This is a genomic window from Hyunsoonleella jejuensis (assembly GCF_900111025.1).
GTDB classification, from domain to species: Bacteria; Bacteroidota; Bacteroidia; order Flavobacteriales; family Flavobacteriaceae; genus Jejuia; species Jejuia jejuensis.
Map to the genome: position 1 here is coordinate 1,326,324 of NZ_FOFN01000001.1, position 57,671 is coordinate 1,383,994.

53 protein-coding genes are annotated in these 57,671 nt (G+C 34.5%); 23 read left to right on the forward strand and 30 right to left on the reverse strand.

Going from position 1 to position 57,671, the window contains the following annotated elements; all coding sequences use genetic code 11:
- Window positions 1–51: 51 nt before the first annotated feature.
- On the forward strand, window positions 52–1,443 hold the full coding sequence (locus BMY39_RS05705; protein ID WP_092576882.1) for a sugar transferase: 1,392 nt from the start codon (window positions 52–54) through the stop codon (window positions 1,441–1,443).
- On the opposite strand, the gene BMY39_RS05710 is transcribed toward BMY39_RS05705, so the two are convergent.
- Both BMY39_RS05710 and BMY39_RS05715 read right to left on the reverse strand, forming a co-directional pair.
- Window positions 1,430–2,605, reverse strand: a complete 1,176-nt coding sequence (locus tag BMY39_RS05710; RefSeq protein ID WP_092576885.1) for a lipoprotein N-acyltransferase Lnb domain-containing protein — start codon at window positions 2,603–2,605, stop codon at window positions 1,430–1,432. The genes BMY39_RS05705 and BMY39_RS05710 overlap by 14 nt on opposite strands.
- Window positions 2,605–3,675: a putative type IX sorting system protein PorV2 gene (locus BMY39_RS05715; protein ID WP_245738177.1), complete on the reverse strand. Its 1,071-nt coding sequence runs from the start codon at window positions 3,673–3,675 to the stop codon at window positions 2,605–2,607. The genes BMY39_RS05710 and BMY39_RS05715 overlap by 1 nt, the downstream gene beginning before the upstream one ends.
- 194 nt (window positions 3,676–3,869) lie before the next feature.
- Here BMY39_RS05715 and BMY39_RS05720 point away from each other — a divergent pair, with 194 nt between their 5' ends.
- Window positions 3,870–4,616 (forward strand): CDP-alcohol phosphatidyltransferase family protein, encoded by a 747-nt coding sequence (locus tag BMY39_RS05720; RefSeq protein ID WP_092576888.1) that lies wholly within the window; start codon window positions 3,870–3,872, stop codon window positions 4,614–4,616.
- Window positions 4,617–4,629: 13 nt separating this feature from the next.
- Entirely contained in the window at window positions 4,630–5,526 is an 897-nt protein-coding gene (locus BMY39_RS05725) for a DUF808 domain-containing protein (RefSeq protein WP_092576893.1), read from the forward strand.
- On the opposite strand, the gene lptB is transcribed toward BMY39_RS05725, so the two are convergent.
- From lptB to BMY39_RS05745, 4 genes are all read right to left on the reverse strand, one after another.
- Window positions 5,523–6,263 carry an LPS export ABC transporter ATP-binding protein gene (lptB, locus tag BMY39_RS05730; RefSeq protein WP_092576896.1) on the reverse strand — a complete coding sequence of 247 codons (741 nt, stop codon included), beginning with the start codon at window positions 6,261–6,263 and terminating at the stop codon, window positions 5,523–5,525. The genes BMY39_RS05725 and lptB overlap by 4 nt on opposite strands.
- Before the next feature lie 535 nt (window positions 6,264–6,798).
- Complete coding sequence (locus BMY39_RS05735) at window positions 6,799–7,143, reverse strand: carboxymuconolactone decarboxylase family protein (RefSeq protein WP_092576901.1); 345 nt, start codon at window positions 7,141–7,143, stop codon at window positions 6,799–6,801.
- The gene (gene tatC, locus BMY39_RS05740; RefSeq protein WP_092576906.1) at window positions 7,136–7,960 is read right to left on the reverse strand and encodes a twin-arginine translocase subunit TatC; all 825 of its coding nucleotides are present in this window, start codon (window positions 7,958–7,960) and stop codon (window positions 7,136–7,138) included. The genes BMY39_RS05735 and tatC overlap by 8 nt, the downstream gene beginning before the upstream one ends.
- Entirely contained in the window at window positions 7,960–8,925 is a 966-nt protein-coding gene (locus BMY39_RS05745) for a KpsF/GutQ family sugar-phosphate isomerase (protein ID WP_092576912.1), read from the reverse strand. The genes tatC and BMY39_RS05745 overlap by 1 nt, the downstream gene beginning before the upstream one ends.
- Before the next feature lie 203 nt (window positions 8,926–9,128).
- On the opposite strand from BMY39_RS05745, the gene BMY39_RS05750 reads away from it, so the two are divergent.
- On the forward strand, window positions 9,129–11,333 hold the full coding sequence (locus BMY39_RS05750) for an ATP-dependent DNA helicase RecQ (RefSeq protein WP_092576917.1): 2,205 nt from the start codon (window positions 9,129–9,131) through the stop codon (window positions 11,331–11,333).
- A 190-nt stretch (window positions 11,334–11,523) separates the two neighbouring features.
- On the opposite strand, the gene BMY39_RS05755 is transcribed toward BMY39_RS05750, so the two are convergent.
- A complete protein-coding gene (locus tag BMY39_RS05755) occupies window positions 11,524–12,531 on the reverse strand; it encodes an amidohydrolase family protein (protein WP_092576922.1) in 1,008 nt (335 codons plus the stop codon).
- Window positions 12,532–12,750: 219 nt separating this feature from the next.
- Here BMY39_RS05755 and BMY39_RS05760 point away from each other — a divergent pair, with 219 nt between their 5' ends.
- The 4 genes from BMY39_RS05760 (at window position 12,751) to BMY39_RS05775 (ending at window position 15,324) form a co-directional block, all read left to right on the forward strand.
- Window positions 12,751–13,683, forward strand: coding sequence for a peptidylprolyl isomerase (locus BMY39_RS05760; RefSeq protein WP_092577736.1), 933 nt, complete (start codon window positions 12,751–12,753; stop codon window positions 13,681–13,683).
- Between the two features lie 138 nt (window positions 13,684–13,821).
- A complete protein-coding gene (locus BMY39_RS05765) occupies window positions 13,822–14,244 on the forward strand; it encodes a hypothetical protein (RefSeq protein WP_092576925.1) in 423 nt (140 codons plus the stop codon).
- A 48-nt stretch (window positions 14,245–14,292) separates the two neighbouring features.
- Complete coding sequence (locus BMY39_RS05770) at window positions 14,293–14,838, forward strand: YfiT family bacillithiol transferase (RefSeq protein WP_092576928.1); 546 nt, start codon at window positions 14,293–14,295, stop codon at window positions 14,836–14,838.
- Complete coding sequence (locus BMY39_RS05775) at window positions 14,839–15,324, forward strand: GNAT family N-acetyltransferase (RefSeq protein ID WP_092576931.1); 486 nt, start codon at window positions 14,839–14,841, stop codon at window positions 15,322–15,324.
- A gap of 173 nt (window positions 15,325–15,497) precedes the next feature.
- On the opposite strand, the gene BMY39_RS05780 is transcribed toward BMY39_RS05775, so the two are convergent.
- Window positions 15,498–16,055, reverse strand: coding sequence for a thioredoxin family protein (locus BMY39_RS05780; RefSeq protein WP_092576934.1), 558 nt, complete (start codon window positions 16,053–16,055; stop codon window positions 15,498–15,500).
- A 50-nt stretch (window positions 16,056–16,105) separates the two neighbouring features.
- Here BMY39_RS05780 and BMY39_RS05785 point away from each other — a divergent pair, with 50 nt between their 5' ends.
- Window positions 16,106–16,441, forward strand: coding sequence for a tRNA-binding protein (locus BMY39_RS05785; RefSeq protein WP_092576939.1), 336 nt, complete (start codon window positions 16,106–16,108; stop codon window positions 16,439–16,441).
- A gap of 79 nt (window positions 16,442–16,520) precedes the next feature.
- Here BMY39_RS05785 and BMY39_RS05790 read toward each other — a convergent pair whose 3' ends face one another.
- Both BMY39_RS05790 and BMY39_RS05795 read right to left on the reverse strand, forming a co-directional pair.
- The gene (locus tag BMY39_RS05790; protein WP_092576942.1) at window positions 16,521–16,907 is read right to left on the reverse strand and encodes a PUR family DNA/RNA-binding protein; all 387 of its coding nucleotides are present in this window, start codon (window positions 16,905–16,907) and stop codon (window positions 16,521–16,523) included.
- A 144-nt stretch (window positions 16,908–17,051) separates the two neighbouring features.
- Window positions 17,052–18,812, reverse strand: a complete 1,761-nt coding sequence (locus BMY39_RS05795; protein WP_092576944.1) for an ABC transporter ATP-binding protein — start codon at window positions 18,810–18,812, stop codon at window positions 17,052–17,054.
- A 203-nt stretch (window positions 18,813–19,015) separates the two neighbouring features.
- Between BMY39_RS05795 and nusB the strand changes: the two genes are divergently transcribed.
- The 3 genes from nusB (at window position 19,016) to yajC (ending at window position 20,836) form a co-directional block, all read left to right on the forward strand.
- Window positions 19,016–19,963 carry a transcription antitermination factor NusB gene (gene nusB, locus BMY39_RS05800; protein ID WP_245738179.1) on the forward strand — a complete coding sequence of 316 codons (948 nt, stop codon included), beginning with the start codon at window positions 19,016–19,018 and terminating at the stop codon, window positions 19,961–19,963.
- An 89-nt stretch (window positions 19,964–20,052) separates the two neighbouring features.
- Window positions 20,053–20,526 (forward strand): DUF1573 domain-containing protein, encoded by a 474-nt coding sequence (locus tag BMY39_RS05805; protein ID WP_092576947.1) that lies wholly within the window; start codon window positions 20,053–20,055, stop codon window positions 20,524–20,526.
- A gap of 10 nt (window positions 20,527–20,536) precedes the next feature.
- Window positions 20,537–20,836, forward strand: coding sequence for a preprotein translocase subunit YajC (gene yajC, locus BMY39_RS05810; RefSeq protein WP_092576950.1), 300 nt, complete (start codon window positions 20,537–20,539; stop codon window positions 20,834–20,836).
- A gap of 64 nt (window positions 20,837–20,900) precedes the next feature.
- Here the strand turns inward: yajC and BMY39_RS05815 are convergent, their stop codons facing one another.
- Both BMY39_RS05815 and pepT read right to left on the reverse strand, forming a co-directional pair.
- Window positions 20,901–21,500, reverse strand: coding sequence for a YdeI/OmpD-associated family protein (locus BMY39_RS05815; protein WP_092576952.1), 600 nt, complete (start codon window positions 21,498–21,500; stop codon window positions 20,901–20,903).
- A 12-nt stretch (window positions 21,501–21,512) separates the two neighbouring features.
- Complete coding sequence (gene pepT / locus BMY39_RS05820) at window positions 21,513–22,757, reverse strand: peptidase T (RefSeq protein WP_092576955.1); 1,245 nt, start codon at window positions 22,755–22,757, stop codon at window positions 21,513–21,515.
- Between the two features lie 157 nt (window positions 22,758–22,914).
- Here pepT and BMY39_RS05825 point away from each other — a divergent pair, with 157 nt between their 5' ends.
- Window positions 22,915–23,952, forward strand: a complete 1,038-nt coding sequence (locus BMY39_RS05825) for a quinone-dependent dihydroorotate dehydrogenase (RefSeq protein ID WP_092576959.1) — start codon at window positions 22,915–22,917, stop codon at window positions 23,950–23,952.
- Here the strand turns inward: BMY39_RS05825 and BMY39_RS05830 are convergent, their stop codons facing one another.
- Both BMY39_RS05830 and BMY39_RS05835 read right to left on the reverse strand, forming a co-directional pair.
- A complete protein-coding gene (locus tag BMY39_RS05830) occupies window positions 23,953–25,950 on the reverse strand; it encodes a T9SS type A sorting domain-containing protein (RefSeq protein WP_092576965.1) in 1,998 nt (665 codons plus the stop codon).
- An 89-nt stretch (window positions 25,951–26,039) separates the two neighbouring features.
- Window positions 26,040–26,960, reverse strand: coding sequence for a T9SS type A sorting domain-containing protein (locus tag BMY39_RS05835; protein WP_092576972.1), 921 nt, complete (start codon window positions 26,958–26,960; stop codon window positions 26,040–26,042).
- A gap of 110 nt (window positions 26,961–27,070) precedes the next feature.
- On the opposite strand from BMY39_RS05835, the gene BMY39_RS05840 reads away from it, so the two are divergent.
- The 3 genes from BMY39_RS05840 (at window position 27,071) to BMY39_RS05850 (ending at window position 30,682) form a co-directional block, all read left to right on the forward strand.
- Complete coding sequence (locus tag BMY39_RS05840; RefSeq protein WP_092576978.1) at window positions 27,071–27,934, forward strand: hydroxymethylglutaryl-CoA lyase; 864 nt, start codon at window positions 27,071–27,073, stop codon at window positions 27,932–27,934.
- A gap of 391 nt (window positions 27,935–28,325) precedes the next feature.
- Window positions 28,326–29,615, forward strand: a complete 1,290-nt coding sequence (locus BMY39_RS05845; RefSeq protein WP_092576981.1) for a citrate synthase — start codon at window positions 28,326–28,328, stop codon at window positions 29,613–29,615.
- 152 nt (window positions 29,616–29,767) lie between these two features.
- Entirely contained in the window at window positions 29,768–30,682 is a 915-nt protein-coding gene (locus BMY39_RS05850; RefSeq protein WP_092576986.1) for a dimethylarginine dimethylaminohydrolase family protein, read from the forward strand.
- 91 nt (window positions 30,683–30,773) lie between these two features.
- On the opposite strand, the gene BMY39_RS05855 is transcribed toward BMY39_RS05850, so the two are convergent.
- A complete protein-coding gene (locus BMY39_RS05855; RefSeq protein WP_092576989.1) occupies window positions 30,774–31,565 on the reverse strand; it encodes an FkbM family methyltransferase in 792 nt (263 codons plus the stop codon).
- Window positions 31,566–31,709: 144 nt separating this feature from the next.
- Here BMY39_RS05855 and ctlX point away from each other — a divergent pair, with 144 nt between their 5' ends.
- Window positions 31,710–32,654, forward strand: a complete 945-nt coding sequence (ctlX, locus tag BMY39_RS05860; RefSeq protein WP_092576995.1) for a citrulline utilization hydrolase CtlX — start codon at window positions 31,710–31,712, stop codon at window positions 32,652–32,654.
- A gap of 97 nt (window positions 32,655–32,751) precedes the next feature.
- Here the strand turns inward: ctlX and BMY39_RS05865 are convergent, their stop codons facing one another.
- A complete protein-coding gene (locus BMY39_RS05865) occupies window positions 32,752–34,812 on the reverse strand; it encodes a tetratricopeptide repeat-containing sensor histidine kinase (RefSeq protein ID WP_092576998.1) in 2,061 nt (686 codons plus the stop codon).
- 416 nt (window positions 34,813–35,228) lie between these two features.
- Between BMY39_RS05865 and argS the strand changes: the two genes are divergently transcribed.
- Together argS and BMY39_RS05875 are read left to right on the forward strand one after the other, a co-directional pair.
- Window positions 35,229–37,019 carry an arginine--tRNA ligase gene (gene argS / locus BMY39_RS05870; protein ID WP_092577000.1) on the forward strand — a complete coding sequence of 597 codons (1,791 nt, stop codon included), beginning with the start codon at window positions 35,229–35,231 and terminating at the stop codon, window positions 37,017–37,019.
- A gap of 210 nt (window positions 37,020–37,229) precedes the next feature.
- Window positions 37,230–39,191 (forward strand): T9SS type A sorting domain-containing protein, encoded by a 1,962-nt coding sequence (locus BMY39_RS05875; RefSeq protein WP_092577002.1) that lies wholly within the window; start codon window positions 37,230–37,232, stop codon window positions 39,189–39,191.
- Window positions 39,192–39,245: 54 nt separating this feature from the next.
- On the opposite strand, the gene BMY39_RS05880 is transcribed toward BMY39_RS05875, so the two are convergent.
- The 4 genes from BMY39_RS05880 to BMY39_RS05895 are packed head-to-tail and all read right to left on the reverse strand — an operon-like array spanning window position 39,246 to window position 43,717.
- Window positions 39,246–41,597 (reverse strand): TonB-dependent receptor plug domain-containing protein, encoded by a 2,352-nt coding sequence (locus BMY39_RS05880; protein WP_245738181.1) that lies wholly within the window; start codon window positions 41,595–41,597, stop codon window positions 39,246–39,248.
- Complete coding sequence (locus tag BMY39_RS05885) at window positions 41,590–42,486, reverse strand: FecR family protein (protein ID WP_092577009.1); 897 nt, start codon at window positions 42,484–42,486, stop codon at window positions 41,590–41,592. Before BMY39_RS05885 ends, BMY39_RS05880 begins: the two co-directional genes overlap by 8 nt.
- Before the next feature lie 43 nt (window positions 42,487–42,529).
- Window positions 42,530–43,186, reverse strand: coding sequence for a hypothetical protein (locus BMY39_RS05890; protein ID WP_092577013.1), 657 nt, complete (start codon window positions 43,184–43,186; stop codon window positions 42,530–42,532).
- Between the two features lie 12 nt (window positions 43,187–43,198).
- Window positions 43,199–43,717 carry an RNA polymerase sigma factor gene (locus BMY39_RS05895; RefSeq protein ID WP_092577016.1) on the reverse strand — a complete coding sequence of 173 codons (519 nt, stop codon included), beginning with the start codon at window positions 43,715–43,717 and terminating at the stop codon, window positions 43,199–43,201.
- Between the two features lie 159 nt (window positions 43,718–43,876).
- On the opposite strand from BMY39_RS05895, the gene BMY39_RS05900 reads away from it, so the two are divergent.
- Window positions 43,877–45,607: a hypothetical protein gene (locus tag BMY39_RS05900; protein WP_143064744.1), complete on the forward strand. Its 1,731-nt coding sequence runs from the start codon at window positions 43,877–43,879 to the stop codon at window positions 45,605–45,607.
- 595 nt (window positions 45,608–46,202) lie between these two features.
- On the opposite strand, the gene BMY39_RS05905 is transcribed toward BMY39_RS05900, so the two are convergent.
- Window positions 46,203–46,760 (reverse strand): RNA 2'-phosphotransferase, encoded by a 558-nt coding sequence (locus BMY39_RS05905; protein ID WP_092577751.1) that lies wholly within the window; start codon window positions 46,758–46,760, stop codon window positions 46,203–46,205.
- Window positions 46,756–47,535 carry a hypothetical protein gene (locus tag BMY39_RS05910; RefSeq protein WP_092577031.1) on the reverse strand — a complete coding sequence of 260 codons (780 nt, stop codon included), beginning with the start codon at window positions 47,533–47,535 and terminating at the stop codon, window positions 46,756–46,758. Before BMY39_RS05910 ends, BMY39_RS05905 begins: the two co-directional genes overlap by 5 nt.
- Before the next feature lie 303 nt (window positions 47,536–47,838).
- On the opposite strand from BMY39_RS05910, the gene ffh reads away from it, so the two are divergent.
- Window positions 47,839–49,167 (forward strand): signal recognition particle protein, encoded by a 1,329-nt coding sequence (ffh, locus tag BMY39_RS05915; RefSeq protein ID WP_092577034.1) that lies wholly within the window; start codon window positions 47,839–47,841, stop codon window positions 49,165–49,167.
- 114 nt (window positions 49,168–49,281) lie between these two features.
- Window positions 49,282–50,157, forward strand: coding sequence for a bifunctional methylenetetrahydrofolate dehydrogenase/methenyltetrahydrofolate cyclohydrolase FolD (gene folD / locus BMY39_RS05920; protein WP_092577037.1), 876 nt, complete (start codon window positions 49,282–49,284; stop codon window positions 50,155–50,157).
- Between the two features lie 10 nt (window positions 50,158–50,167).
- Here folD and BMY39_RS05925 read toward each other — a convergent pair whose 3' ends face one another.
- From BMY39_RS05925 to BMY39_RS05960, 8 genes are all read right to left on the reverse strand, one after another.
- Entirely contained in the window at window positions 50,168–50,593 is a 426-nt protein-coding gene (locus BMY39_RS05925) for a VOC family protein (protein WP_092577040.1), read from the reverse strand.
- Between the two features lies 1 nt (window position 50,594).
- On the reverse strand, window positions 50,595–51,359 hold the full coding sequence (gene rluF, locus BMY39_RS05930) for a 23S rRNA pseudouridine(2604) synthase RluF (protein WP_092577043.1): 765 nt from the start codon (window positions 51,357–51,359) through the stop codon (window positions 50,595–50,597).
- 18 nt (window positions 51,360–51,377) lie between these two features.
- Complete coding sequence (locus tag BMY39_RS05935; RefSeq protein WP_092577045.1) at window positions 51,378–52,205, reverse strand: alpha/beta hydrolase; 828 nt, start codon at window positions 52,203–52,205, stop codon at window positions 51,378–51,380.
- A 4-nt stretch (window positions 52,206–52,209) separates the two neighbouring features.
- Complete coding sequence (locus tag BMY39_RS05940) at window positions 52,210–52,572, reverse strand: cupin domain-containing protein (RefSeq protein WP_092577049.1); 363 nt, start codon at window positions 52,570–52,572, stop codon at window positions 52,210–52,212.
- A 1-nt stretch (window position 52,573) separates the two neighbouring features.
- Window positions 52,574–53,455, reverse strand: coding sequence for a YitT family protein (locus tag BMY39_RS05945; RefSeq protein ID WP_245738183.1), 882 nt, complete (start codon window positions 53,453–53,455; stop codon window positions 52,574–52,576).
- 97 nt (window positions 53,456–53,552) lie between these two features.
- Entirely contained in the window at window positions 53,553–54,107 is a 555-nt protein-coding gene (locus BMY39_RS05950; RefSeq protein ID WP_092577055.1) for a hypothetical protein, read from the reverse strand.
- A gap of 28 nt (window positions 54,108–54,135) precedes the next feature.
- Window positions 54,136–55,677: a helicase HerA-like domain-containing protein gene (locus BMY39_RS05955; protein ID WP_092577058.1), complete on the reverse strand. Its 1,542-nt coding sequence runs from the start codon at window positions 55,675–55,677 to the stop codon at window positions 54,136–54,138.
- A gap of 493 nt (window positions 55,678–56,170) precedes the next feature.
- A complete protein-coding gene (locus BMY39_RS05960; RefSeq protein WP_092577063.1) occupies window positions 56,171–56,899 on the reverse strand; it encodes a hypothetical protein in 729 nt (242 codons plus the stop codon).
- Window positions 56,900–57,023: 124 nt separating this feature from the next.
- Between BMY39_RS05960 and BMY39_RS05965 the strand changes: the two genes are divergently transcribed.
- Window positions 57,024–57,653: a 7-carboxy-7-deazaguanine synthase QueE gene (locus BMY39_RS05965; RefSeq protein WP_177176549.1), complete on the forward strand. Its 630-nt coding sequence runs from the start codon at window positions 57,024–57,026 to the stop codon at window positions 57,651–57,653.
- Window positions 57,654–57,671: the final 18 nt, after the last annotated feature.

Genomic DNA, 57,671 nt, shown 5'->3' on the forward strand with positions numbered 1-57,671 from the left:
TTTTATAAAATTACTTGCTATATTTGATTGCCCATTAAGCCTCTCAAATTAATGCCAAAAGCAAGCATACATTTTAATATTTCTGAACGAAAAATCTTGCTGAGAATTTTTGATGTTGTTGCTGTCCTCTTGTTACTTTATGTTGTTAGTAATACTTTTGATTTTGATTATTTTACCATTACCCATGAAAACTGGACATGGATTCTTGTATTGGTGCTTTATATAGCGATTTTTGGTTCTATTTTTGAGTTATATGATTTACAAACTTCTAGTAAGTTTGAAAAGATTTGGGTCAACATTTTGTTAACTACATCTACTACTGTACTATTTTATTTATTAACGCCTTTTTTTACTCCCGTTTTGCCAGAAAACAGGTTACAGATACTCTATTTCTTTATTTCAATATTAATTGCCCTACTCATTTGGCGCTTTGCGTACATTAACTTTGTAACCTCTCCAAGATTTTATAAAAAGGCTTTATTGGTTGGAGAGACTTCCAATATTACTGCGATTTTAAAAACATTTAACGACGCAGACCCCAATTACAAAATCGTAGGTTTTATAAATTGCGAAATTGATAAGAGTGAAAAGGTCAAGTTCAAAGGGTTGCGAGAGTATCATCCCAAGCAGATTTATCAGATCATTAAGGATGAACATATTTCAGAGGTAGTTATCGCAAGTTACAATTCAGAAAATATAACACCAGATATTTATACCGATCTTATTACACTGCTTGAAGGTGGTGTGCCCATTAAGGAATACACACAAGTTTATGAGGAACTAACCCAGCGCGTTCCCGTACAATTTGTTGGAAAGGATTTTTATAAATATTTTCCATTTAGCCGAAGCAATCAAAACAAGATGTACCTTTTTTTTCATCGTTTTTTTGATATTTTAATTTCGGTCGTGGGAATTATTTTAGGATTAGTTTTTGTACCATTTGTGTTTCTTGGCAATCTAATTGCAAATAAGGGTCCAATGTTTTACATACAGGAGCGTATTGGAAAAAATGGTAATCTTTTCAATATAATTAAATATCGCACTATGATTACCAATGCTGAAAAAAATGGTGCAGTTTGGGCTAAAAAAAACGATACTAGAATTACACCTTTTGGTAAGTTTATGCGTAATACAAGAATTGATGAAATTCCGCAATTTATAAATGTATTAAAAGGCGATATGAGTTTGATTGGACCAAGACCTGAAAGACCTCATTTCGTTAGAGAGCTTTCGCAAATTTTACCATTTTATGAAACCAGGCATATTGTAAAACCCGGTTTAACAGGATGGGCTCAGGTAAAAACTAGATATGGTTCTTCGGTTGACGATAGTTTGTTAAAATTGCAATACGATCTTTTCTATATAAAACATAGAAGTTTTGTTTTAGACGTAAATATTTTGGTTAAAACACTAAGTACTATAATTTTCTTTAGGGGGCAGTAATTGTAGGTTTTGAATATTTTATCAAATAAATATATCTGATAAAAAGTGCAATTAATAAAGGTATCAATCCTATGGCAAATACTTGCACCCCTGTTATCCAATGAAAAATCAATAGGCAAAGTAAAATCACTAAAAACTTTAAATACTTATTAAACCAATTACTCATCTTATTTTTAAAAAGCTGAAATAGTATAATAATATTCAATGGGTTTGCCCATAGTAAATTATAGTTGTTCTGAGTGGTTTGATGATCTGTAGCAAACCACAAAAGCAAAATCATAATTCCAGCTAAACCTGTAATACTAAAAAGAATAATGTCTAAAACTTTTGTGCGCTTTTGTTTTTTATAATCCTTATAAGTAATGAAAACAATGAGTAATGCTATTGCCCCGAAAATAAATAACGGACTCAAGAAAAAGTTTGAGTTTGCATTTTTAGGAGTTGCCTCATACAAAACTCTGCTTCCCTTTACTAAAGGTGTTTTTTTGCTATTTATAGTGGCGTTTTCAAAAAAAGCATAAATATTCTTTGGTAAAAACATGTGCTGTTCAGGAGTAGCGTATCTATCAATAACTGACCCAAGCGCTAAATCTATTCCTAAACTCCCCCATGAATTCTTATTCAAATTATTTTGAATTAAAGTTCTAAATGTCGCTTCTTGATAGTTTTTCGGAATATTAAAGGTGATAGGGTTCTCAGTGGCAATTTCTGTTACGTCTTTAATTTTTGTAGCACAATTATCAAACAAAAAGTCATATAAATATCTGCGATTTTTGGGTTTGTAGTTTTCTGTGAGGTAAGCAAAAAGCTTTTGTTTTTCAACAAAAGTTAAATTCAAGGTTTGTGATTTGATACTTCTATTTTGCTCCATGTAGGCTCTATAGAAATCGTTAAATGTATTCAAGCCAATTAGATAGTTGAGCTTCCCTTGGGCAAACTTCAAAATAAAATTAGGCGCCTCAAAGTCGTAAACACCATAATTAAATACAATATCATACCCTTTTGTGTTATCCTTAATTCTAAATCCGCTGTGTCCGAATGCATCGTTTAGTGTATTGCCTGGGCCAACAGTAAGCACACTTATTTCTGCACTTTCAGAAAGTTCTTGTGCAGGTAGTAAAAAAGAGTAAAAAAGAGTAAAAAATACTAGAAGATATCGCATTATCTAAAGATACTAAAATCAAGTTTTAAAGAAAACACGTTAGAATAAAGTGCCACACTTTGGTCGCCAATATCGGTAAACGCATAATCAATCTGTACACCATTATATTTAAATCCTAATCCAAAACTTGGCTGAAAGGTTAACTGCTCGGAATTGTCAATTTGTAATTCATTTTGAAAATTACCCATACCGCCCCTTAAATATACCATATCTACGTAACTAAATTCGAAACCTAACGCGGGATTTACACTTGCAAATGCTGAGGAGAAAACATCATTATTTTCTTCAAATCGTATATTAAGATTAGCAGATGCTAAAAGTGTATAATCGTAGTGGAATGTCATTAATTTTGAAATTCCAATTTGTAATTTGGGAATAGTTATTTCGGTAGTTTCGGGCAACTCTTGGTTTTGTCCTTCAACAGCGTCTCTTATAGTCTCAAACTCACCTTCATCGATAGCCCAAGCATTAAAAGTGGTTGTAATATCTCGTGCCATTACACCAAATTTCCAATCATTTTGTGTTTCAAATTGTACACCTACATCCAGACCAAATCCCCAAGACGATGCAAAATCTCCAATAATTCTTCGGATTACCTTAGCATTTACTCCATAATTTAAACCTTGCACAGGCATTTTTCTCGCGTAAGAAAACGTAAGGCCATAATCTGCGGTAGAGAATAAGCTAATTCTATCGTAATTAATATTCCCTTGTTCATCAATAAGTTGTGTGGTGTTTAAAATGTCATCGACTGCAAATCTTATTAACGAAATTCCAATAGCACTTCTATTATCTAAAGGCATTGCGAAAGCAGCATAATCATAATTGGCAATATTGGCAAAATAACTGGAGTGCATAAGTGCCAATTGGTTGTCTTCTATATGTACCAATCCAGCTGGATTCCAGTAACCAGCATTTACATCATTAGAATGCGCCGTAACTGCACTGCTCATTCCCAAAGCACCAGCATCTACACCAATATTCATAAACTCGTTAGAGTATTTTCTAACGGTTTGACTTAGTAGTGAAAACGATATTAAACTTAATAATGCGGTTATGTAATATCTCAATCGCAATTTTTTTACAAAGATGCACATTATACATTTTTTATCATAACATATACAGGACAAAACAAGGCGTTTAGCTTTTTGTCACTTTCTTATCTTAGACAAAAGTTAACCTATAAACTACAAAATGTAGCAGATATTGCACAATACTTGCAAGAGACTAAAATTGTTTGTTATTTTTACCAAAACATTAATTTATGAAGCAATATATACCCAATGGATTAACACTTCTAAATTTATTTTGCGGCAGTATTGCAGTGATTTATGTTGTGAACGATAATTTTGTTGCAACGGCTTTGTTTGTGTTTTTAGGTATATTCTTTGACTTTTTTGATGGATTTGCAGCAAGAAAACTAAATGTACAAAGTGAGTTGGGTTTACAACTAGATTCGTTAGCTGATGTGGTAACTAGTGGTTTGGTACCGGGAATTGTGATGTTTAAGTTGTTAGGTTTAACTCAAGTAGGATGGTTTGATAACTATCAAAATGATGTTCAAACGTTTTTATATGAATTAACGGGCGGAAGTTTTTTGCCAATTGTAGGATTAACAGTAACCTTGGCATCAGCCTACAGGCTGGCGAAATTCAATATAGATTCAGAACAACAAAGTTACTTTAGAGGGTTGCCAACACCAGCAAATGCGCTTTTAATTATCTCTTTACCTTTAATTTTAGAATTTCAAAATAATGATATTATCAATGCTATTATCCTTAACAAATGGTTTTTAATTGGGTTGACGATTTTTAGCTGTTGGATTTTGAACTCTAACGTAAAACTCTTCGCTTTAAAGTTTAAAGACTATAGTTTTAAAGCTAATGCCACAAGGTACATCTTCATAATTTTATGCTTGGTATTGCTTATTGTATTGCATTTTGCCGCAATACCTGTTATTATATTGCTTTACATTGGTATGTCTATGCTAGATAACCTTACCTCAAAATAATTAATAAAAAAATATGGCTTCAGGATTTTTTGCACTGTTAGATGATATAGCTGCCTTAATGGATGATGTGGTGGTAATGAGTAAGATTTCCACTAAGAAAACAGCAGGAATTCTAGGCGACGATTTGGCTGTAAATGCTGAAAAGGCCACGGGATTTGTGGCTTCTCGGGAGTTACCCGTGTTATGGGCCATTACTAAAGGTTCTGCACTTAACAAATTAATTATTTTGCCCGTAGCTTTCCTTTTAAGTGCTTTTGTGCCCATTGCGGTAACGGTTGCTTTGGTACTTGGGGGGTTGTACTTGGCGTACGAAGGAGCTGAAAAAATTTATGAGTATTTTTTCCATAAAAGTCATATAGATGCGCATAGGGTCTACACTAAAAATCCGTTAACCAAAGAAGAACAAGAAATTGCTGAAAAAAAGAAAATTAAATCCGCCATTTTTACCGATTTCATATTGTCTGTTGAAATTGTAATTATTGCTCTAGGAACCGTAATGGGGCGCGATATTTTATTTCAAATTTTGGTAGTATCTATTGTCTGTATTGTTGCCACTGTTGGTGTTTATGGTATCGTAGCGCTGATAGTTAGAATGGATGATTTTGGTTACAGATTGGTAAAATTAGGTAAGGAAAAAGGTGCGTTAAATCACATTGGAAATTTCCTAATTCGTGCTTTACCAATTGTTATCAAAAGTTTAGCAGTAATAGGTACAATTGCTTTGATTTTGGTTGCTGGAGGTATCTTTGTGCATCACATAGAATTTATCCACCACTTAGTAGAAACTGTAAGTTTACCTTCAATAGTCATTGAGTTTATTGTTGGATTGCTAGTGGGAATACTTGCCGTGGTGTTAGTAAATGGGTTTAAATATATTTTGAAAGCTATTAAGGATAAAAAGAAGAACTAATCTCTAATCTTCTTCTTGCGTAGTTCAAAATTCTGACCCAAATATACTTTTCGTACCATGGCATCTTCTGCCAATTCTTCTGGTACACCAGCTTTTAAAATACCACCTTCAAACATTAAATAAGTTCTGTCTGTAATGGCAAGGGTTTCTTGTACGTTGTGATCGGTTATTAAAATACCGATGTTCTTTTTGGTAAGTTGTGCTACGATACGCTGAATATCTTCTACAGCTACAGGGTCTACTCCTGCAAATGGTTCATCTAAAAGAATAAAACTCGGGTCGGTTGCCAGGGCGCGTGCAATTTCAGTACGGCGACGCTCCCCACCTGAGAGTAAATCGCCTCTGTTTTTTCGAATATGCCCCAAACCAAATTCCTCAATAAGAGATTCCATTTTCATGTGTTGCTCTTTTTTGCTCAATTTCGTAAGCTGTAACACACTCAAAATATTATCTTCAATACTTAATTTTCTGAATACTGAAGCTTCCTGGGCCAAATACCCAATACCGTTTTGTGCACGCTTGTACATTGGGTATTTAGTGATTTCGGTATTATCTAGATAAATATGGCCGCCGTTTGGTTTTATAAGACCTACAATCATATAAAAGGATGTAGTTTTACCAGCACCGTTGGGCCCTAAAAGACCAACAATTTCCCCTTGATTTACCTCAAGAGAAACGTCTTTTACTACTTTTCGTCCGCTGTAGGACTTCATTAAATTTTCGGCTCTTAGAATCATGGGTGCAATTACGGGAATTTTAATTAATTGTGGAAATTGTATGCGATGTATAACGTTTCGTTAACGGTTTTTGTTGTTCAATTTTGTGATATGTTGGGGTTGGCGCGTTTAGATTATAAAGAAAAACCATGATTTTTAATTGTTCATTTTGCCTTGATGCAAAACGAACCAAAAGATCACGGTCAAGTCAAGGAATTTTTCATTTCTTATTGAAATGAAAACCGATTTGAAAACTCCGTGTCGAACTGCGTTCTCCTGTTCTCGGAGCTTTTCTTCATCTATTCTGCGCCTTGACGCTCAATTCTACGAATTGACTAGGGTGTTGACTTTGTATTATTTTACCTTTTATTCAGAATTTGTTTTTAATTTTCTAAAATTTAAGCCAAAAAAACCTGCGGATAAGAAATAATTGGGGTCATGGAATTATTTTTGCAAGCTAACCCCACGCTAGGGATTGAACGGCATGTTTGAAATCCCCGACGCAGGAGGGATTGAGTAGTGAAAGCCCGACCCTTGTGGTAGCGCCCAAATAGTTTTACTGATTTTCTAAGGCATCCCAAAACTCGTAAGCGCGACGTAAATGTGGAATTACTATGGTGCCTCCAACCAATGTTGCAATACTTAAAGCTTCGACTACTTCTTCTTTCTTTAAGCCTAGTTTATAGCTCGTTTCTAAATGGTATTTTACACAATCGTCGCATCGTAACACTGCAGATGCTACAAGTCCTAAAAGTTCTTTAGTTTTAATATCTAAAGCACCTTCTGCATAGGCGTTAGTGTCTAGATTAAAAATGCGTTTAATAACTTTATTGTTGTCTGACAAAATTTTATCGTTCATCTTGGAACGATAGGCATTAAATTCTTCAACCGGATTAGACATGGGCTTTGGCTTTTTTACGTTGACCTTTTATAACGAGTTTTGAAATATAAATACTCACCTGATATAACACTAGAATTGGAATGGCCACTATAATTTGACTAGCAATATCTGGAGGCGTGATTATAGCGGAGAGTATTAAAACGATAACTAAGGCGTACTTTCTATATTTTTTTAGGAACTCTGGTGTAACTAAACCTACTTTGGTTAAAAAGTAAATGATAATGGGCAATTCAAAAATTAGGCCGGAAGCTAAAACAGAAGCCCTCACCAAACCAATGTAGGAACTGATATCTATTTGATTATCTACTTTGGTTGAAATACTGTAATTAGCTAAAAAGTTAATGGAAAGTGGGCATATAATATAATAGCCAAATAATACACCTAGGAAGAACAAAAATGAAGATATGATTATAAATCCACGGGAATGCTTACGTTCTTTAGCATGCATTGCAGGGCTTATGAATTTCCATAATTCAAAAATTACATATGGAAACGAAATGATAAAACCTCCGAGTATTGCTGTCCAAATATCGGCAGAAAATTGTCCTGCCATAGTCCTGTTTTGCAGTATTAACGGAATTTTATCACCACAAAATGTAGTATCCACGTTAATAAAATTGGCACATTTGCACAAGAAATCGTAGGTAGGGAACGTCATTTCTAGCGGTGCAAAAATAATTTCATCAAAAATAAATCTGCTCGATAAAAAAGCAATCGTGCCAACAACAACTATAGCTATTACAATTCTAATTAAATGCCAGCGTAATTCTTCTAGATGGTCTAAAAAAGACATCTCGTTTACATCTTTCTTTGCCATTATATAATACCTTCTTTTACTAAATCGTGTAAATGGATAACGCCAGCGTATTTGCCGTTGTCTTCAACTAAAAGTTGGGTTATCTCATTATCCTCCATGAGTTCTTTTGCGTCAATAGCCATAGCATCTTGCGCAATGCGTTTAGGATTTTCACTCATAATATCTTTCGCTGTTAATGCCGCAAAATTATCAGTTTTACTTAACATTCTTCGTAAATCCCCATCAGTAATTACACCAACAATGCTATCGTTTTCTACTACTGCAGTTACACCTAATAATTTTTCTGAAATTTCAACAATAACATCTTTTATGCTCGCATTGGCATCAACTTGAGGTTTTTGGTTTACCGACGAAATATCGTTCACCCTTAAATATAGTCTTTTCCCTAATGAACCTCCTGGATGATATTTCGCAAAGTCTTTACTAGAGAATCCGCGCTTTTCTAATAGGCAAATAGCAAGCGCATCACCCATAACCAATTGAGCAGTTGTGCTTGTGGTTGGGGCTAGATTATTTGGGCAAGCTTCTTTTTCAACATAGGTATTTAAAACAAAATCGGCTTGCTGACCTAAAAAGGATATACTGTTTCCAGTAATAGCTATCATTTTATTTTTGGCCCTCTTTATTAAAGGTACTAGTACTTTTATTTCAGGAGTATTGCCACTTTTAGAAATGCAAATAACTACATCATCTTTTAAGATTAGACCTAAATCGCCATGAATAGCATCGGCTGCATGCATGAAAATAGCAGGCGTGCCAGTGGAATTTAGTGTTGCCACAATTTTACTAGCAATTATAGCACTTTTACCAATACCTGTAATAACTACCCGTCCTTTAGAATTAAAAATAAGGTTTACGGCATTGGCAAAATCGTCATCAATTAAAGTAGATAAATGTAAGATGGCATTTGCCTCTATCTCTATAGTTTGTTTTGCCGCAGCTATAATTCCTGCTTTACTATTCAAAATCTTTATGTTTTAATGTAATTGTACTCAATTAAAGATTTTGTTATCTTTAACAATAGTCAATTTAAAATTTTATTGTAAATTCAAGTTTCGTTACAAAACTAACGAAAAAAAGAATGAGGACTCTCCATATTGATTGCTAAATTAATAAGTAAATGAAGCAACGTATGATAATTAATTAGTTAATAAATTTTCAAGATTTTATGTCTATCGCAGAAGCCGATTTGCACGATGCACTAAAAAAGTATTTTGGATTTAATAAATTTAAAGGTCTCCAAGAAGGCGTTATTAAAAGTGTTTTAGAAGGGAATCACACCTTTGTGATAATGCCCACAGGTGGTGGCAAATCATTATGTTACCAGTTACCAGCATTAATGGAAGAAGGTACTGCTATTGTGGTGTCTCCGCTTATAGCACTCATGAAGAATCAAGTGGATGCCATTAGAGGTGTTTCAAATGAAGATGGTATTGCACATGTTTTAAATTCATCACTTAATAAAACCGAGGTAAAGCGCGTTAAGGAAGATATTACCAACGGTATTACAAAGTTGCTGTATGTAGCCCCAGAATCGCTAACCAAAGAGGAGAATGTAGAGTTTTTACGTAGTGTGAAAATCTCTTTTATGGCAATTGATGAGGCACATTGTATTAGTGAATGGGGGCACGATTTTAGACCAGAATACCGCAATCTAAGACATATTATTGGTCGTATAGGAGACAATATCCCTATTATAGGTTTAACCGCTACGGCAACACCAAAAGTGCAAGAAGACATTATTAAAAACCTTGGTATTTCTGGGGCAACAACTTTTAAGGCATCTTTTAATAGACCAAATTTATTTTACGAAGTACGCCCAAAAACCAAGAACGTAGATGTAGATATTATTAGGTTTATAAAGCAGAATGAAGGCAAATCGGGGATTGTATATTGCTTAAGTAGAAAACGTGTGGAAGAGTTGGCACAGGTGCTACAGGTAAACGGAATTAAAGCAGTGCCATATCACGCTGGTTTAGATGCCAAAACACGATCTAGCCATCAAGACATGTTTCTAATGGAAGACGTGGATGTGGTTGTGGCAACCATTGCCTTTGGTATGGGTATAGATAAGCCTGATGTACGTTTTGTAATCCATCACGATATTCCGAAAAGCATAGAAAGTTATTACCAAGAGACAGGTCGCGCCGGTAGAGATGGTGGCGAAGGCCATTGTTTGGCATATTACGCTTACAAGGACATTGAGAAACTCGAAAAATTCATGTCTGGTAAGCCGGTTGCGGAACAAGAAATAGGCCATGCGCTGTTACAGGAAGTAGTTGCTTTTGCAGAAACGTCTATTTCTAGGCGTAAATTTATATTGCATTATTTTGGGGAAGAATTCGATAACGCTACGGGAGAAGGTGGCGATATGGACGATAATGTGCGCAACCCAAAAAAGCAGGTAGAAGCTAAAGACAATGCTAAAATATTATTAGAAATTGTAAAAGGTACTAATGCCAAATACAAATCTAAAGATCTTGTAAATGTTATTGTTGGTAAAGAAAACGCACTTATAAATTCCCATAAAACAAACGAACAACCGTTTTTTGGTAAGGGCAAACATGAGGATTCTAAATATTGGATGGCACTTTTGCGACAATTGCTAGTTGCTGGCTACTTAAAAAAGGATATTGAAACCTATGGTGTTATAAAATTGAATCCGGAAGGCAAAGAATTTATAAAAAATCCAAAGTCATTTATGATGACAGAAGACCATGTGTTTGATGAAAAACAAGACGATTCTGGTATCATTACCAATGCTAAAGGCGGAGGAGGTGTAGCCGATGAAACCCTAATGGGCATGCTCAAGGATTTACGAAAAAAGAATGCTAAAAAGCTAGGTGTCCCGCCCTTTGTTATCTTTCAAGATCCTTCTTTGGAAGATATGGCGCTCAAGTATCCTATAACAATTTCAGAGCTAAGTAATGTGCATGGTGTGGGCGATGGCAAAGCCAAAAAATACGGAAAAGATTTCGTTACGCTTATCGCCAATTATGTTGAAGAAAACGATATTACACGTCCAGACGATCTTGTTGTAAAATCCACAGGGAGCAACTCTGCAAACAAATTGTACATTATTCAAAATGTAGATAGGAAGTTGCCTCTAGATGATATCGCCTCCTCAAAAGGCATGTCTATGGAAGACTTTATTAAAGAAATGGAGGTTATCGTATTCTCGGGTACTAAACTTAACATTAGCTATTGGATTGATGAAATTCTAGATGAAGACCAGCAAGAAGAAATACACGACTATTTCATGGAATCGGAAACCGATAGCATTGACGAAGCAATAGAGGAATTTGATGGGGATTACGACGATGAGGAACTACGCTTATACCGTATTAAGTTTATAAGCGAGGTAGCTAATTAAGAAAAAACCAAGGTTTTATTTTATTTGGGCGCTATCTTGTAGGGTCGGGTTTGGCGTTTATTTTAAAGGTAGCCAAAGGCTATATCTCTTTTAGAACGTTGTTGCTAGGGGTAAGCTTTAACTTAAGTTCTATCAAAACTTTAAAAAGAATGCTGTCACAATACCCTGCTCGGGTATTTCTGATGCCTTTTTAATTTTTATGATGTCTCTCAATTTCTTCTTCACTTAAGCGCAAAAATCTAGCAGCATTATTATAGAGAATATCTCTTTTTTGGGAGTCTGTTAAAAAAGGAGCTTCATTAATCACAAAAATAGATCGTTCTATGACACCAGGCCAAACCATTTGGTCAGAACCAAACATAACTCGATTACCAAAACCTGCATCAACGATTGCTTTAAGCCACTTATAAAACGCTTCCCTTGGTTGAGTGAAAACAATTACGCCTACATCGAGATGAACTTGCGGATGTGCGTACAAAACAGCAAGGAGATCATCGAGCATTGGATATCCACCGTGCATTATGTAAAGCCTAAGTTTAGGGTGCTTAACTAACACCTCTTCTAAAGTAAGTGGACTGTGCATACTAGCTCGATATTTTGAAGCCCCCAAGTAAATGACACCTGGAGGTCCAGGTCCTACATGTATACCTACTGGAATATCTATCTCTTCGGCCAATGCAAAATATGGTTGCAGTTTTTCATCATTAGGGTATATTCCTGCATATTGAGTTGTCAGCTCTCCTAAAACCATTAATTCACCTTTTTCGTGGAGCGATCTTAAAGAATCGGTTGAAGGTGTATTTGAATTAATTGACATTTCGATGGCTGGGTACAGACGATTAGGTTTTAGGGAGCGCCATTTCGCAACACGATCAACAGGTCCACTCAATACACCGTATATGTTCCACTTATCCAATACATCAAACGTCTCCTGCATTAATGCTTCATCCGTTGTTGGCGACCATACAGGATTATCGCACGGTGGTTCTTTTAGCATGCGTAAAAAAACATCAGAATATGGTTCAATAGGATCCCAAACAGGCATTGGATAAATAGGAGTGCATATGGCAACAGGTGGTGGGCCTTGTCTGTCAACAGGGTGTGCATGTAGTTGCATATCTATAATTGGAAGATTCTCTTGCCCCAAAATTGGTTGCACATAAATGCCTATAAATAAGAATAAAAGTATAACCTTCATTTTATATTATTTTTATTAATACGCTCTGTGAATTGCTGTGATTACCTACATATAGGGGGCTCAGGCATATTAGTCATCAAACGAAGATAGACCAAAATTTCCATAAAGTCAAGTAGTTCGTTTTATCATCTGCAGTGTTTTTGCGCTACAAAAATGCTAAAACATCAATCTAAAATCCCAAATCCTTCCTATATTTGCACCTCATTAAAAATCAATACAATGCAAGACGGATTATACGCAAAATTCAATACATCAAAAGGTGAAATACTCGTAGCGTTAGAGTACAAAAAAACACCGGGAACGGTAGGAAACTTTGTGGCTTTGGCTGAAGGTAATTTAGAAAATTCGGTAAAACCACAAGGCACACCATACTATGATGGATTAAAATTCCATAGGGTAATTCCAGATTTTATGATACAAGGTGGATGCCCTAACGGAACAGGTGCTGGAAACCCAGGTTATCAGTTTGATGACGAGTTTCACCCAGATTTAAAACACGATGGTCCAGGTGTGCTGTCTATGGCAAATGCAGGTCCTGGGACTAATGGAAGCCAGTTTTTCATCACGCATACAGAAACCGCTTGGTTAGATGGTAAACATACTGTTTTTGGAAAAGTAACCGAAGGACAAGACGTTGTTGATGCTGTTGCGCAAGGTGATACTATTGAGCATTTAGAAATTGTAAGAGTAGGAGCAGAGGCAGAGGCCTTTAATGCTATAGAAGCGTTTAGGACATTTGAAGGGTCTAGAGAAAAACGATTAGCCGAAGAACGTGCAAAACAAGAAGCAGAATTAGAAAAAGTAGCTGCTGGATTTGAAAAAACCGACAGTGGTTTGCGTTACCAAATTATTCAAAAAGGTGATGGTGTTAAAGCTGAAAAAGGTAAAACGGTTTCCGTACATTACAAAGGGCAACTTATGGATGGTACTGTTTTCGATTCGTCATACAAAAGAAATCAACCTATAGATTTTCCATTAGGTGTTGGTCAAGTAATCTCAGGTTGGGATGAAGGTATCAGCTTATTAAATGTTGGTGATAAGGCACGTTTGGTAATCCCAAGTCATTTGGCATATGGGAGCCGTGGTGCTGGCGGTGTAATTCCACCAGATGCTAATTTAATTTTTGACGTAGAGTTAATGAATGTTAAGTAGAGTTACCACAACAACATAAAGATTTAAAAAAAAGTACCCACTAAGGGTGCTTTTTTTAATTCTGACCTCATGGACGTTTAATTACTAATTTTATCGAGTATTTTTAATCAATTAATGCGGTGTGCGTAGTTTTGCGTAGTGGTAAGTATTAAAGAAACAACGTTATATCCTGAAGTTCTCAAAGAGCTTAATTATTCTTTTGGGGATGTGTTTATCTTTTCTGGTTTTGTTGTTTCCGAAATTAAAAGTGGAGTGAATTTAAGCTGTAAACAACATGCAAAACATATTGTAGATGATGTATCTTGTTATTTGGGTACAGATGGGAGTGACATAATTTATATCTCCAACCGCATTAATTCTTATGCTGTTATGGCAGTAGATTGGTTAAAATTCTTTAAAAGTAGCTATTACTTAAAAGCATATTATATTGTTTCTAATAGTCCTACTAGCAAAATTAGCATCATGGTGGAAAACTTGTTTTTCAACAATAAAATAAAAAGCTTTAGTTCTTTGTTTGAAGCTGTAAATTGGGCAAAAAATGGGGCTGTAGAAGTTGCCTAATCATAATTATTACTTTATTTTAGAAGAGTACTTTTAAAACAAAATTAGGTGACAGCGGAAGCACTAGAACAGTTAAAATATCCTATCGGAAAATTTGAATGCCCTTACCCAATAACCGAAGCTGATATTTTAGATTGGATTTCAACGTTAGAAAAATTTCCCATAAAATTTGAAGCTTTAGTGAAACATCTTACTAAAGCTCAATTAGATACTCCTTACAGGCCAAATGGATGGACGATTAGGCAAGTTGTGCACCATGTTTCAGATAGTCATCACCACAGCTATACTAGATTTAAATGGGCATTAACTGAAGATAGACCCCTTATTAAAGCCTACAATGAGGCAGATTGGGCAGAACTTTCGGATAGTAAAACTGCACCGATACAAATGTCTATCGAACATTTAAAGGCTATTCATTATAAACTCGTGCATTTGTTGAGAAGTTTGTCGAATGCAGATTTAAAGAAGAGTTTTATTCATCCTGAAACCAAAACCGAAGTATTTTTAGACTATAATATTGGTAATTATGCGTGGCATAGTAATCATCACTATGCTCATATAGAGCACCTTTTAAAACGTAAAGGCTGGTTATAAATGATAAGACCGTTACATAAGAACGACACACATGCGTTACTGAATATTTACAATTATTATGTAATGAATACAGTAGCGACCTTTGATATTGAAGCATTAAATTTTGAAGTGTTTAATGAAAAAATTCAGAGTATAAATGCTGAGTATCCTTTTTTGGTTTACGAAGACGATAATACCATTTTAGGATTTGCTTATGCTAGTAGGTTTAGGCCTAAACCGGCTTATAATTTCACCGTAGAATCTACGATTTATGTAGACCATAAGGCACATGGTAAACATATAGGGTCTATGCTTTATAATGCACTTATTGATGAACTAAAGAATACCGATACACATACCGTACTAGGTGTACTAACCATACCTAATGATGCTAGTGTAAAGCTTCATGAAAAATTTGGTTTTAAGGCAGTAGCACACTTGAAGGAAGTGGGCTTAAAATTTGGAAAATGGCATGATGTTGGAATTTATCAGCTTAAACTTAACTAGGGTTATCAGGACAAGGAAATTTATGTCAGTTTAAGTGATTTTATTTCGATTTTAATAGAGAGAAATAAAATTGTAACGAAAATAAAATAAATTTTGACCAATAATGTTCTCGATACTAAATTCTTTCAGAATTTCACTCGAAATGACAGGTATAAAATATTATTTTTAAGATCTTAAACCTTCCATTTTATATTACAACCAATACTTGGTTTTTGAGGCGCTGTATTTTCTTTACCTTTAATCAAACAATCCAAGGCGTGTTTTAAATCATTTCCTGTTAGTGGAATACCATTTCCAGGTCTGGAGTCGTCTAGCTGCCCTCTATAAACCAATTTTAACTCTGAATTAAAAAGATATAAATCAGGAGTACAAGCAGCATCATACGCTTTAGCTACATCTTGTGTTTCATCGTATAGGTATGGAAAAGGATAGCCTTCGGTTTTGGCATGAATCTTCATTTTATCAGGACCATCCTGTGGGTAATTTTCAACATCATTACTAGAAATGGCAATAAAGGCTATGCCTTTAGATTGGTAAGTTTTAGCGATAGCTACCAATTCAGAATTCACATGGATTACAAAAGGACAGTGGTTGCAAATAAAGAGTATCACCGTGCCATGTTCACCTTTTACATCATCTAAACTTAAAAATTTATCTGAAACAGTGTCTAAAAGTGAAAAATCTGGGGCCTTAGTTCCTAGTGGAAGCATATTTGAAGGTGTTCTTGCCATAATTGATATGATGTTTGTTCAAATTTCGTAATAATTTATATCTTTAAAAAATGAGCGAAGCAATATCTTTTGAAGATTTCACTAAAGTTGATTTACGCGTGGGAACCATTATTGAAGTCAACGATTTCCCCGAAGCGAGAAATCCTGCCTTTCAACTCACTATTGATTTTGGGGATTTAGGTATAAAGAAATCATCGGCTCAAATAACTGCGCTGTATGAGAAAAAAGATTTGTTGCACAAACAAATTGTTGCGGTAGTTAACTTTCCTAAAAAACAAATTGCCCAATTTATGAGTGAGTGTTTGGTTATGGGGGCTGTTAATGGTAAAGATGTTGTTTTACTCAATCCAGAGATTAAAGTAAAAAACGGCAGTATCGTTTCTTAGTTATTGTAATAACTTTTTGATAGAATAAAAAAACCGCTATGATTCATAGCGGTTTTTTTAAATATGTTAAAGTCGAGGTTTAAATGTCGTCAAAATCAATATCAGTGAAACTCTCAGTTGGTTTTGTGTCTTCCGTTGATGTTTCAGATTCAGAGTTTTCGTAATCTTTTTTAAAGTCTTTTTGATGACGCTCGCTAATAACTTCGTTGCCTTTTTCACTTATAATGTAGTCTGTCATTTCAGCAAGAATCTCCTTAAATTCTGAAAAATCTTCCTTATATAAATAAATTTTATGTTTCTTATAGTGGTAAGAACCATCATCGTTTGTAAACTTCTTACTTTCAGTAATTGTTAGGTAATAATCATCAGCTTTTGTAGCTCTTACATCAAAAAAATATGTGCGTCTTCCTGCTCGTAATACTTTAGAAAAAATTTCCTCTTTCTCCATCATGCCGTTGTGATTCATTATAATTTAAGATTAATTTAATAACTTCTTGTTAACATCAAAAATCTAAAAAAAACCGAAACTAACCAACATTTTTTAATTATTCTTTTCAGAAACCCGTATTTATTGTGCAAAATTCAACGTTTTTGTAAAGCGATGATATAACTAGTTGACCTTGTTTTCGTTGGTTTCGCTTAGTTGTTTTAAATAGAGATGTTGGTAATAGCCATCAATATCAATAAGGGTATCATGCGTACCGGCTTGCACAATTTCACCATCTTCCAACACAATAATTTTATCTGCATTTTTGGCAGATGACACCCGATGGCTTACAATAATCGTTGTTTTTCCTTGTGATATTTTAAAGAGATTTTTTAGTATTTTTTCTTCTGTCTCAGTGTCTACAGCAGACAAACAATCATCAAAAAGAAGAATTTGAGGTGATTTAATAATAGCTCTTGCAATGGATACACGTTGCTTTTGTCCGCCAGATAGTGTAATGCCACGTTCGCCCAAAACCGTATCGTAGCCTTTATTAAAGCTTATGATGTTTTTATGTACCTGTGCGTTTTTAGCAGCTGCAATAACCTCCTCATCTGTGGCGTCCTCTTTTCCAAATTTAATGTTGTTTTTTATAGAATCTGAAAACAGAAATGCATCTTGTGGGACATATCCAATACTTTCCCTCAAGTCTGATAGATTGTGGTTATGTATTTGAATACCATTCAAAAGAATTTGCCCTTCATCAATATCGTAAAGCCTACCAACCAAATCTAAAATTGTAGACTTTCCAGACCCTGTTTTTCCTAGAATAGCTAAGGTTTCACCAGCTTTAATATCAAAAGAAACGCCTTTTAACGCTTGAATATTAGTATCATCATATGTGAATGAAACATTTTTGAATGAAATATCACCAGTAATCTTGGTATGGCCTTCTACTTCATTTTTAATTTCAGGCTCAATCTTTAAAAACTCATTAATACGTTTTTGCGATGCTTCAGCTTGTTGTACAATTGAAGTCACCCAACCTACAGTGGCTACAGGCCATGTAAGCATATTAACGTAAATAATAAACTCCGCAATGGTTCCCAAACTTTCAATTTCACCACTAATGTATTGCATACCGCCTATGTAAATAACAAGAAGGTTACTTGTACCGATGAGTAAAATCATCATTGGAAAAAACAATGCTTGCACCTTAACAAGATGTAACTGCTTTTCTTTACTTGTGGTGGATAAGGCGTCGAAATCACTTGAGATTTTTGGTTCAATACCATACGCTTTAATTACCGAAATTCCACTAAAGGACTCTTGGGTAAATGTGGAAAGTTTAGATAAATATTCCTGTACTATTGTGCTGCGTTTATGAATTTCTTTACTTAGTTTATAAATAATAACAGATAGAATTGGTAATGGTATAACGGTATAAAGGGTTAAAGTAGGTGCTTGGTTAAACATGTAAATTAATGCAATAACAAAAAGAGTTACCGTATTGATGCTGTACATAATTGCAGGACCAGCATACATACGAACTCTACCTACGTCTTCACTAATACGGTTCATCAAATCACCCGTTCTATTCTTTTTATAAAAGTTGAGCGATAGTTTTTGGTATTGGGCATAAACTTCATTTTTCAAGTCATATTCAATGTAACGCGAAACATTAATAATGGTTTGTCGCATTAAAAACGTAAAAAGGCCTGCAATAATCGCCGCTCCAATAATATAAAGAATCGCTTCAAGCAACTCTCCCCTTATCTGTTGTTCGTTTAGCCCCGCTTTATTTTCTATAATTTCAAAAATACGCCTGATGTAGCGCGGTGTAAAGAGCAAAAAAATACGGGCTACGATAGTAATTACAACCCCAATAAGTAAATGGGTTTTGTATTTTAAAAAGTATTTATTGAGGTGTTGGAGTTCTTTCACTTGTATTTGGAAAACGAATAGCAAATATACATCAATAAAAGCATATTAAAATCACCACTGCCTTTCGGAACTGTTAAATAATAGCTAAAAGAAATTAACTATAACAAATGCTTAAATAACCATATGAATTAGTAAAATAGTTTTATTTTTGCCTCCATAAAAGGTAAAATAGACATTATACGTTTTAATTTAAGTTCTTTGTAATGATGCTAAACAGACGACATATTCGTGTAAAAGTAATGCAGACCATTTATGCTTTTAATGGTAGTGAAAGTGACGATTTAAAAAAAGATGAAAAATTCCTGCTGTTTAGTATAGAGAACATGCACAATCTTTATCTGCTTATCATGTCATTATTGCTTGAAGTGCAAAAGCGAGCAGCACAGGACTTAGAAAAAAAGCAAAAGAAACATTTAGCAACTTCAGAAGACAAAAACCCTAACAGAAAATTTGTAAACAATCAGGTGTTTCAAGCTATTCTTGAAAATGAAACATTAAAAAACAGTTTAGAACATAATAAGACGATTAACTGGGACCTAGACAGTGAGTATGTTGATATTGTTTTTAAAGCGATCGTTAAGAGTGAAGTATATCAGGATTATATGCGAACACGAACATCAGATTTCAAGGAGGACAAGGATTTCTTTATTGATGTATTTAAGGAGATAATTGCACCCAACGATAAACTTTATGATTATATTGAAGATAAAAACTTAACATGGTTGGATGATTTGCCAACGGTAAACACTACCATTTTAAAACTCATAAGGAAATTAAAACCTAATAGTGCTGAGGCACATTTTAGTCCTAAGTTATATAAGGATTCAGAAGACAAACAATTTGCAATAGATTTATTCAAGAAAACAATTTTGAATGCTGCAACTATAAACGAAGAAATTGCACAAAAAACCAAAAATTGGGATGCTGATAGAATTGCAAATTTAGATTATGTTTTGTTGCAAATGGGCATTTGCGAGTTACACTACTTTCCGTCTATTCCGGTAAAGGTTACAATTAACGAGTATTTAGAGATTGCAAAGGAATATTCCACACCTAAAAGCAGCATATTTATTAACGGTATTTTAGATAAATTAGTTAAAGAATATAAAAAAGAAGGGAAGTTGAACAAAGTTGGTCGTGGGTTGATGTAAAAGAATCCCTGTTAATAAGCTATTAAAAGTTTTTAAACAGTTAAATAATTGCTATTTTTGACACACCAAATCATATAAATAAAAGAATTATGAGAAAAGTAATTTTAGGTTTAAGCACATTATGTTTAGTAGCGTTTACAAGTTGTAAAGAAGATGCTACTAAAAAAATAAGTGAAACAAACGTAGCTAAGGCTGCACAGAGAGATGCTGTATCATCAAAATTCCCAGTATTAACTTTTGATAAAAAGGAACACGATTTTGGTGAAATTGAAGCTAGAACACAAGTAGAGACTGTTTTTAAATATAAAAACACTGGTGAAGCACCGTTGGTTATTACAGATATAAAAAGTACTTGTGGGTGTACTGTACCAAAAGACTGGAGCAGAGAGCCTTTAGCTCCAGGTGGAGAAGGTCAGTTTACTGTAAAGTTTAATGGAAGCGGCACTAACAAGGTTTCTAAATCAATTAATATTACAGCTAATACCGAAAGTGGTAGAGAAAGTGTAAAAATTACGGCGTTTGTTAAGCCAGATCCAAATAAAGCTAAACCAGCACAAAGTTAAAATATAAAACATGGGAGAAGGAGGTTTTGGCAGTTTATTGCCATTTGTATTAATGTTTGTGGTTATTTATTTCTTTATGATAGCCCCACAAATGAAACGCGCAAAGAAAGAAAAGAAATTTGCTGCCGAATTGAAAAAAGGCGATAGAATTGTTACCAAAAGCGGTTTGCACGGTAAGGTTGCGGAGCTTAATGATAAAGATAACTCGTGTATTATCGAAACTTTGGCAGGAAAGCTAAAATTTGATCGTTCTGCGATTTCTATGGAGATGAGTTCTAAACTTAATGCCCCGGCAACAGCTAAAAAATAAAGTTCTTAAAAGACTTAGATTTAAAAGGCTTTCCAATTTGGAAAGCCTTTGTTATATGAAAAACTTAACAGTTTTTGTACTTATCGTGCAGACCAGCACCATTGAGAATCAGCGGAATAATTTTTTCTAAACGTTTTTGTTTAGTGGTTTCTCGTTTTGCTGTGGCTATATATTCGCAATATTCGCGTTGTTTGTAATTTGATAAACCTTTAAAGCTGGATTTTAAATCAGAATTGTGTTTAAAAGCTTCCTCGAGCTCTTTTGGAATTTCTACTTCTTTTTTACTTCTATTAGGTTTTACTTCCTTACCTAACTTTTGGTTCTCAATTGCTTCTTTTACATATGCTAAAACTATTCTCTTATCAATATCTGCCTTAGTTTCAAAACGCATTTGCCGCATTGCTTTGGTTTTGCCATCTTGAGCATTTTGTAATATGTTTAAGTCATCTTTAAGAAATACACCATTAAAGAACCAAATTCCAAAGTGGTTTTTAAATGCACCTATCCCTAGCACATTTTTATTATGTAAGGTGTAAACGGGTAAACTCCATTTTATGGATTCCTCTAATTTGGTAGAAAGTATAATTGAACGCAAATACTCTAGAGCTTTACTGTAATGCCCGTTTTCTACTATGTATTCTTCAACAGAGCTTACTTTTTTCATTTAGCTAACTTTTCAATTAGAATGTCTCTGCGATGTTAATTCTGCAATCTTACAAATTACCTCAGTTGCTTTAATCATGCTTTCCACAGGCACATATTCGTAGCGCCCATGAAAGTTGTGCCCTCCTGCAAAGATATTAGGACAAGGTAATCCCATGTAGCTCAATTGAGATCCGTCGGTACCTCCTCTAATGGCTTTTATTAATGGAGTAATGCCTAATGCTTTCATTGCTTCCTCAGCAATATCAACAATATGCATTACAGGCTCAATTTTTTCGCGCATGTTATAGTATTGGTCTTTTATTTCGGTAGTTATTACTTCTCTTCCGTATTGCGAATTCAATTCGTTTGTCAACTTTTGCATTACTTCTTTACGTGCTTCAAAATGCCCTTTATCATGGTCGCGAATAATATATTGTAGTGTAGTTTCATCAACCTCACCATTTATATCATGTAAGTGGAAAAAACCTTGGTAGCCTTCAGTATGTTCTGGGGTTTCAATTCTCGGTAAAGAGTTAATGAATTCAGTAGCAATGTACATTGAGTTTACCATTTTACCTTTGGCGTAACCTGGATGCACAATTTTGCCTTTTACCTTTACCACAGCACTTGCTGCGTTAAAGTTTTCATATTCTAATTCACCTATTTGGCTACCATCCATTGTATATGCCCAATCAGCTCCAAATTTTTCAACATCAAACTTGTGTGCGCCTCTACCAATTTCTTCATCTGGTGTAAAGCCAACCCTAATTTTGCCATGCTTAATTTCAGGATGATTGATTAAATATTCCATTGCCGAAACTATTTCGCAAATGCCGGCTTTGTCATCGGCACCTAAGAGTGTGGTCCCGTCTGTTGTAATTAGGGTTTGACCGATGTATTGTTTCAAGTCCTCAAAATAATCGGGAGATAAAATGATGTTTTCTTTTTTATTCAGTACAATGTCTCCTCCGTGGTAATTTTCAATAGTTTGTGGATTTACATTTGCACCTGTAAAATCAGGTGAAGTATCAAAGTGCGAAATAAAACCAATGGTCGGTACCTTGTGTTCCACGTTACTAGGAAGTGTCGCCATAACATAAGCGTGCTCATCAATAGTAACTTCTTGCATGCCAATTGTTTTTAATTCTTCAGTAAGTTTATTGGCTAAATCCCATTGCTTTCCGGTGCTCGGAGTTGTGTTTGAAGTTGGGTCGGATTCAGTATCTATGGTAACGTAGCTTATAAATCGTTTTATAATGTCTTCTTTTGAAATCATTGAAATGAATTTTGCTTTAGTGTTTTGTATTGAAATAGGGAGTTATTTAGTTCATTCTAATTTACAATTATTTATTGAAATCTGTAATGAAAGAGGCGCACTTAATATCAATTTTTTATTTACAGTATTTCCACCTATTTTTGCATAAATATTACTGATGTATAAAGCACTTCTCCGACCACTATTCTTTGCGTTTGATCCTGAGAAAATTCATCATTTCACTTTTAGTCTCATAAAATTTGCATCTAAAATACCTGGATTACCAGGGTTGTTTAGAAGTTTATATGTAGTTGATGATAAACGTTTAGAGCGCGACCTTTTTGGTTTAAAATTTAAAAATCCTGTAGGTCTTGCGGCTGGTTTTGACAAAAATGCTGTTTTATACAATGAACTTGCAAATTTTGGATTTGGGTTTATTGAAATAGGAACGGTAACACCTAAAGGACAGGAAGGCAACCCTAAAAAGCGTTTATTTCGATTAAAAGAGGATAAAGGCATTATTAATAGAATGGGTTTTAATAATGAAGGATTGGAAGCTGCGATTACCCAATTAAAGAAGAATAAAGGAAAGCTAATAATTGGTGGAAACATTGGTAAAAACACCGCCACTAAACCCGAAGATTATACCAAGGATTATTTGGAATGTTTTAATGCACTGCATCCTTATGTAGACTATTTTGTGCTAAACGTAAGTTGCCCCAATGTTGGCAGTCATGCGAAGCTGAATGATAAAGATTATCTCGAGGAATTGATTGGCGCAGTTAAAAAAGCGAACAATACTTTTGAAATTCAAAAACCAATTGTTTTAAAAATAGCACCAGATTTGAATGATGGTCAGCTAGATGAAATTATAGAATTAGTAAAAAGTACCAAGCTTGATGGTGTAATAGCTAGTAATACTTCTATAGATAGAAGTGGACTGAAAGCTTCAAAAGAAATGTTAGAAACAATTGGTAATGGCGGATTAAGCGGACAACCCATTAAAGAAAAAAGCACAGGAGTTATAAAATATCTTTCAGAGAAAAGTAATAACGCATTCCCAATTATTGGAGTAGGAGGTATTCATTCTGCGGATGATGCAATAGAAAAGCTAGAGGCAGGCGCCCATTTGGTACAAATTTATACGGGTTTTATTTATGAGGGGCCTAGTTTGATAAGACGTATTAATAAGGCCATCTTAAAAACTAAAGAATAATTACTTAATAAACTGTTTTACCTCCATGTTTTTCCCGCTTATAACAGTAACGAGGTAAGAACCTTTAGGTAATTGAGACACATCTATTTGTTCGTTACCAGTAATTTTTCCTGTTAAAAAAACTTGACCAACTAAATTTGAAACAGTAAAATAATCTTCGGGATTTCTTTTTTCAGAAATGGTAGAAATATTTAAGACACCATTAGTAACAGGATTAGGAAATAATTTTAAAGTTGGTTTATTGTTGCCCTTGTCGGCAATCGCATTGCCCGTTATACTTACGCCATCAATTGCAATATCTCCACTCCAGCTATAACCACGAATTGCTCTAAAATGTATATTTATAGTTTGCCCATAAAACCGTGATAAATTGACGTATTGTGCAATAAAATCGTCTGATTGACTAGTTTGTTGCTCTCCAATTAACGCAGGAATAATATCAGCAATATAGTCGTTTTCTGTTTCTATATCCACGTGAAGTTCACCAATGTGGTCTCCATACATATGGTAGAAAAATTCTAATTGTGCGTTTTTCTGGTTAATATTAATACAGGGTGAAACGAACTCTGCAATATCACCTTCTTTTGCTCCTGATGCTTCTGTATAAATGTACTTTCCGTTACTTTTTTTACTAGTTTTATCCTTTATGGGGCCAGTGTTGCTAGATACTGTTTCTCCTGAATTTACTAACCAGTTAAATCCATTTCCAGAAAGATCAATAGCCGACCAACCATCTGAACTTGCAAAATCAAAGCTATCAAAATCTACATTTAAGGTTGCGTCTTCCTCTGTTCCAACTTTAATGATTTGAGAAAATGTTTTACTAATAGAGCCTACTTTACCTTCTTCTCCCTCCTTATATACAATATTTCCAGTGGTGATTGTTAGGGTTACGTCATAAACGCCTTTAGTATATGTATGCACAGGGTTTTGTACTCTATAGTCTGTAACATTATCCCCGTCAACATCCCATTGCCATGAAGTTGCACCAACACTGGTGTCAGTAAAATTTACGGTTAGTTCGTTCCCGCATTCTTGAAAACTATTAGCTGTAAAATTTACATTCGCAGAAGGACAAGATAAATACTGTCTGGCCGATTTATAGAATGCATAAATTCTGGCTAACTGCTGTTCTGAGAAATGAGATTTACAGCTAGGTCTCGTATAGGACATTATATTTTTTGTGTCTGGCTTGTAAACGTCGCCATGGGCATCGGTTAAACTTCCTGTATATTCACAATTGCTATTTACACAGTCGGTTGATAGTTTAGGATCTGCTGGTGTATCACAAATCATATCCCCGTCAGTATCACAATTAGAGCCATCCACCAACTCAGAAGTTAATGCATTACTATCAAGCCCATGTGTATGCATTAATGAAAAGAAATGCCCTAATTCATGCGCCAAAGATGTGCCATTTGTGCCGCAGCCATTACTCATTACTATAACATCAGAACCACCAAATGTGTTAGAATAACCACAAAGGCTAAAACCAGGAGTAACTTCAACATACTCTGTAAAATAAATATTTATAACGCCAGGGACATAGCTGTTTTCTGTTAAATCTATTTCTTGATTCCTGTTAAATTTATAATAGTAATCGTCATTATTTATATAATTTATACCATCACATAAAAAGAATTCCATGTATGCATCAGCGTAAATCACATTTAAGTCAGTAATAGCTTTGTATAATTCATCCAACTCTAAACCTCCGTTGCCGGAAGAAGAACGAATAATATGTGCTTTTACTGGAATGGAATTTAAAGACGTAGGGGTGGTGTTTTTATCTGTTTTAGATGTTTTATTTTTATCTAAAATAGAGAAATACTCATTTTCATAAACTTTAATGTTGTCTTGAAAACCTTTAAGAAATAATAATGATTCGTTATCGATTTCTGTACCGCAAAAACTTGAAGGACTCTGACCGTGAATAGATGCCCCTAACGATAAAAATATCGTGAGTACAGAAAGACTCTTTTTTAGGCAAAACTTCATGGGGCGTTTAGTTTAAATCAAAAGTACCCCATAGAGCGAAACCATTATAATAAAAACGTTAACAGTATTTTTTTATCGATAATGTGTTATTACTCTACTATCAATTTTTGAGTTTTACTATGTCCTGCTTCATTATTGAGTTTTATAAGGTAAATACCTGAAGTTAAATTTGATACATCAACTTCAAGATTTCCAATATTTCTCCTAACTAACAACGTTTTACTCAATTCACCTAAAATGTTGAAGATTTGTACACTTTTTAATTTAGCGCTGGCTATGTTTTTTAGAGTAAGAATGTCATTCACTGGATTAGGAAAAACGGTTATATTTTCAAAGTTAGAATTATCATTTGTACTTAAAACAGAAGCTAGTGTTATTGAGAGTTCGGCAACTCTAGTATTATCAAACGGGGCAACACCACTTAAGCTGGTAATCGTACCTCCGGATGTTGCAGGATTAGATAAGGAATATGTTGTACCTTCTTCCGTGCCAGCATCATAGGGAAATAGGTCTATGGTTACGGATGTTTTCCAATTACCGTTTTCTCTCAAATCTAAGCCGTTTACAACAATAATCCAGTCGGGGCTAGGTGCAATCATAGAAAGCATTGTTATTAATGGGAAATCTTCGCTTACTTGAAACCCGTTTAAAGTAATTTTATTAGTTGGTTCATTGAGAAACAAGCCACCTGCATCAAAAAACTGTTCTGCATTATTAGAATCAATAGCATTTTGCACATCAACGGTTTCAAATACATTTGAATTTCCGGTTTCAGCGATGTTTTCAACGCCAATAGTAGCGGTGCCTCCAAGCACAACAAAAGTAACATTGCTATTATGGTTAACACCTACTAAAGGAGACCAGTGTGCATTGCTACCAGGAAATGTTGTGCCTACACTGTGATTTGTTGAATTCCAATAATTTGTAAATTCAATATTATACGTGGCAACGCTTTGAGCATTACATAAAGAACAAGCAAGAAAAGTAAATAGTGTTGTAATTTTTTTCATACGAATCGTTTTTGCTGAATTATTGCATGAATGTTCAGTCGTTTGAAATTGTAACGACTTACATTCAGAAAAATAATAGTATTTTTAGCTTCTAGAATCTTAAATATTAAATGTCAAAATCCATTAAAATAATTGAATGTCCTCGTGATGCTATGCAAGGGATAAAGCAGTTTATTCCAACGGATAAGAAGGTGCAATATATTCAGTCATTATTGCGCGTCGGATTTGACACTATAGATTTTGGAAGTTTCGTGTCTCCAAAAGCAATTCCGCAAATGGTGGATACTGCCAAGGTATTATCACAACTAGATTTAAGTAAAACTACAAGCAAACTTTTAGCAATAATTGCAAATACTAGGGGTGCAACTGATGCAGCAAAACATAAAGAAATAGACTATTTAGGGTATCCATTTTCAATTTCTGAAAATTTCCAGATGCGTAATACACACAAAACCATTGCGCAATCGGTAGGTGTGCTCAATGAAATTTTAGAAATTGCAAATAGTACTAATAAAAAGGTGGTAGTTTACATTTCTATGGGATTTGGTAATCCTTATGGCGATCCTTGGAATGTTGATATTGTTGGTGAATGGACTCAAAAGTTAGCTGATATGGGCGTAAAAATATTATCATTAAGTGATACCGTTGGAACATCAAACCCTGATAGCATTTCTTATTTGTTCTCCAATTTAATTCCAAAATATCCTAATGTTGAGTTTGGGGCGCACTTGCATACCACGCCATCGTCTTGGTTTGAAAAAGTAGATGCCGCCCATGAAGCCGGATGTTATCGATTTGATGGTGCTATTAAAGGATTTGGAGGATGCCCTATGGCGAAGGATGAGCTAACCGGGAATATGCCTACAGAAAAACTCTTATCCTATTTTACTTCAAAAAATAAAAATAATTTGGACGCATTAAGTTTTGAAAGTGCTTACAATGAGGCTTTAAAGATTTTTGACAATTATCATTGATAAAATTTGAAATTACAAGGTATAAGGCAACTATAAAAGTATCTTAACTTACCAGTATCTGGTATTACAGCACTAATTTGTCTTTCTGAAAAGACCACGACTAAATTGCTTGCTAATTATTTTAAAACATAAATTATTAATTTCGAACGAAACTTTAAATTTTTCTATTAGAAGTACGACTACAGAGTGCTTGTATTAAAAAATAAACAAATAAACGATTATAAATAGCTATGTTATTATTGCCAATTTATCTAATAAATGGACTACTTTTTTTAAGTTGACTCAAATAGATAGTTAAGGTAATATTTATATTAACAAAACCTAGTGAATGGACTTCATTAATCAATGGATATTTTGTAGATTAGCAGTCCAAAAAAATTAATTAAAAATTATGTCAGATACAGCTACCCTAGAATTTAACGGTAAAAAATATGAATTTCCGATTGAAGTAGGAACAGAGAATGAAGTGGCAATAGATATAAAAACATTGCGCGGTGTTACGAATGGATTAATAACGTTAGATTCTGGTTACAAAAATACAGGTTCGTGTAAGAGTGCTATAACATTTCTAGATGGAGAAAAGGGCGTGTTAAGGTATCGTGGATACACCATCGAGGAACTTGCTGAAAAAGCGGATTTTCTCGAAGTTTCTTATTTGTTAATTTTTGGAGATTTACCAACTTCAGAACAATTAGAAAAATTCCATTCTGATATAAAGAAACATAGCGTTGTTGATGATGACGTAAAAAAGATTTTAGATGCGTTTCCAAAATCTGCACATCCTATGGGAGTGTTGTCTTCACTTACCAGTGCCTTAACAGCGTTTAACCCATCTTCAGTAAATGTAAATTCTGAAGAGGATATGTATAACTCAGTTGTTCGTATTCTTGGAAAGTTTCCCATTTTAGTTGCTTGGACTATGCGTAAAAAGTCAGGGTTGCCATTATATTATGGAGATTCTTCATTAGGATACGTAGAAAACATTCTGAAAATGATGTTTAAACAGCCCAATGAAGAGAGATATATACAAAATCCTATACTTATAAATGCACTCGATAAGTTATTGATTCTTCATGCAGACCACGAACAAAATTGCTCTACTTCCACAGTAAGAATCACAGGGTCATCACATGCTGGTTTATTTGCTTCTCTTTCGGCAGGTATTTCTGCGCTATGGGGACCGCTGCATGGTGGTGCTAATCAAGCAGTTTTAGAAATGCTTGAGGCAATAAAGGAAGACGGAGGAGATACTAAAAAGTATATGGCAAAAGCAAAGGATAAGGAAGATCCGTTCCGTTTAATGGGCTTTGGCCACAGAGTATATAAGAATTTCGACCCTCGTGCCAGAATTATCAAAAAGGCTGCGGATGAAGTTTTAGGAGATTTAGGTGTTGAAGATCCTATTTTAGATATAGCTAAAGGTTTAGAAAAAGAAGCCTTGGAAGACCAATATTTTGTAGATAGAAAACTATATCCGAATGTCGATTTCTATTCTGGAATTATTTATCGCGCTATGGGTATCCCGACGGATATGTTTACAGTAATGTTTGCATTAGGGCGCTTACCAGGTTGGATTGCGCAGTGGCGTGAAATGAGATTAAATAAAGAACCAATAGGTCGCCCAAGGCAATTGTACATTGGTGAAACACAAAGAAGTTTTAAGCCAATCGAAAAAAGATAAAAACAGTGAATATTTAGAATATTATTAAGCTTCATGCAAAAAACATGAAGCTTTTTCTTTTTTAAGCATTATTTTTAAGAATAATTTAAAATAGCGTAATTCTTCTTAGTTTTGCGACTGGTTAACTTACAGTTATAATTAGTACGTTTTAAATGATACAATTAAATATCAAAAATGAAATATCCAGATTGCGTTCAGTAGTTTTAGGAACTGCGCAAAGTAATGGCCCAATTCCAAAAATTGAAGATTGTTATGATCCCAAAAGTATAGAGCACATCAAAGCAGGTACATATCCAAAAGAAGCTGATATGATTCAGGAGATGAACTCGGTACTTCAGGTTTTTAAAAAGTATGATGTAGAGGTGTATCGTCCAGAAATTATTAAAAATTGTAACCAAATCTTCTCTCGTGACATAGCTTTTGTAATTGATGATATTATGATAGAGGCTAACATTTTACCCCATAGGGAAGAAGAAGTTCATGCTATTGACTACATATGGAACCAAGTTGCGGAAGATAAGCGCATTATTTTGCCAGAAGATTGTCATGTGGAAGGAGGTGATGTAATGCCTTGGAACGATTATCTTTTCATGGGAACCTATACAGGAGATGATTATTCGGAATTAATTACGGCCCGCACAAATATTCAAGCAGTTAATGCCATTCAAAATTTGTTTCCGAAGAAAAAGGTAAAAGCTTTCAACTTAAGAAAATCCAATACTAATCCAAGAGAAAATGCATTGCATTTAGATTGTTGCTTTAATCCACTAGGTAAGGGAAAAGCAATAATACATAAGAATGGATTTTTAGTGGAAAGCGAATATGATTGGCTCATAAATTTCTTTGGAAGAGAGAATGTTTTTGAGATAACGAAAGATGAAATGTATGAGATGTACAGTAATGTATTTTCAATTTCTGAAGATGTTATTATTTCTGAGCAGAATTTCACACGTTTGAATGATTGGTTGAGACAACAAGGTTTTATGGTTGAAGAAGTGCCTTATGCAGAAATAGGAAAACAAGAAGGGCTTCTGCGTTGCACAACTTTGCCATTGTTTAGAGATTAGCCAATACATATAAACTTAGAATAGTGAATATTAATAAAATTTTATATTAAGTAGGTTTTAACTACAATACAAATATATAGCTGTACATAACTTATCTCATATAATTATTGGGTTTTTCTAATATATACCAATCATCAAACAAAGAATGTTCAGTATGTATTCTGTAATATCCCTTAGATGTTAATAGATTAAAAATTTTATCGCGCAAATCTGTGTAGTTATGTTCCACTGTAATAACCCTAAACTTGTATTGATCAAAGTCAAAACTGTTTAAAATAATATATTCACTGCCTTCAGTATCAATTGATAAGTAGTCTATTATTTTAGGGGCATTATATTTGAGCAATAAATCGTTCAAGGAAATGGTAGTAACTGTATAGCTATTGCCAGCATTTCTTGTTTTTGAATGAGAATCGGTATCTCCATAACCTACAATGGTTGAAAGCGTATGGCTATCAGCTTCCTGAAATTGGAGAATCTCACCCGTTTTGTGCCAAACACAGTTTTTTTCTATAAATGCTGTTCTGTTTTTTTCTAGGGCATTATGCCAATACTTGCCTGGTTCAGCAAGAATGCCACGCCAGTTAAATTCTTTTTCTAAAAGAAAAGTATTGCTCATGGAAACACCATCTGTTGAACCAAACTCTACAAAAAAGCCATCTGTTTTAAAATTTAATTCCATCAGTACAAACAAGTCTTGTTTAATTTGGGCTTTTGATTTTTGTCTAAACTTTAAATAATTAGCAGCAACATCAGAAGAGTACTGCAAAATTAATTTATATTCGTTTGCTATTTTTTCATCTCTAATCAATCTGTTCAGAGTTGATGTTTTTATTAAATCATAGTTAAAACTTTTGAAGAGTTTTTTCAGGAGTTTTTTCATAGAACAGGTTAAATAGTTTTAGGGTTTCCTAAAACTTTACGGCCTTCAATTTACCTGTTTTTTTAATAGGGCTCTAATAAATTCTATAAAAATAAAACACTTCTAATTTAAATAAGTATATTTTTGTTTGATAAAGATTTGTAAATGAGCCAGACTACAAATACAATATTAATGGTGCGTCCTGTTAATTTCAGGATGAATGAGCAAACGGCTGTAAATAACTATTACCAAGAGCCAATTAATGGTGTTTTGCCAGAAACCATTAATACTAAAGCCCAGAAAGAGTTTGATATTTATGTTGAAAAGTTAAGGGGTATAGGTGTAAAGGTAATTGTTGTTGATGACAGAATAGAAACTGATACGCCTGATTCTATCTTTCCTAACAATTGGGTGTCTTTTCATCAAAACGGCAATGTAGGGCTATATCCAATGTTTGCTGAGAATAGGCGTTTAGAGCGTAGAGAGGATATTTTAGCAACCTTGGAAGATGAAGGCTTTATCATTAATAATATTCTAGATTATACAAGTGCAGAGGAAGAAGATGTTTTTTTAGAAGGAACTGGTAGTATTATTTTAGATCGTGTAAACCGAAAGGCCTACTGTGCCTTGTCACCAAGAGCAAACGAAGATTTATTTATTGAGTTTTGTGAGGATTTTGAGTATTTGCCTGTAATTTTTGTAGCTAATCAAACAGTGAATGGGGCACGTAAGCCTATTTATCATACTAATGTTATGATGTGTATTGCGGAAAACTTTGCAATAGTTTGCTTGAGTAGTATAGACGATAAGAAAGAACGTAAAAACGTAATAAAACAATTAAAGGAAGATGGAAAGGAAATTATTGATATTACTGAGGCTCAAGTAGAGCACTTCGCTGGAAATATGTTACAAGTTAGAGGTGCGAATAATCAGCGGTATTTAATAATGAGTCAAGCTGCTCACGATAGTTTAACCAAACGTCAAATTGAAAGGATAGAAAAACACTGTAAAATATTGTCAAGTAATTTAGAAACTATTGAAACGTGTGGAGGAGGCAGTGCAAGGTGTATGATGGCTGAGGTATTTTTACCTAAGCTCGACTTAACGTAATTTTTAACCTTCAGATTTGTTGTATAATCGTAATTACACAGAATTTAAAGCGATAAGGCACAAAAAAGCAAAACAAAACTTATTAATTGGCTGATATTTAGTCGCCGTTGGGTTTGGTTTTTGGCAATTGAACATAAAATGTGCTGCCAGTATTCACTGTGCTTTCAACCCATATTTTACCGCCATTAAGTTCAACTAATTCTTTGCAAATTGAAAGTCCAAGTCCGGTACCCTTTTCGTTATTAGTACCCATAGTAGTGTAAGTATTACTTTTAAACAGCTTTTCAAGATTATGCTTTGGAATACCAACGCCGGTATCAGCAACACTTATAATACAGCTACCATTACTAATATGATTAGACACCGTTATAGAATCACCTTTTCTAGAGAATTTTAATGCATTCGCTAGAAGGTTTTGAATCACAATTTCAATCATGCTTCTGTCTGCATAGGCAAAATCTCTAAGTGAATGGTCTATAAGTTCTATGCCCTTGTTTTCTATACGTTGTTCAATTAGTTTTATTTTCTCTTCAAATACTTCTTGGATATCAAATAAACTCGGACTGGGTTTAAGCGACTGCATTTGAGACTTAGACCAATTGAGAAGATTAAAAAGTAATAATGACGCATTATTTGCATTTTCGCTCAACTCTGGTATTAAATTATCAAACTCTTCTCTTGATAAAGAGCCATCTTTTAACAAGTCAATGAAGCCATTGATTGATGAAAGTGAATCCTTTAAATCGTGTGATACGATAGAGAACAGTTTGTCTTTTACATTGTTTACGTTTTCCAAATGCTTGGTTTGTTCAATAAACGCTTCGTTCTGTAACTGTGTTTTAAGGTTTTTTTCCTCAAGCTCTTGCACATATTTTAGGCTATTATTTCGTTTTAAATAGATTAAAACAAGAAATACACATACAATCGCTAAAATTCCTAAGAGGATGTAGAAGAATAATTTGAATTTTTTAAGTTTATCGTCGTTTCCTGAAGGAATAATGTTTTTTGATTCCGCTTGAGGTTTAGTTTCTGGAGCATCAAAATTTAAACTCAAGTCTTTTGGCGTAATATCAAGTGTTTTAGTTACGCTATTATTTTTATTAATGCTGTCTTTTAAACTGTAAAAGCGTCGTTGCCAAACAAAAGCCCTGTCAAACCTTCTCGTTGTAGAGTCTAGAGCCTTCATTAGGCCGTAATATTTCAAAAGCTCATCAGTATCCTTCAGTTTTTTAGCTAATATACCTGCTTCATATAATTGTTGCTCTGCAGTGCGAAGTCTTCCCTGGTTTAGGTTTAGTTTTCCCAAGTTGTTTAGCGTGGTTACTAAATTACTTTCGTTATTACTTCTTCTATTTATCGTTAAACCTTGAATTAAATATTTAGCGGCAGAATCGTAATCGTTAAAGGCTAAATACTCACCACCAAGTTTTGGTAAGACGTTGCTTTTTATAGAATCGGTTTTTCCTGTAACACCATTTAAAACTTTTTCAAAAAACTCAATAGCTTTTCTGTGTTCTTTAGATTTGGAATATAACTCCGCAAGTAATAAGCTAGATGCGCTAATACCTGTTGCATCATTCAATTGTTCTTGAATATCCAGCGCTTTTAAATTATATTCAATGGATTTATCAACGTTGTTGAGTTTGTAGTAGGTTTTTCCTAAACTAGCATAAGCTGAACGTAATTCTTGTCGTAAACCTCTGCGTTCTAATTCTCTAATGGCAGATAAGGAATATTGCAAGCCTTTATCAAAATTGCCTCTCTCCATTTCAATCAACCCAATGCTATTATTAACTTTTGCAATATTTAAGGTGTCCTTAAGGACATTAAATAAGGTTTTGGCTTTGGTATAGCCGTCCATAGCATTTATATAATCATTTTTTTCGGCATATATTAATGCTTTGTAGTAGGTAACTTTGGCTATACCTTTTTTGTAGTTGATGTCTGAAGATAGTTTGTCGCTCAACTTAATGTATTGAAGTGCACGCTCATAATCTTGAGCGTCGTATAGAAGTTTTATAATTTTTAGGGAGGTATCTACCTTAAGGGAGTCATTCGTTTCGAACCCTAACGCTATAGATAAGCTATCTAGCTCCTTGGTTTGAGAAAAACCAAAGAATACGGTAAAGAATATAATTAGAGTAATTATTCTCCTCATACAATGCTTAATTATAGCTTTTTAAAAAGCTATTATTTAAAGAAGCTTGGTTGAGGGAAATCAATTTGTCTTCTAAAATTCTATAAAAATTCAATTTGTGTCAATAATAGCTTCGGCTAACAAAAGTTGTAAAAAGGGTTATTATATTCTAATTTATAGGTTTTTCTACCAAAAAATTAGATAAAGAGCGAGCCGTTTTTTTTAAAAAAATCGACGAATAGATTAAGTGCAAAAAACATAGAAAAACGACACTTTTATCGATGAAATGCATAAGCCGCTTTTTTAGGTTTTAACAAATTAAAATTTCGTGTTTAACTAAAAATTAAGAATAATTTTATGAAGTACTTGTTTCATAATTAAATACTCTTAAACTTGGTTTAAAAATTCTATCTTTGGGCACTTATTAATAAAGAAAAATGGCACTTCAAGACCTTTTAGATAATCAAGTAAAGCAAGCAGTTTCAGAACTGTATCAAGTAACGTTAGAATCTGTTGAATTTCAAGCAACCAGAAAAGAGTTTGCAGGAGATATAACTATTGTCGTTTTTCCTATGCTACGGGTTATTAAGGGTAATCCAGTACAAATTGGTTCAGCTATTGGAGAGCATTTGGTTCAACATGTCAATGAGGTTAAAAATTATAATGTCGTAAAAGGCTTTTTAAATATAGAAATTAACGATTCGTACTACATAGAATTCTTTAATTCAATATGTAACAATGTTAATTATGGTTTTGTGCATAGTACTGAAAACGAAGATGCTATCATGGTAGAATACTCATCGCCAAATACTAATAAACCATTACATCTTGGTCATATTAGAAACAATTTGTTGGGATATAGCGTTGCCGAAATTTTAAAAGCATCAGGTAAAAAAGTTTATAAAACCCAAATAATTAACGATAGGGGTATACATATTTGCAAAAGTATGTTGGCATGGAAACGTTTTGGAAATGGAGAAACCCCAGAAAGCTCTGGGTTAAAAGGTGACAAACTCGCTGGGAACTATTATGTGAAGTTTGATAAAGAATATAAAAAACAAATACAAGATTTAGTTGCTGGCGGTAAAAGTGAAGCGGAAGCTAAGCAAGAAGCGCCTATTCTTCTTGAGGCACAAGAAATGTTACGCAAATGGGAAGCTGGAGATGAAGAAACAGTTACACTTTGGAATAAAATGAACGGATGGGTTTATGAAGGATTTGATGTTACCTATAAGAATTTAGGAGTAGATTTCGATGTGCTTTATTATGAAAGCGATACCTATTTATTAGGAAAAGATTTTGTAACGGAAGGCTTAAAGAGTGGCGTATTTTGCAAAGAAGAGGACGGCTCGGTTTGGTGTGATTTGACTAACGAGGGTCTTGATAAAAAAATAGTGCTGCGTGCTGATGGTACCGCAGTTTATATGACTCAAGATATTGGTACGGCCATTCAGCGTATTAAAGACTATCCAGATGTTGGTGGGATGGTTTATACCGTTGGAAATGAGCAAGATTACCATTTCCAGGTACTATTCCTAATTTTAAATAAACTTGGGTTTGATTGGGCTAAAAATCTCTATCATTTAAGTTATGGTATGGTAGATTTACCTAGTGGGAAAATGAAAAGTAGGGAAGGTACTGTAGTAGATGCAGATGATTTAATTGAAGATATGGCCAAAACTGCTGAAGAGATTTCAGAAGAATTAGGAAAGCTTGATGGTTATACTAAAGAAGAAAAGCAACAGCTATACAAAACAATTGGTTTAGGTGCATTAAAATATTATATATTAAAAGTAGATCCTAAAAAACGTATTTTATTTGATCCAAAAGAATCCATAGATTTTCAAGGAAATACAGGGCCTTTTATTCAATATACCTATGCTAGAATTCAGTCAATTTTAAGAAAATTTAATTCTGAAAAAAATACGAATGACACACCAAGTGTTGTTGATATATCCCTTCATGAAAAAGAAAAGGAATTAATCAAACAGCTTCAATTATTCCCGGAAGTCATTCAAAATGCTGCGCAACAACATAGTCCTGCATTAATAGCTAATTATACCTATGATTTGGTAAAAGAGTTTAATTCATTTTATCAAAATGTTTCCATTCTGGGAGCAGTCAATGAAAACGAAAAAGTGTTTCGTGTACAACTTTCAAAGGCGGTAGCTACTACAATCAAAAATGGTTTTGATGTCTTAGGGATTGATGTTCCAGAGCGCATGTAAGCTTTAATTCTCATCAAACCGTAAGCTAAATTTGTTTTTTTCTACCGCAGGAATCATGTTGATTATCTAGTATATTTTTTTAAGGTAAATTCTTATAATTTCAAAGGGATAATTCGTTTCATCTTAATTTATGTTTAATAAAACGATTAAAAAGTTAAACATAAATATTTTTTGTTTAACTTTACATCATAAAACATAAACAGCAAAAAAATGAAAGAAAGCTTATCCATCCAAAACCCCAAATCTGTTTCGTTATTTTTATTTATAATTTTCTTCTTCTCTGTAAGCGCATTCGCCAGTACCGACTGCGGTCTCATTGCAGGGTTTGAATTTTCTAACGGGAATGAATCTGTTACTTTAGAGGATCAACAGACATACGATATTAATAACTTGCCTGAGAATTTTTACGTCAATTTAAATGTTGATGGCTATTCACAAAGCGCACGATTTACTGTTGAGAATCTTGAAACTGGCAGTAGACATACTATTACTGAAAATCTTTTACCGTATACCTTTCCAGCGGGAAACGGTTCTTGGCATTTAGGATTAGGAACTTTCAAAATTACTGCAAAACTATATAAATTTGATTTAGGCTGGGGCTTTAAATGTGATTCTAAAAGTGTAACGTTTACAATTAATGAAGGTGGTCAACCCTGTACGGCAGATGCGGGCACACTGACTGCCGATGCGGGCACGGTAACCCTAACGGGCGACAGTGCAACCATCAGCGCAACGCCAGATGGCAACGTCGTGGTGCCAGAGGGCTACAGCAAGCTATTTGTACTGACCTCGGGCGACGATTTAGTGATCGAAGCGGTAGGCGCAGAGCCAAGTTTCCCGGTAACAGCAGCGGGCAAGTACACGATCCACACCTTGGTATATGACGGAAGGGAGGACAGCCCTAACTTTTTGAACCTTGGCGTAGTGACCTTGGGAGAGACCACGGGAGGCGCAGTATTAGGTTTGGTGATTGACAATGGCCTATGTGCCGCACTGGATGTAGCGGGCGCACCGGTAATGGTAGAGACCTGTACGGCAGATGCGGGCACACTGACTGCCGATGCGGGCACGGTAACCCTAACGGGCGACAGTGCAACCATCAGCGCAACGCCAGATGGCAACGTCGTGGTGCCAGAGGGCTACAGTAAGCTATTTGTACTGACCTCGGGCGACGATTTAGTGATCGAAGCGGTAGGCGCAGAGCCAAGTTTTCCGGTAACAGCAGCGGGCAAGTACACGATCCATACCTTGGTATATGACGGAAGGGAGGACAGCCCTAACTTTTTGAACCTTGGCGTAGTGACCTTGGGAGAGACCACGGGAGGCGCAGTATTAGGTTTGGTGATTGACAATGGCCTATGTGCCGCACTGGATGTAGCGGGCGCACCGGTAATGGTAGAAGTTGAAGAAGAAGTCTGTGAAGCTTCCTCTGGCAAAATGTACTCACCCAAACCTATACAATGCTTAAATGGTGGTGAAGCAACAATTTCTGCTCAATTTAATCAACAACCATACATTCCTGAAGGATATCAACAATTGTATGTATTAACCGAGGCATATTCTTTAACAATTCTACAAGTTTCAGAAACACCTGAATTTGAAGTAGATCATAGAGGCTTCTACCGTATTCATAGTTTGGTGTATAACCCAGGTACGCTAGACTTAAGTATTGTTCAGTTTGGTGTAACAACAGGTTTTGATGTATTAGGTTTAATTGAAGCAAATAACATCTGTGCATCATTAGATGTAAGAGGCGCTATTAGTCTAGTGATTGGTTCTAGATGGTTCTGCTATTTCTTTAATAAATACAGAGCTAGAAACGGTAACAATAATGGAAAAGGATTAAATGATGATGATTTAGCAGGATATATTAATGCCTTTGACAATTATGATGAATTCGAAGCATCTTTTGTAGAGCAAAATGATGAAGTACGATTCTATCCAAACCCAGTAGTTAATAATTTAAATGTTGAAATTAGATTATTTGAAAATGAAGACATGAATTATAACATTATGGATGTAAGAGGTAGAATGATTATGAGTGGTTCCGCGGAAGCATTAAAATTTGGAAAGTTTACTTTAAATACAAATCAATTTGCAAAAGGAATGTATATCGTGAATTTTGTATCAGAGTTTAGAACAATAACCAAAAAAATAATTATTGAGAAGTAATTATTTGAGATTATAATTAACTTAAAGCCGCAATTGTATTGCGGCTTTTTACTTTTAAAAAACAACCCGAAAACTAACGTTAGGTGTTAAGCCCAATGAAATATTCTCAATGGGTGTCACATTGTTGTTTTCATTTAAAATGTAATATCTGTTTAAGATGTTTTGTTTGTTTAAAACATTCCATAGTGAAGTACCTATAACGGCTCTTATACCTTCCGAAAGGTTAAAATTGTAAGTAGCTGAAACATCTGCGCGCATATAATCCTCTAAACGCGAAGCATTAGGACTGGCATAATTGATGCGCGTATCATTTTCGTTTTGTTCGAATGTGGGTAATGTAGTTGGTCTTCCAGAAAACCAGTTAAAACCGGCTGCAAGTTTAAAATCTCTATAGGTATAGGTGCCGGCAAAAGTTAGTGAATGACGAATATCAGCATTGTTAGGAAATGGCTGTCCGTTGTTTAGGGTTGGAAAGGTATAATTATTAATACTATAAGAATACCCTAGCCACGTGCTTACTACATCTTGAAACTGTTTGTTGATGAGTACATCAATGCCTTTAATTTCATAGCTACCAGTGGCATATGTGAACTGATATTGGTTTTGAAACCCTTGACTTCTGGTAGTAATGCCATCTACTTTTTTGATAAATGCTTCAGCACTAATCAAAATTTTGTTTTTATTAAAGTGAATACCAGCCGAGGCTTGTTTGCTTTTTACTATCGGAACAGGAAACAGTGATTTTTCATTTACTATCTCTGTTTCGGTTCTTTCAGTGGCTAAAACCCAGCGACGTTTTTCTATACCCAAAAAGTCATTTTGTAAATCAATGATTTGAGAAGCAGTCTGACTTTTAAATTCTCCTAAAAGTTCAAAACGAAACACATTTAAAAAACGCTGACTAAAATTAAGTCGTGGCTCAATCAAAATATCATCAGATATATCTATATGATTGATACGAGCACCAATATTCAATCTGGTTTTGGCATTAGTTGATAAAAAAGCACTTTCAGCATAAACAGAATGACTTCTTACGACATCACGAACAAAACTTCTGAAATTAGGATTATTTACGTCTTCTAAATTACTAATGCCAATTTCAGAAAACTGATAGCCTAAATTGAATTTGAAATTATGATTTGGTTTATAATCAACATCTAATCTTGCAGAGCCATCAAAAACTTCGTTTTCTTGTATCAGGCGTTGATTGTTTACAATATCAAAGTTAGTAGCATCCAAATCATAATTGGTAACATAAAATTGAGCTCTCGTTGAAAATATGTTACTCCAATCTCTAATGTATGTTAAGCCGTAAGCAAAATTTTGTTGTGAAAGACTACTATTTAGCGCTTCGCTTCTGTTATTTATGGTAGATTGTTCTTCATAGTTTAAGCTATTATTGATATTCATAAAATGAAGACGGACTTTATCTTTTTTAGAGATATCGTATAAAAATTTTGCTGTAATATCATAAAATGAAAACTTTTCATTTTGAGAAATAATGTCGTTACTTTTAGCATTATTTGATAAATCAGAATCCTGAAACACACGTTTAAAATATTGGTTGTAAGTAGGTGTTACTATTAAATCAGTAATGGAGCGTCTAGTGGATAATTGCAATTCTGTATTATGTGTTAATGGAAGTTTGGCATAGGCATGTGCATTGATTAGATTGAAGCCTGCACCCGCATTAAACTTGCCATCAACATCATTGGATAATTGCATGTCTATCACACTAGAAACACCATCGCCAAATCTTGCTCGAGTACCGTTTTTAGAAACATTCACTTTTTTTGTAGTATAAGGATTAAAAGCAGAAATCAATCCGAAGAAATGTCCAGATTGATACATTTTGATACCATCCCAAAGTATTAGATTTTGGTCGTGTGTACCACCTCTAATATTCAAATTTGATACAGATTCTTCAACACTAAAAACACCAGGTAAGGCTTGAATGGTTTGTAATACATCTGGTTCAATCAACCCAGGTAAAATACCAAATTGCTCAGGTTTCACAGTAAGAGAACCATCGTTTAGTTTTGTAATACCTGAGGTTAAATAATTTTTGACGACTACTTCTTCCAGTTGCTCCCGAATAATGGTTTTGTCAGTTTCTTCCCGTTTTACAATAGTGATGAATCTACTGTTAAGAATGCTGAACTTTAAGTTGGTTGACAATTCTAATTCATAAATAGCATCGGTAAGTTCTAAATCTTCAGAAGGTAATGGGGCTTCAATATTTGCGATAGTTTCATCGATATAAGAAAAACTAACATCGTACCTTTCAGAAAGTATTTTTAAAATAGCAATAAGCGGTTGTGTTTCTTGATTGGCTTGCGAGAAACCTTTTAAACCATTCAAAAAAAATAAGATACTTAAAAGAAAAAGGCCTCCTTTTTTATTCACGTTTTAAAATAATCGTGTTGTTTTGTTTGCTGTAGGTTACTTGTAAAGGTAGTGCAATAGATTTTAGTGCAACATTAAGATTATCGTGTGTAAAAGACCCTGTAAATAATTGCGTTGCATCAATATTCATTAGTGTAACCTTAACCTCATACTGTCTTTCAAACTCAGCAACAACTTGTTTAAACGGAATACTTTTAAATTCACTTTCGTTATTTAACCACGAAGGCGTGGAGCGGAATTCTTTTTCTTTAGCAATAATTTTCCCATCGATAACCAAAAAGCTGTCTCCAGGTTTTAATTTTGTTTCTTTAGTGTTGTATGTTACCCCAACTAAACCTTCGTAGCAAATAACCTCAAAATAATTGTCCCGTTGTTTTACATTAAATTGAGTACCATAAACCGTAACGGTTCCTGATGTTGTGTTTACGTTGAATGAAGAGCCTTTGGCAACCTTAAAAAAGGCTTCACCTTGTAAGTTTACATCACGTTCTTTTTTCCAATCATTTTTATTATAAGCTAACAACGACTTTGCGTTGAGGGAAACGGTAGATGCATCTGGCAACTCTACAGTGGTTTTTTGAGCCAACTGTGTAGTAACAGTAGTGTCTAGCGTAGTGGTATAATAGTATACGCTAAAACAAATAGCTAAAACTGCAGCAACACGCATCAATGGTTTTAACCAGTTGTTTTTTGGTGCGCTTTTAACTTTAATAGAAGATAATACGTTTTCTAATTCGGCAGAAGTATCGTAATTATCTGCTTTAAAGTGTTGCAGATTGGTTTGTAACTTCACTAAATCTTTATAGTCTTCCAAGGCTTTAAAAGCTTCGAATTCCTGATCGTTTAGATCGTTATTTAACCATTTTAATATGAGTTCTTCTCTGTTCATCTTGTCGTTATTCAATTATATAACAGGTTACTTTTATTTTTTCCTACCCGCTATTTCCATTTTTATCAAAACTTTTGAATTTTTCTAATACATCCCATACTTGATGCTTACTGTATTCACCTAAATAAAAACAGAATAGTCCTTTTGGATTAATCACTATAAAATATCCATATCTCACTTCGTGCTTGTAAAATATTTTATTAAAAACTTTGTTTATGTCTGGTATCCAATTTACTATAGAATTATGAAAATATTTTAATTCGGTATTTTCAGGAGATGTTATCCAAAAATGACTAACGTCTTGATTTTTATGCAATTCTTTTATGTAGTCAGAATCAAAAATATTCCAAGTAGATTTTGACTTGTGCTTGGACTTTACAAAAGAAGAACTCAAGTAATTTATAACAATGTATTGTGTTGAATCAATTTTAGGTCTATCACTAATTTCGTTTAAATAGTTTTTAAAACTTTGCAATTGCTCTTTATTAAATTCACCATAATGTAATCTTTCTGCAAGTAAGTTATATTGAATAGAGTCATCTTCAAACTGAACATCAATGTTTTTAGAGTAGTCTTTATTATTTAAGAATGTCCTTCTATTTATTTCAGTACCATTTTCATCAAAAAACTTCTTCACTTTTTTCTGTGAGAAGCCCAATAACGTGACTAAAAGGGTAGCGTAAACTATATAGTTTTTCATCTTAATTTAACATTACAACTCCTTAATCTCTTTCCGTAAGTTCTCCAACGCTCCATAAATGCGTTTTTCAACAGCTTTGGTAGAAATATCTAATAACTCAGCTATTTCTTTAAAACGTTTCCCTTCCACACGGTTCATCATAAAAGCCACGCGTTGCGCTTCGGTTAAATTTGCCAGCGCACGTTGCAGCTTATCATTATATTCAGATTCCTGCATTAAAAACTCAGGGCTCTCATTGGTGCTAAATTTCGGGTTAGAGGTTTGTTGGTGTTTTAAAACTACCTTTTGGTGTGCTACTTCATTCAACATTAAATTGTTGGCAGTGGTAAATACAAAACTCTTTGCTTTATCAGGAGAAATCTTCGCGCAATTTTGCCACAGCTTTACAAAAGCTTCCTGTACTTTGTCTTTTGGGTTTAGTAATTCCCCAAACTTATAGTATAGAAAATCGTGTAAGTTCTTTGAATGTTTATTGAAAATAGATGAAAATATACGTTCTTCACAAATATTTTCATGTAATTGTTTCGCCATGAGTTTTGGTAGTTGGTGCCTCTAAAATAAAGGTTTTTTGCAATTTTGGTTTTGGAATTTGGAATTTATTTTTTGAAATTTTTTAAAAAGAGGGTAGGTGTTTTTAAAGTTTACCTGTTTTATAATAAAAACGGATTGTTTAACCCAAAAACATATACCATGAAAACTAAGTTTAAATTTATAGTACTACTTCCTTTTTTTGCCCTTTTAATGCTCACCTCGTGTCAGGATGAGATTGTTGACATTACTCCTCCTGACGAGGCTGAAGCTCTTACCGAAAGTTCTGAGCTTACCAGCTTTATTAGTGCCACTTCTAAAAACGACGGTTCTAAAGACAACATTATTGACGGTACAAGTTGTATCTCCATTAAGCTACCAGTTGTTGTAAAAGTTCGCGGACTTGAAATTAGAATTGATTCTGAAGCAGACTACATCAAAATTAAAAGATTATATGAAGAGTTTGAAGACGATATCGATCGTTTAGATATCATATTCCCTATTACGATTGTTACTTCAGAGCACGAAGAAATTACCATAGAAAGCGCTGAACAATTATCAGAATTTATTGCTGATTGTAAAGACGATGATGAAGAAGATGAAAAAGAAATAAGATGTGTTGATTTTCAATTCCCAATTGCATTTTCAGTATTCGATAGAGATTTTCAAATGATTGAAGTTGTTAATATTGAAAACGATAGACAATTATACCGTTTTATGAAACGTGTTAAAAACTCTGAAGTTTTTGCAAGTTTAAACTTCCCGGTAAATATGGTTTTAAAAGATGGTACTGTATTAACAGCTGAAAACAACGAGCAACTAAAACGTATTATTGATACTGCTAAAGATAGCTGTGAAGAAGACGACGATTTTTCGAAAGAGCGCTTAGAAAAATATTTAAAAAGATGCCCTTGGATTGTTTACGAGTTTAAAAGGGATAACCAAGACAATGAAGCGTTTACGCAGTATGCCATTAATTTTAAAGATGACGGTGTGGTAATTATGCGCTCAAGAAATGGAGACGTATTAACAGGAACTTGGGGATTAAGACGCACAAGACGTGGTGTGCTTTTAAAAATGGAGTTTGAGAATTTAGCCGATTTTAATTTAGAATGGTTGTTATACGATTTTGAAGACGGAAAGATTAAAATCTATGAAGAAGGCGGTAACAGAATTATATTGAAAAGAAACTGTGATGTAGTTATAGATATTACTAAAGAGCGTGTTGAGAATTTCTTAAAAGAGTGTTTGTGGAGAATCACCGAACTGGAAGTGGATGATACCAACAGAGAAGATGAATACATTGGTACACCATTAAAATTCTTTGATAATAACGTTGTTAAAATTAGAGTTAATGGAGAATTGGTTCAAGGTACTTACGAAGTATTGGTTAGAAACGCTGGCATTGGTTTAGAAATTAACCTTGAAGGTAGACCAAATTTAAAACTACAATGGATTATCAAGTTCTTAAGTAAAGATGAAATTGAGCTGACGAACGGCGACAATGAAATGGAACTAGAAAGAGATTGTCCAGACAATGATGAAGATGTAAATTACATTACTGAAGTATTGGTAAATGGCGTATGGGAAGTAGCATCTTACATGGTTCTTGATGCAGATTTAACGCCAAATTACGACGGTTACGTTATCGGATTTAACGAAAACGGTAAGTTATTTGCAGAAGGACAAGGTAACAATTATATAGGCTCTTGGAGGGGGTACAGATACGAAGGCTTAAACCTTGCTTTAAACTTTAGAACAGATGATGCGCCATTCTTTGAACTAAGACACCGTTGGAAAATAAAGGAAATCGCACCAAAGCGAATTGAGCTAAAAGATTATAATTCTAATGGTGAAATAGAACGCATATTAGTTCTAGAAAACATACAATAATATTGCTTTTGGTTGATAAAGGAACATCTTACGTATTCGGTTTGTAGGTTGGTTAACTAAGATAAGATTCCTTTATAAGATAGGCTGCTAAATTTAATTTAGCAGCCTTTTTTTAGTGAAACCCAAACTTGAGAAGTTTTGTAAAAACGCACTCAAGTTTGTTAGTTGAACTAATCCCGCTTCTCAGCGGGATCTCTTTTTTTGATTTTAACTTGGACGTTCCCCACAACACTTCGACAGGCTCAGTACAGGTGGGTTGGGCTTTTAGTTTATCCTGAGCGCAGTTGAAGGGCTATATCTTTTTTTAGTGTCATTGCGAGGAGCCAGCGACGTGGCAATCTTAATAAACTAAGTTCATAATAAACATTTTGGGTCTATGTTCTAAAAAAAGGATGCCGTTACTATCCCTAACGCGCTTGTTTGCTAACTACTGTTTTAGGTTGAAAAGATGTTGTGTTTTTGGGAGGGTTCGTTTAACGGTTTGCATATGGCTTGTGGCGGTTTCAAAGCACTTTTCTGTCCGCTGAAACCAAAGTTGGTAACGGAGCGAAAACCATGATGGTAACCGGTCACCCGCCATAAGCTATATGCTTTGTTACCTGCTGTTATTTTTTATTTTCAAATATTTTGTCGGCACATTATCAGTCAACCAAACTCCATTTTCTGAGATATAAAATTCAAAATTGTCATTGTACATTTTCTCTGCTAAAATCTCAAACAAAAAGGGCTTTCCGTGACGCTGACCAACCTTGATTGCCGTTTCAGTATCGCTACTTAAGTGAACGTGCTGTCTATTTCGTTTTTCAAGTCCTTTCTCCTGAATCGAGTCAACTGATTTTTCGCTTGTTCCGTGATAAAGGATTTCAGGTGGTTTTTGATTTTTATAACCTAATTCGATTTCTACAGAATGTCCTTGACTGGCTCTTATCTTGTTTAATTTGTCATTAAAAGCAAATCGTTTTTTTGAATTAGTTGCAACTATATGATTTAATGTTTCTCTGTCAAATTGAATTCCGTATTTGTTTGATTTCTCAATCAATTCTTTAATGTCAGTCCAACCATTTTGGTCGAGCTGAATACCAATGGTTTCAGGTTTGTGTCTTAGAACCAGACTTAAAAACTTGCTTATGTGAGTTTGTTGTTTTTCGCTAATCATTTTTAATTAAGTCGCAGTTAATCCAATCCACAAATAGCAAATTGAATTCCTTGTTGATTTTTAAAATTTCGCTTGTCGTCTTGTCGTTCCATTGTGAAATACACAGTTCAATTACTTTTCCGTCATTAAAAGTTCCGAAATACGTTGTATTCTCTGTCTTTAGTCCAAATCCGTTTGAAAGGATTTCTCCGTTTATTATAACTTGTCCAATTGAATTTGAATTCAAGGAATTTTGTAATTCATTAAAATCGATTGATAAGTTAGCCAACCCAATCGTTTTTCTTGTGTGGCAATTTTTGAACAACGTGTATTCTTCACTCTTTTTAGAGTGATTTGTCCAAATTTCTTTAATTGCCTTAAATTCTTCTTCTATTTTGGGAAGTGCGGTGGTAGTTAAAAATTCCTTTTGCCTGTAATCATCTTCATGAACGTTAATATCAAAGTCAGTTTCCTTTGTTTTTGGTTCGGTCTGTGGAAATTCATTGGATATGGTCGGTGTGGTGAACCAAATATCGTTCGGGTTCATTTTTTCCACTTTTCTCATTTTTAATGTTAAGCTCTTTGATTGAAGGAAATCTTTAGAGTGTGCAGGAATTGCTTCTTCAATCGACCAATCTTCGTCATTTAAATGCATTGTCGTTTGAATTTCAAAAGTCTCAGGAAGTTGCTCAGGTGGCATTTCTGAAATTCCAATAACGTTTCCATTTGAAGAATCAATGAATTGAACTTTTATCTTGTTGCTTTTCCCAAATATTTTGTCAAATAATCCCATTTCGTTTTCGGGTCGTTTTTAATAGCAGGTAATGGATTGACGGATATGCGCCGTTATTTAATGGCTTATATCCGCCGTTAAACGAAGTTAGTTGAAATTTTTTACAAAGTCAAATATCAGTATCTTTAAAATAGCTGTTTCAATAAGGTTGCAAAGTACTATTACAGCTATTGTATTTTGGTAAAGACTTAGTTTAAGCAAAACACCAATTCAAATCAGTAAAACCAAAATATTTCATTATTTTTGCACCTCAAATTCAATAAAACTGGCAGGTTTTAAAATGCCAAAAGAATACTAAAAATTATGTTCAATAATTTAAGCGATAAATTAGATAAAGCCTTACATGTATTAAAAGGGCACGGAAGTATCACCGAAGTAAATGTTGCCGAAACCTTAAAAGAGGTAAGACGAGCTTTATTGGATGCCGACGTTAACTTTAAGATAGCCAAACAATTTACCAATACCGTAAAAGAAAAAGCGCTAGGGCAAAACGTACTAACTACGTTACAGCCTGGGCAATTAATGGTGAAAATTGTTAAGGACGAGCTTACCGAATTAATGGGTGGCGATGCCGAAGGCATTAATCTTTCCGGAACACCAAGTGTTGTTTTAATGTCCGGTTTGCAAGGGTCTGGTAAAACTACCTTTTCTGGTAAACTCGCTAATTACTTAAAAAATAAAAAGACCAAAAAGCCTTTATTAGTGGCCTGTGATGTGTACCGTCCTGCTGCGATAGATCAGTTGCATGTTGTTGGAGACCAAATTGGTGTAGAGGTGTTCAGTGATAGGGGCAACAACAATCCTGTGGCCATTGCAGAAGCAGGTATTGCCCATGCAAAAGCCAATGGATTTAATGTAGTGATTATTGATACCGCTGGTCGTTTAGCCGTAGATGAGGCAATGATGACCGAAATCTCGAATATCCATAAAGCTATTCAACCTCAGGAAACCCTTTTTGTTGTAGATTCTATGACAGGGCAAGATGCTGTAAATACAGCCAAAGCCTTTAATGATATCTTGAATTTTGATGGTGTTATCCTTACCAAATTAGATGGTGATACACGTGGTGGTGCAGCCATTTCTATAAAATCGGTAGTTAATAAACCTATCAAATTTATTGGTACAGGGGAGAAGATGGAAGCTATAGATGTGTTCTATCCATCTCGTATGGCAGATCGTATTTTGGGCATGGGTGATGTGGTGTCTCTTGTAGAACGCGCCCAAGAACAATTTGATGAGGAAGAAGCTCGTAAATTGCAAAAGAAAATTGCGAAGAATCAGTTTGGTTTTGATGATTTCTTGAAGCAAATTCAGCAAATAAAGAAAATGGGGAACATGAAGGACCTTGTTGGAATGATTCCCGGTGCTGGAAAAATGATGAAAGATGTTGATATCGATGATGATGCTTTTAAAGGTATTGAAGCTATTATTCATTCCATGACCCCTAAAGAACGTTCAAACCCATCGGTTTTAAATGCAAGTAGAAAGAAGCGGGTAGCTAAAGGTTCTGGAACATCAGTGCAAGAGGTGAATCAGCTATTAAAGCAATTCAACCAAATGAGCAAAATGATGAAGATGATGCAAGGTGGTGGTGGCAAAAAGATGATGCAGATGATGAAGAATATGCGTTAGTTCAGTTGGCAGTTTCAGTCTCAGTTTTTAGTAAAATAAATAATAGATAAACTTTGCGCCTTTGCGTTTTACTAGAAAAAAGTATTCGTGAATTAGTGGCTAAAAAAATAAAGCATGACAATTTTAGACGGTAAAAAAGTAAGTAACGACATAAAAAATGAAATTGCGGAACATGTGCAATCCATGGTCGCAAGAGGAGAAAAAGTACCGCACTTAGCTGCTATTTTAGTAGGTTCTGATGGTGCGAGTATGACCTATGTTGGTGCGAAAGTTAAAGCTTGCGAGCGTATTGGTTTTAAGTCTACACTTATTGAAATGCCTGAGTATACGTCAGAAGAAGAACTTCTTGAAAAAATTCATCAACTAAATACTGACAATGATATAGATGGGTTTATCGTACAATTGCCATTACCAGATCAAATAGATGAGCAAAAGGTGTTAATGGCTGTAGATCCGGATAAAGATGTTGACGGATTTCATCCTACAAACGTTGGTAGAATGGCTTTAGATTTACCAACATTTTTACCTGCAACGCCTTATGGTATTATGGAGTTATTGGAGCGTTATCAAATAGAAACTTCTGGTAAAAATGTGGTGGTTATGGGGCGTAGTCATATCGTCGGTCGTCCAATGAGTATTTTAATGAGCCAGAAACGACCAGCAGGAGATGCTACGGTTACGGTAGTACACAGTCGTTCCAAGAATTTAAAGGAAATTACAAAAGCAGCAGATATTATTGTGGCCGCTATTGGTATCTCTGAGTTTTTAACTGGAGATATGGTGAAGGAAGATGTGGTAATTATAGATGTTGGGATTACGCGCGTACCAGACCAAACTAAAAAGAATGGCTATAGACTTGCAGGCGATGTACATTTTGAAAGCGTGAGTAAAAAGGCTAGTTATATAACCCCTGTTCCAGGTGGTGTTGGACCGATGACAATTGCGATGTTACTAAAAAACACGCTTCTAGCAAGAGAACGTCACGGATAGGAGGACCAAGCTATTTGGCAAATAATTGAGATATGTCTTTGAATGCTTTAAACTCTAAAGCGTTTCCAGAAGGGTCGTAAAAAAACATGGTGGCCTGTTCGCCTACTAAACCTTCAAATCTTACGTAGGGTGCAATAACAAAGTTTATATTTTCTTTTTTCAAATGTTCAGCAAACGTATGAAATGTTTCCCAAGGCAAAACAACACCAAAATGTGGTACGGGAACGTCTTTTCCATCAACAGGATTGGTGTGTAAGTTTTTAGTTTCTTCTTTTGGTTTATAATGAATAACCAACTGATGGCCAAAGAAATTAAAATCCACCCAATGTTCGCTACTTCTTCCTTCTTCACAACCTAATGTGTCTCGGTAAAAGACTCTACATTCGTTGAGGTTATATACAGGAATGGCTAAATGAAAAGGTTGAACTTGTGTCATGTTACTTAGTTTTACGCTTATTTTTATTTGATGTGAATGTCTTGGAAGAATTACTAATTAGTTTACTTAATTCATTAAACTCATCTTTAGTTAACTCTCGGTATTCACCAACAGGCATATCTAGTTTTATGTTCATGATGCGTACGCGTTTCAAGGTTTGTACTTCATAATTTAAATAACTGCACATGCGCCGAATTTGCCTATTTAAACCTTGGGTTAAAATAATTTTAAACTTGTAGGTATTTAATTTTTCAACCTTACATCTTTTAGTGGTTTGTTTCAGATCTTCAAGATAAATACCACCAGACATGCGGTTGATAAAGGTTTGGGAAATAGGTTTGTCTACCGTTACTACATATTCTTTTTCATGATTGTTGCTGGCACGGAGAATTTTGTTCACAATATCACCATCATCGGTTAAAAGGATTAAGCCTTCACTTGGTTTGTCCAATCTTCCAATAGGAAAGATGCGTTTCTGGTAGTTGATAAAATCTATGATATTATCTTTTTCAACCGAAGTGTCTGTTGTGCAAACTATACCTACAGGTTTATTAAAAGCTAAATAAACAAAAGCAGCTTTGGTATTCTCAATGATCTTTCCATCAACTGCAACAACGTCATTTGGAGCTATTTTTGTTCCCATTTCTGGAACAACGCCGTTTATGGTCACTCTACCAGCATCAATAAGTTTATCGGCTTCTCTTCTAGAGCAATAGCCAGCTTCACTCAAAAATTTATTAATTCGTTTTAATGGAATATCTGCCATATTTCAAAAATACATAAACTAGTGATTTAAAAAGTCTAGAATATGCTTATAAATTTTATCAGATTTTAAACTGTGGCCATAACCTCTCGTTTCTATTAACTTTGCATTTGGAAACTTATTTTTAATGTTTAATGCATCAGAAAAAGAAATAATTCTATCCTTTTTATCGTGTATAATAAGTGCATCAATATTTAAATTTGAAGTGAAATTTGAGGTTGAAAAATGTTCTGGCAAAAATTTGAATGTTTTTAAAATGTATGCTCTTATGCCCTTTTTAGTTTGGTTATTGAACCCCATTATGGTTTCGTAACCGTTTAGAATATTGCTAAAGGCATCAGGAGCTCCCAAAAGCACCAACTTGGTTATATTGGTGATATTATGATTGTGCATAGCAAAAACTGATGCCATACCACCAACAGAATGTCCAATTACAATTTTTGGTTTAAATTGGTTAGCAATTACATGAATACATTCTGAAAATAATATAGCGTTAAATTGTTTATTACCCGTGCCTCCGTGGGCAGGTGCGTCTAAGGCAACAATGTTGAATTGTTGTTTTTTTAAGGTTATTACCAAATCTTTCCATCTAAACGAATTACTTTCCCAACCATGGGCCAATAAAACGGTGTCTCCGCTACCTTTCCATTGATATGCTGTTATATTGAAATTTTCGTATTGAAATTTCGTTTGTTCAGCAGTATTTAAAAATGGAGTTTCATCAGGTTTTAGTTTTCCTTTTCTAGGTATAGAAAACAGTTGCATTGCAAGTTTACCAGCATAATTTGGAGTAAATACGGCTATAAAATTGATAAACGCTCCGATGAGTTTAGGGAGATACTTTGTCATTTTACTACTCTCGGTTTACCAAATCCATAGAAAAAGCGGGGGTGCAAATGGCGATGTATTCGCAAACTTCGGTAAAAGGGTTGGAGTATTGCACGCGTGTGTTCCTATCAATCTTTATAGTTTGACCAGCTTCTAAAACGACTGTTTCATTCTCAATAATAAATTGTTTTTTACCTTTGATGATAAAGGTGTATTCATCAAATTCGGGCGTTTGAAAGGGTTCGCTCCAACCTGCAGGAGCAACCATATGCGCAATACTTATTTCTGAATTTCCATCGGTTGCATTTCCAAAATGTTCTTTGATAATTTTTCCATCGTTAGTGGGAACTACAAATGGACTAGTTTGAATCGTAAATTTCTTTTTCACCTTAATCTTTAAATGGTTTTTTCTTAATCATACCACCTTTAATCTCTTTAACAATACCCATAATTAAAAAGGCTTTTCGGTCTATTTTGTCAATTTCGGTTTTTACTTTGGGTAATTCTAGACGGGTAATTACGGTATAAATAATATCTTTTTCAGCACTTTCACCTTCTTTCCCGTAACCTCCTTTTCCTTTGTAAACTGTACAGGCACGCCCTAATTGCTTAGTCAGCATTAATTTAATATCATCATGTTTTGCGGAAATAATAGTTAGGCCCACGTACTCTTCAACACCATCCACCACAAAGTCAACAGTTTTTGCGGCAGCCAAATAGGTTAAAATAGCATATAATGCTGTTTCTACAGAGAGGATATAAGCACCAAAGGAGAATATAACAATGTTGGTCATTAATAATACATCACCTACAGTTACAGAAAGTTTTCTACTTAAAAAAATGGCCAATACTTCGGTGCCATCGATAACACTTCTACCCCTCATAGACATTCCTATACCTAAACCTAAAAAGAAGCCACCAAATATGGCTATAAGTAATTTATCTTCTGTTATTGTTGGGTAATCTACATAGTGAACTACAAACGCTAAAAATGCAATAGCTCCAATACTTCTTAGGGCGAACTTTAAGCTTATAGTTTTTGATGCTAAAATTATGAATGGAATATTGACTAATATGAGTAGTACTCCTAGATTGAGTGAGGTTGTATTTTCTAGCAAAAGCGAAATACCTGTAGCGCCACCATCAATAAAACTGTTAGGGAGTAAAAAACCTTTGAGCCCAAAACCGGCTGAAAATACACCAATAATAATAAAAAAATATTCACCTATGGTATGGGTAAGTTCTACTTGTAGCCTTTGAACTAAAGGCATTATTTCTTTTTTGGTTAAGGGTTTTTTAGGGTGTGTTTTTTTAAGCTTCTTGCGAGCAACATCAACCAGTATTTTTGCTATAAAAGGATTCAAAATTTTAGTGCCAGTTTATAAAGAAATATTTAATTTTTGCATTATCAGGAATATGGGTCGCTTCAATTTGCAGATCCATATCTAATCGTAAATTAGATGGTAATTCTTTTTTGTCGATTGTAAAGCTAGCGTTTATATTCCTTACAGTAACTACAATTGAGTTAATTAAATTATCAATTCTAGAGATTTTATAATTATCAGCGATATCCTTAAATGTGCTGAGCGTTGATATATTTTTATCTGTTTTGAAACGTGGGTCAATGATTTGAACTGTCTCAATAACCGATGTTGAATCTAGAGCTTCAGCGGGTTCGAGTATCAAAAGTTGTTTTCCCGTGTTGTCCAAGATTTTAATAGTGTTCTTAGTACCGGAGAACTCGTCACCTCCTATAGGCTTTACGACAGAATCATTAGGAAAAATCAGTTGTAAATCTTTTACTTGTGTAGAATCTGTTAATAATCCAACGTGTTGTTTGGAAACTTCAAGTGGGTCTTGTGTTTTATTACAAGCCACAAAAAATAGTAATACAATTGTTGTTAGGATTAGGGACTTTTTCATCGTTATTTTAATTAATTAAAACTTAGAATTATTTACGCATTACTTTAGTAAGAATTCCAAATACGCTTCGTATAAATGTAGCGCTAGTAAGAACTTTTACCACCGGATTCATCCTAGTACTCTTGCGTCTAGACGTAGATGCTTTTCGTTTAGATTGTGCCTGTTTTATAGTTTCTTGCTCTTGTCTTGCTTTTTCCTTTGCTTCTTCCGCTTCGGCCTTTTTTATTTTTTCATTAAGCATTTCATAGGCGCTTTCCCTATCTACAGTCTCATTGTACTTTTTTGTTAATTTTGATTTAGAAAGCAGCGTAGCTAATTCTGTTTTAGTCAAAATATCCATTCTGCTCATTGGTGCTCTCATCATAGTAGCAGCAAGTGGTGTGGGGCGTCCTTTTTCGTCTAAGGCAGATACTAGAGCTTCCCCAATCCCCAAAGATGTTAATACTTTAGTAGTATCATAATATTCAGAATCTGGATAGTTTTGTGCGGTAAGCTTAATTGCTTTTCTGTCTTTTGCAGTAAATGCTCTTAGTGCATGCTGTACTTTTAAACCTAATTGTCCTAAAACTTCTTCAGGAACATCGGTAGGGTTTTGGGTAACAAAATATAAACCAACACCTTTACTACGAATTAATTTTACAATACTTTCAATTTGATCTAAAAGTGCTTTTGAGGCCTCATTAAAAATTAAATGTGCCTCATCTATAAAAAGCACTAACTCTGGTCTTCCGCTGTCGCCTTGTTCGGGGAAAGTAGAATAAATTTCTGCAAGTAAGCTCAACATAAATGTTGAGAATAGCTTTGGCCTATCTTGAATGTCTGTAAGCCGGATAATATTGATATATCCCCTTCCGTCCTCATCAACTCTCAGTAAATCGTCAACATCGAAAGAGGTTTCGCCAAAGAATAAATCTGCACCTTGTTGCTCAAGTTCAATTATCTTTCGAAGAATAGCGCCTGTAGAAGCGGTAGAGATACGTCCATACGATTCTGTAAACTCCTGCTTTCCTTCTTGAGTGGCATACTGTAAAATTTTCTTGAAATCTTTTAAATCTAAAAGCGGTAGTTTATTGTCATCGCAATATTTAAAAATTACAGCAACAATTCCTGATTGCGTTTCGGTTAAATCTAAAATACGCGATAATAATACTGGTCCAAATTCACTAACTGTAGCTCTTAATCGCACACCTTCTTGCTCCGAAAGCGTTAAAACTTCAATGGGAAACGATTTGGCTTCAAACGGCAAGCCTATTTTTTCATGGCGTTCATCAATTTTTGGATGACCAGGACTAGGTTGCGCCAACCCACTCAAATCTCCTTTAATATCCATTAATAACACTGGTATGCCTTTTTCACTAAGGTTTTCGGCCAGTACTTGCAGTGATTTAGTTTTTCCCGTACCTGTTGCTCCAGCAATTAAACCATGCCTGTTCATGGTTTTTAAGGGAATATTTACGTGTGCACCGGTAACGGTTTCACCATCTAACATGGCAGCACCCAATGTTATAAAGTCACCTTTAAACGTATTGCTATCTGTAATAATTTTAGAAAATGCTTCAGTTCTACTCATCATCAAAATTTTGATAAAAATAGTGTAATTTTAATCAACTAGAAAATTCAAAATCATGGCTAAAAAGGTAGTAGTACTAATACCTTTACTTGTACTTCATTTAATGTCTTTTGAAGTTTCTAAAAAAGATATGATATTTTATAAATCCCACGAGCTTAACCGGTGAAATATTGTTTTTAAAGCTGTTGAAACCGAAGTTTTTTTGTGTTTAGGAGGCCAAATAGAAAAAATAGCATAGAAATATTGATTGATTGTGGTAATATAGCTAAAACCAAACGAGCTATTGAAATATTCAAGCCGTATTAAGGCACCATGATATAGAATTGGATAATGTGGTAAAGTGTACGGTGGTATTAGATAATAATGGAGGTCTTGAGGCATTTAATGATATTTACACAGATTATTCTAAAGAAAAACAGTAATTACTACTTTTACGGCACAAAATTAGCAGCAAATATCAGTATAGAAATTGATGCGCTTGTTATAAAGTAATTTACTTAATTTTTTCAATATAAATATTGGATGTGCCAATACTTCTAAATACGGCGGGTGCTGAGTTTCCACCCCTAATAGTTTGCACACTAATGGTTTGACCAGCAGTAATATTAAACACTTCAGTAATATGCAATGACGCTTCAAGATGGTTGTTTGCATGTCTAACATAACCAGTGTTTCCTATTGCGCCAATAGGTGTGCCATTTATAGCTATTTGTGCTTCTACGGATACTCTTTGGTCTGCATTTCCGCCTATTATAGGCACTAAATAAGCAATGTTTACTGTAATTCTATATCTGCCAGAAGTATTGATGGTTAACGTATTTCCTGCTTGAGTGTACATTGTTGTATCGTCATTCCATTCCAAATTGCCAAATATGGGAATATTAGCATAAGCACCATTATTATTAATATTTGTTGTAGTATCTGTGTTGCTATATTTTACAGAAGAAGCATGTGATATTTTACTCCAGTCTGGGATAGCAGTAGTGCCGTTATTAAATTGAAATTCGTCAATATCAGTATTATAAACCAATAATCCGTTTGCAGGGTTTGTAATAGCATTTATTTCTGCAGTAGTTAATCTTGGTATCAAAACACCTTTATCTGTGGCTTGAATATCTAATATTGAGGAGTTGTCTGGATTGGTTGTGCCAATGCCAACTTGTGCATAACTTGAGGTACTGATAATACATAGTATTATCAGTGGGTAGGCTATTTTCTTCATTTGAGAGACTTACAGTACATTTAGCAATTCAAATGCGAATTTACAAAAAACCGATGAAACACCAAAAAAATACGATAAAATACATAGCAGTGGAAATCGAATGAATTTGTATCTTTGCGCGCTTATGAATAAAGAAATACAGCAATTAGTAGAAAAAGGATTGATGTTACCTTTAATGGAAGAGTTTTATACCATACAAGGTGAAGGCTACCATAAGGGAACAGCAGCTTACTTTATTCGTATTGGCGGATGCGATGTTGGTTGTCATTGGTGTGATGTAAAAGAGAGCTGGAATGCTGATTTACATCCTCCAACAGAAACAAAAAAAATAGTAGAAAACGCTAAGAAATATAGCGACACTATTGTTGTTACTGGTGGAGAGCCTTTAACTTGGGACATGACTGAACTCACCAAACAACTTAAGGCGAAAGGTTTACAGACCCATATTGAAACCTCTGGGGCATATAAACTTACTGGAACTTGGGACTGGATTTGCTTGTCGCCAAAAAAATTAAAATTACCAACTAAAGAGGTGTATGCTAAAGCTGACGAACTTAAAGTAATTATATATAATAAAGACGATTTTCGCTTTGCCGAGGAGCAGGCAGCTAAGGTGAACAAGGATTGCATTTTATATTTACAACCAGAATGGAGTAAACGAGAAAAGGTAGTGCCAGAAATAGTGGATTACGTAATGGCAAACCCAAAATGGAAAGTCTCATTACAAACACATAAGTATTTAAATATACCATAAAAAAAAGCCTTGATTTAT

Bases quoted from the DNA above. Each gene is read 5' to 3' on its own strand.
- lptB (WP_092576896.1), bottom strand. From the start codon at position 6,263: ATGATTCTAAGAGCCGAAAATTTAATGAAGTCCTACAGCGGACGAAAA.
- BMY39_RS05805 (WP_092576947.1), top strand. From the start codon at position 20,053: ATGAGAAAAGTAATTTTAGGTTTAAGCACATTATGTTTAGTAGCGTTT.
- ffh (WP_092577034.1), top strand. From the start codon at position 47,839: ATGTTCAATAATTTAAGCGATAAATTAGATAAAGCCTTACATGTATTA.
- BMY39_RS05895 (WP_092577016.1), bottom strand. From the start codon at position 43,717: ATGGCGAAACAATTACATGAAAATATTTGTGAAGAACGTATATTTTCA.
- BMY39_RS05780 (WP_092576934.1), bottom strand. From the start codon at position 16,055: ATGGCAAGAACACCTTCAAATATGCTTCCACTAGGAACTAAGGCCCCA.
- ctlX (WP_092576995.1), top strand. From the start codon at position 31,710: ATGAGCCAGACTACAAATACAATATTAATGGTGCGTCCTGTTAATTTC.
- BMY39_RS05815 (WP_092576952.1), bottom strand. From the start codon at position 21,500: ATGAAAAAAGTAAGCTCTGTTGAAGAATACATAGTAGAAAACGGGCAT.
- BMY39_RS05785 (WP_092576939.1), top strand. From the start codon at position 16,106: ATGAGCGAAGCAATATCTTTTGAAGATTTCACTAAAGTTGATTTACGC.
- BMY39_RS05910 (WP_092577031.1), bottom strand. From the start codon at position 47,535: ATGGGATTATTTGACAAAATATTTGGGAAAAGCAACAAGATAAAAGTT.
- BMY39_RS05775 (WP_092576931.1), top strand. From the start codon at position 14,839: ATGATAAGACCGTTACATAAGAACGACACACATGCGTTACTGAATATT.
- argS (WP_092577000.1), top strand. From the start codon at position 35,229: ATGGCACTTCAAGACCTTTTAGATAATCAAGTAAAGCAAGCAGTTTCA.
- BMY39_RS05945 (WP_245738183.1), bottom strand. From the start codon at position 53,455: ATGCCTTTAGTTCAAAGGCTACAAGTAGAACTTACCCATACCATAGGT.
- BMY39_RS05965 (WP_177176549.1), top strand. From the start codon at position 57,024: ATGAATAAAGAAATACAGCAATTAGTAGAAAAAGGATTGATGTTACCT.
- BMY39_RS05725 (WP_092576893.1), top strand. From the start codon at position 4,630: ATGGCTTCAGGATTTTTTGCACTGTTAGATGATATAGCTGCCTTAATG.
- BMY39_RS05755 (WP_092576922.1), bottom strand. From the start codon at position 12,531: ATGAAGGTTATACTTTTATTCTTATTTATAGGCATTTATGTGCAACCA.
- BMY39_RS05710 (WP_092576885.1), bottom strand. From the start codon at position 2,605: ATGCGATATCTTCTAGTATTTTTTACTCTTTTTTACTCTTTTTTACTA.
- BMY39_RS05955 (WP_092577058.1), bottom strand. From the start codon at position 55,677: ATGAGTAGAACTGAAGCATTTTCTAAAATTATTACAGATAGCAATACG.
- BMY39_RS05855 (WP_092576989.1), bottom strand. From the start codon at position 31,565: ATGAAAAAACTCCTGAAAAAACTCTTCAAAAGTTTTAACTATGATTTA.
- BMY39_RS05830 (WP_092576965.1), bottom strand. From the start codon at position 25,950: ATGAAGTTTTGCCTAAAAAAGAGTCTTTCTGTACTCACGATATTTTTA.
- BMY39_RS05760 (WP_092577736.1), top strand. From the start codon at position 12,751: ATGCAAGACGGATTATACGCAAAATTCAATACATCAAAAGGTGAAATA.
- BMY39_RS05960 (WP_092577063.1), bottom strand. From the start codon at position 56,899: ATGAAGAAAATAGCCTACCCACTGATAATACTATGTATTATCAGTACC.
- BMY39_RS05890 (WP_092577013.1), bottom strand. From the start codon at position 43,186: ATGAAAAACTATATAGTTTACGCTACCCTTTTAGTCACGTTATTGGGC.
- BMY39_RS05790 (WP_092576942.1), bottom strand. From the start codon at position 16,907: ATGAATCACAACGGCATGATGGAGAAAGAGGAAATTTTTTCTAAAGTA.
- BMY39_RS05845 (WP_092576981.1), top strand. From the start codon at position 28,326: ATGTCAGATACAGCTACCCTAGAATTTAACGGTAAAAAATATGAATTT.
- BMY39_RS05865 (WP_092576998.1), bottom strand. From the start codon at position 34,812: ATGAGGAGAATAATTACTCTAATTATATTCTTTACCGTATTCTTTGGT.
- BMY39_RS05735 (WP_092576901.1), bottom strand. From the start codon at position 7,143: ATGTCTAATCCGGTTGAAGAATTTAATGCCTATCGTTCCAAGATGAAC.
- BMY39_RS05935 (WP_092577045.1), bottom strand. From the start codon at position 52,205: ATGACAAAGTATCTCCCTAAACTCATCGGAGCGTTTATCAATTTTATA.
- yajC (WP_092576950.1), top strand. From the start codon at position 20,537: ATGGGAGAAGGAGGTTTTGGCAGTTTATTGCCATTTGTATTAATGTTT.
- BMY39_RS05875 (WP_092577002.1), top strand. From the start codon at position 37,230: ATGAAAGAAAGCTTATCCATCCAAAACCCCAAATCTGTTTCGTTATTT.
- BMY39_RS05925 (WP_092577040.1), bottom strand. From the start codon at position 50,593: ATGACACAAGTTCAACCTTTTCATTTAGCCATTCCTGTATATAACCTC.
- pepT (WP_092576955.1), bottom strand. From the start codon at position 22,757: ATGATTTCAAAAGAAGACATTATAAAACGATTTATAAGCTACGTTACC.
- BMY39_RS05900 (WP_143064744.1), top strand. From the start codon at position 43,877: ATGAAAACTAAGTTTAAATTTATAGTACTACTTCCTTTTTTTGCCCTT.
- BMY39_RS05750 (WP_092576917.1), top strand. From the start codon at position 9,129: ATGTCTATCGCAGAAGCCGATTTGCACGATGCACTAAAAAAGTATTTT.
- BMY39_RS05825 (WP_092576959.1), top strand. From the start codon at position 22,915: ATGTATAAAGCACTTCTCCGACCACTATTCTTTGCGTTTGATCCTGAG.
- BMY39_RS05840 (WP_092576978.1), top strand. From the start codon at position 27,071: ATGTCAAAATCCATTAAAATAATTGAATGTCCTCGTGATGCTATGCAA.
- tatC (WP_092576906.1), bottom strand. From the start codon at position 7,960: ATGGCAAAGAAAGATGTAAACGAGATGTCTTTTTTAGACCATCTAGAA.
- rluF (WP_092577043.1), bottom strand. From the start codon at position 51,359: ATGGCAGATATTCCATTAAAACGAATTAATAAATTTTTGAGTGAAGCT.
- BMY39_RS05885 (WP_092577009.1), bottom strand. From the start codon at position 42,486: ATGAACAGAGAAGAACTCATATTAAAATGGTTAAATAACGATCTAAAC.
- nusB (WP_245738179.1), top strand. From the start codon at position 19,016: ATGATGCTAAACAGACGACATATTCGTGTAAAAGTAATGCAGACCATT.
- BMY39_RS05720 (WP_092576888.1), top strand. From the start codon at position 3,870: ATGAAGCAATATATACCCAATGGATTAACACTTCTAAATTTATTTTGC.
- BMY39_RS05850 (WP_092576986.1), top strand. From the start codon at position 29,768: ATGATACAATTAAATATCAAAAATGAAATATCCAGATTGCGTTCAGTA.
- BMY39_RS05705 (WP_092576882.1), top strand. From the start codon at position 52: ATGCCAAAAGCAAGCATACATTTTAATATTTCTGAACGAAAAATCTTG.
- folD (WP_092577037.1), top strand. From the start codon at position 49,282: ATGACAATTTTAGACGGTAAAAAAGTAAGTAACGACATAAAAAATGAA.
- BMY39_RS05950 (WP_092577055.1), bottom strand. From the start codon at position 54,107: ATGAAAAAGTCCCTAATCCTAACAACAATTGTATTACTATTTTTTGTG.
- BMY39_RS05835 (WP_092576972.1), bottom strand. From the start codon at position 26,960: ATGAAAAAAATTACAACACTATTTACTTTTCTTGCTTGTTCTTTATGT.